Annotated in this window: 59 protein-coding genes (2 of these 59 cut by a window edge); 38 read left to right on the forward strand and 21 right to left on the reverse strand. The window is 39.2% G+C overall.

Going from position 1 to position 57,671, the window contains the following annotated elements:
• On the forward strand, positions 1 to 339 hold the 3' portion of the coding sequence (locus tag RTR43_RS00275; RefSeq protein ID WP_312468836.1) for an alkaline phosphatase. 975 nt of this gene lie to the left of the window's left edge; 339 of the gene's 1,314 nt are visible here — the last part of the coding sequence; its start codon lies beyond the left edge, outside the window; it ends in the stop codon at positions 337 to 339.
• A gap of 300 nt (positions 340 to 639) precedes the next feature.
• Here the strand turns inward: RTR43_RS00275 and RTR43_RS00280 are convergent, their stop codons facing one another.
• Entirely contained in the window at positions 640 to 924 is a 285-nt protein-coding gene (locus RTR43_RS00280; protein ID WP_312468837.1) for a hypothetical protein, read from the reverse strand.
• Positions 925 to 1,281: 357 nt separating this feature from the next.
• On the opposite strand from RTR43_RS00280, the gene RTR43_RS00285 reads away from it, so the two are divergent.
• From RTR43_RS00285 to RTR43_RS00315, 7 genes are all read left to right on the forward strand, one after another.
• Positions 1,282 to 2,475, forward strand: a complete 1,194-nt coding sequence (locus RTR43_RS00285; RefSeq protein ID WP_312468838.1) for an MGDG synthase family glycosyltransferase — start codon at positions 1,282 to 1,284, stop codon at positions 2,473 to 2,475.
• 210 nt (positions 2,476 to 2,685) lie between these two features.
• Positions 2,686 to 3,402, forward strand: a complete 717-nt coding sequence (locus tag RTR43_RS00290; protein WP_312468839.1) for a YkoP family protein — start codon at positions 2,686 to 2,688, stop codon at positions 3,400 to 3,402.
• Positions 3,403 to 3,520: 118 nt separating this feature from the next.
• The gene (locus RTR43_RS00295; protein WP_312468840.1) at positions 3,521 to 4,249 is read left to right on the forward strand and encodes an endonuclease/exonuclease/phosphatase family protein; all 729 of its coding nucleotides are present in this window, start codon (positions 3,521 to 3,523) and stop codon (positions 4,247 to 4,249) included.
• A gap of 241 nt (positions 4,250 to 4,490) precedes the next feature.
• Complete coding sequence (locus tag RTR43_RS00300) at positions 4,491 to 6,035, forward strand: ArnT family glycosyltransferase (protein ID WP_312468841.1); 1,545 nt, start codon at positions 4,491 to 4,493, stop codon at positions 6,033 to 6,035.
• A 237-nt stretch (positions 6,036 to 6,272) separates the two neighbouring features.
• The gene (locus RTR43_RS00305; RefSeq protein WP_312468843.1) at positions 6,273 to 7,082 is read left to right on the forward strand and encodes a COG4705 family protein; all 810 of its coding nucleotides are present in this window, start codon (positions 6,273 to 6,275) and stop codon (positions 7,080 to 7,082) included.
• Between the two features lie 415 nt (positions 7,083 to 7,497).
• Complete coding sequence (locus RTR43_RS00310) at positions 7,498 to 8,745, forward strand: MFS transporter (protein ID WP_312468845.1); 1,248 nt, start codon at positions 7,498 to 7,500, stop codon at positions 8,743 to 8,745.
• A gap of 239 nt (positions 8,746 to 8,984) precedes the next feature.
• A complete protein-coding gene (locus RTR43_RS00315; protein WP_312468847.1) occupies positions 8,985 to 9,590 on the forward strand; it encodes an undecaprenyl-diphosphatase in 606 nt (201 codons plus the stop codon).
• A 311-nt stretch (positions 9,591 to 9,901) separates the two neighbouring features.
• Here RTR43_RS00315 and arcC read toward each other — a convergent pair whose 3' ends face one another.
• The 9 genes from arcC to RTR43_RS00360 all read right to left on the reverse strand — a co-directional run bounded on the left by arcC (position 9,902) and on the right by RTR43_RS00360 (position 19,448).
• Positions 9,902 to 10,864 carry a carbamate kinase gene (gene arcC, locus RTR43_RS00320; RefSeq protein ID WP_312468849.1) on the reverse strand — a complete coding sequence of 321 codons (963 nt, stop codon included), beginning with the start codon at positions 10,862 to 10,864 and terminating at the stop codon, positions 9,902 to 9,904.
• Between the two features lie 32 nt (positions 10,865 to 10,896).
• On the reverse strand, positions 10,897 to 12,387 hold the full coding sequence (locus RTR43_RS00325) for a YfcC family protein (protein WP_312468851.1): 1,491 nt from the start codon (positions 12,385 to 12,387) through the stop codon (positions 10,897 to 10,899).
• A 29-nt stretch (positions 12,388 to 12,416) separates the two neighbouring features.
• Entirely contained in the window at positions 12,417 to 13,772 is a 1,356-nt protein-coding gene (locus tag RTR43_RS00330) for a M20 family metallopeptidase (protein WP_312468852.1), read from the reverse strand.
• A gap of 231 nt (positions 13,773 to 14,003) precedes the next feature.
• Entirely contained in the window at positions 14,004 to 15,014 is a 1,011-nt protein-coding gene (gene argF, locus RTR43_RS00335) for an ornithine carbamoyltransferase (protein WP_312468853.1), read from the reverse strand.
• Positions 15,015 to 15,039: 25 nt separating this feature from the next.
• Positions 15,040 to 16,326, reverse strand: coding sequence for an arginine deiminase (gene arcA / locus RTR43_RS00340; protein WP_312468855.1), 1,287 nt, complete (start codon positions 16,324 to 16,326; stop codon positions 15,040 to 15,042).
• Between the two features lie 299 nt (positions 16,327 to 16,625).
• Positions 16,626 to 17,324: a Crp/Fnr family transcriptional regulator gene (locus RTR43_RS00345; RefSeq protein ID WP_312468856.1), complete on the reverse strand. Its 699-nt coding sequence runs from the start codon at positions 17,322 to 17,324 to the stop codon at positions 16,626 to 16,628.
• 34 nt (positions 17,325 to 17,358) lie between these two features.
• A complete protein-coding gene (argR, locus tag RTR43_RS00350) occupies positions 17,359 to 17,811 on the reverse strand; it encodes an arginine repressor (RefSeq protein ID WP_312468857.1) in 453 nt (150 codons plus the stop codon).
• 186 nt (positions 17,812 to 17,997) lie between these two features.
• Positions 17,998 to 18,918 (reverse strand): TadE/TadG family type IV pilus assembly protein, encoded by a 921-nt coding sequence (locus RTR43_RS00355; RefSeq protein ID WP_312468858.1) that lies wholly within the window; start codon positions 18,916 to 18,918, stop codon positions 17,998 to 18,000.
• Between the two features lie 191 nt (positions 18,919 to 19,109).
• Positions 19,110 to 19,448, reverse strand: coding sequence for a DUF192 domain-containing protein (locus tag RTR43_RS00360; RefSeq protein ID WP_312468860.1), 339 nt, complete (start codon positions 19,446 to 19,448; stop codon positions 19,110 to 19,112).
• 239 nt (positions 19,449 to 19,687) lie between these two features.
• Between RTR43_RS00360 and RTR43_RS00365 the strand changes: the two genes are divergently transcribed.
• From RTR43_RS00365 to RTR43_RS00410, 10 genes are all read left to right on the forward strand, one after another.
• Complete coding sequence (locus tag RTR43_RS00365) at positions 19,688 to 19,873, forward strand: Flp family type IVb pilin (RefSeq protein ID WP_312468862.1); 186 nt, start codon at positions 19,688 to 19,690, stop codon at positions 19,871 to 19,873.
• A 124-nt stretch (positions 19,874 to 19,997) separates the two neighbouring features.
• Positions 19,998 to 20,183, forward strand: a complete 186-nt coding sequence (locus RTR43_RS00370; RefSeq protein WP_312468864.1) for a Flp family type IVb pilin — start codon at positions 19,998 to 20,000, stop codon at positions 20,181 to 20,183.
• A gap of 67 nt (positions 20,184 to 20,250) precedes the next feature.
• Positions 20,251 to 20,757, forward strand: a complete 507-nt coding sequence (locus RTR43_RS00375) for an A24 family peptidase (protein ID WP_312468865.1) — start codon at positions 20,251 to 20,253, stop codon at positions 20,755 to 20,757.
• The gene (locus RTR43_RS00380) at positions 20,757 to 21,128 is read left to right on the forward strand and encodes a TadE/TadG family type IV pilus assembly protein (protein WP_312468866.1); all 372 of its coding nucleotides are present in this window, start codon (positions 20,757 to 20,759) and stop codon (positions 21,126 to 21,128) included. Before RTR43_RS00375 ends, RTR43_RS00380 begins: the two co-directional genes overlap by 1 nt.
• Before the next feature lie 187 nt (positions 21,129 to 21,315).
• On the forward strand, positions 21,316 to 21,939 hold the full coding sequence (gene cpaB / locus RTR43_RS00385) for a Flp pilus assembly protein CpaB (protein ID WP_312468867.1): 624 nt from the start codon (positions 21,316 to 21,318) through the stop codon (positions 21,937 to 21,939).
• Positions 21,936 to 23,120, forward strand: coding sequence for a CpaE/TadZ family protein (locus RTR43_RS00390; protein ID WP_312468868.1), 1,185 nt, complete (start codon positions 21,936 to 21,938; stop codon positions 23,118 to 23,120). Before cpaB ends, RTR43_RS00390 begins: the two co-directional genes overlap by 4 nt.
• 13 nt (positions 23,121 to 23,133) lie before the next feature.
• Entirely contained in the window at positions 23,134 to 24,480 is a 1,347-nt protein-coding gene (locus RTR43_RS00395) for a TadA family conjugal transfer-associated ATPase (RefSeq protein ID WP_312468869.1), read from the forward strand.
• The gene (locus RTR43_RS00400; RefSeq protein ID WP_312468870.1) at positions 24,477 to 25,439 is read left to right on the forward strand and encodes a type II secretion system F family protein; all 963 of its coding nucleotides are present in this window, start codon (positions 24,477 to 24,479) and stop codon (positions 25,437 to 25,439) included. The genes RTR43_RS00395 and RTR43_RS00400 overlap by 4 nt, the downstream gene beginning before the upstream one ends.
• A 3-nt stretch (positions 25,440 to 25,442) precedes the next feature.
• On the forward strand, positions 25,443 to 26,375 hold the full coding sequence (locus RTR43_RS00405) for a type II secretion system F family protein (protein ID WP_312468871.1): 933 nt from the start codon (positions 25,443 to 25,445) through the stop codon (positions 26,373 to 26,375).
• Between the two features lie 133 nt (positions 26,376 to 26,508).
• Entirely contained in the window at positions 26,509 to 26,847 is a 339-nt protein-coding gene (locus tag RTR43_RS00410; RefSeq protein WP_312468872.1) for a helix-turn-helix domain-containing protein, read from the forward strand.
• Positions 26,848 to 26,919: 72 nt separating this feature from the next.
• On the opposite strand, the gene RTR43_RS00415 is transcribed toward RTR43_RS00410, so the two are convergent.
• Positions 26,920 to 27,552 (reverse strand): DUF2085 domain-containing protein, encoded by a 633-nt coding sequence (locus RTR43_RS00415; RefSeq protein WP_312468873.1) that lies wholly within the window; start codon positions 27,550 to 27,552, stop codon positions 26,920 to 26,922.
• Positions 27,553 to 27,619: 67 nt separating this feature from the next.
• Entirely contained in the window at positions 27,620 to 27,841 is a 222-nt protein-coding gene (locus RTR43_RS00420; protein WP_312468875.1) for a hypothetical protein, read from the reverse strand.
• Positions 27,842 to 28,203: 362 nt separating this feature from the next.
• On the opposite strand from RTR43_RS00420, the gene RTR43_RS00425 reads away from it, so the two are divergent.
• The 5 genes from RTR43_RS00425 to RTR43_RS00445 all read left to right on the forward strand — a co-directional run bounded on the left by RTR43_RS00425 (position 28,204) and on the right by RTR43_RS00445 (position 32,788).
• A complete protein-coding gene (locus RTR43_RS00425; protein WP_312468876.1) occupies positions 28,204 to 29,214 on the forward strand; it encodes a polysaccharide deacetylase family protein in 1,011 nt (336 codons plus the stop codon).
• A 94-nt stretch (positions 29,215 to 29,308) separates the two neighbouring features.
• Positions 29,309 to 30,310, forward strand: coding sequence for an AI-2E family transporter (locus tag RTR43_RS00430; protein WP_312469105.1), 1,002 nt, complete (start codon positions 29,309 to 29,311; stop codon positions 30,308 to 30,310).
• Between the two features lie 80 nt (positions 30,311 to 30,390).
• Positions 30,391 to 30,624 carry a hypothetical protein gene (locus tag RTR43_RS00435; RefSeq protein WP_312468878.1) on the forward strand — a complete coding sequence of 78 codons (234 nt, stop codon included), beginning with the start codon at positions 30,391 to 30,393 and terminating at the stop codon, positions 30,622 to 30,624.
• Between the two features lie 112 nt (positions 30,625 to 30,736).
• Positions 30,737 to 31,711: a cation diffusion facilitator family transporter gene (locus RTR43_RS00440; protein ID WP_312468880.1), complete on the forward strand. Its 975-nt coding sequence runs from the start codon at positions 30,737 to 30,739 to the stop codon at positions 31,709 to 31,711.
• Between the two features lie 81 nt (positions 31,712 to 31,792).
• Positions 31,793 to 32,788, forward strand: a complete 996-nt coding sequence (locus RTR43_RS00445) for a DUF3231 family protein (protein WP_312468881.1) — start codon at positions 31,793 to 31,795, stop codon at positions 32,786 to 32,788.
• A 316-nt stretch (positions 32,789 to 33,104) separates the two neighbouring features.
• Here the strand turns inward: RTR43_RS00445 and RTR43_RS00450 are convergent, their stop codons facing one another.
• Entirely contained in the window at positions 33,105 to 33,617 is a 513-nt protein-coding gene (locus RTR43_RS00450) for an acyl-CoA thioesterase (protein WP_312468882.1), read from the reverse strand.
• Between the two features lie 223 nt (positions 33,618 to 33,840).
• On the opposite strand from RTR43_RS00450, the gene RTR43_RS00455 reads away from it, so the two are divergent.
• From RTR43_RS00455 to RTR43_RS00485, 7 genes are all read left to right on the forward strand, one after another.
• A complete protein-coding gene (locus RTR43_RS00455; RefSeq protein ID WP_312468883.1) occupies positions 33,841 to 34,902 on the forward strand; it encodes a serine hydrolase domain-containing protein in 1,062 nt (353 codons plus the stop codon).
• Positions 34,903 to 35,011: 109 nt separating this feature from the next.
• Positions 35,012 to 35,833 (forward strand): ammonia-dependent NAD(+) synthetase, encoded by an 822-nt coding sequence (gene nadE, locus RTR43_RS00460; protein ID WP_312468885.1) that lies wholly within the window; start codon positions 35,012 to 35,014, stop codon positions 35,831 to 35,833.
• A 215-nt stretch (positions 35,834 to 36,048) separates the two neighbouring features.
• On the forward strand, positions 36,049 to 36,873 hold the full coding sequence (locus RTR43_RS00465; RefSeq protein ID WP_312468887.1) for an amino acid ABC transporter substrate-binding protein: 825 nt from the start codon (positions 36,049 to 36,051) through the stop codon (positions 36,871 to 36,873).
• Complete coding sequence (locus RTR43_RS00470; protein WP_312469106.1) at positions 36,860 to 37,558, forward strand: amino acid ABC transporter permease; 699 nt, start codon at positions 36,860 to 36,862, stop codon at positions 37,556 to 37,558. Before RTR43_RS00465 ends, RTR43_RS00470 begins: the two co-directional genes overlap by 14 nt.
• 53 nt (positions 37,559 to 37,611) lie before the next feature.
• Positions 37,612 to 38,346, forward strand: coding sequence for an amino acid ABC transporter ATP-binding protein (locus RTR43_RS00475; RefSeq protein ID WP_312468889.1), 735 nt, complete (start codon positions 37,612 to 37,614; stop codon positions 38,344 to 38,346).
• 337 nt (positions 38,347 to 38,683) lie between these two features.
• Positions 38,684 to 39,229, forward strand: coding sequence for an NfeD family protein (locus RTR43_RS00480; RefSeq protein ID WP_312469107.1), 546 nt, complete (start codon positions 38,684 to 38,686; stop codon positions 39,227 to 39,229).
• A 15-nt stretch (positions 39,230 to 39,244) separates the two neighbouring features.
• Entirely contained in the window at positions 39,245 to 40,765 is a 1,521-nt protein-coding gene (locus RTR43_RS00485; RefSeq protein ID WP_312468891.1) for a flotillin lipid rafts scaffold protein FloT, read from the forward strand.
• A gap of 45 nt (positions 40,766 to 40,810) precedes the next feature.
• Here the strand turns inward: RTR43_RS00485 and RTR43_RS00490 are convergent, their stop codons facing one another.
• Positions 40,811 to 42,172, reverse strand: coding sequence for a sensor histidine kinase (locus RTR43_RS00490; protein ID WP_312468892.1), 1,362 nt, complete (start codon positions 42,170 to 42,172; stop codon positions 40,811 to 40,813).
• A 431-nt stretch (positions 42,173 to 42,603) separates the two neighbouring features.
• Between RTR43_RS00490 and RTR43_RS00495 the strand changes: the two genes are divergently transcribed.
• Positions 42,604 to 43,314 carry a response regulator transcription factor gene (locus RTR43_RS00495; protein ID WP_312468893.1) on the forward strand — a complete coding sequence of 237 codons (711 nt, stop codon included), beginning with the start codon at positions 42,604 to 42,606 and terminating at the stop codon, positions 43,312 to 43,314.
• Entirely contained in the window at positions 43,292 to 44,665 is a 1,374-nt protein-coding gene (locus RTR43_RS00500) for an ATP-binding protein (RefSeq protein ID WP_312468894.1), read from the forward strand. Before RTR43_RS00495 ends, RTR43_RS00500 begins: the two co-directional genes overlap by 23 nt.
• A gap of 107 nt (positions 44,666 to 44,772) precedes the next feature.
• On the opposite strand, the gene RTR43_RS00505 is transcribed toward RTR43_RS00500, so the two are convergent.
• From RTR43_RS00505 to RTR43_RS00525, 5 genes are all read right to left on the reverse strand, one after another.
• Positions 44,773 to 45,534, reverse strand: a complete 762-nt coding sequence (locus RTR43_RS00505) for a (S)-benzoin forming benzil reductase (RefSeq protein WP_312468896.1) — start codon at positions 45,532 to 45,534, stop codon at positions 44,773 to 44,775.
• Between the two features lie 300 nt (positions 45,535 to 45,834).
• Positions 45,835 to 46,578: an ABC transporter ATP-binding protein gene (locus RTR43_RS00510; RefSeq protein WP_312468898.1), complete on the reverse strand. Its 744-nt coding sequence runs from the start codon at positions 46,576 to 46,578 to the stop codon at positions 45,835 to 45,837.
• On the reverse strand, positions 46,575 to 47,273 hold the full coding sequence (locus RTR43_RS00515) for an ABC transporter permease (RefSeq protein WP_312468899.1): 699 nt from the start codon (positions 47,271 to 47,273) through the stop codon (positions 46,575 to 46,577). The genes RTR43_RS00510 and RTR43_RS00515 overlap by 4 nt, the downstream gene beginning before the upstream one ends.
• An 87-nt stretch (positions 47,274 to 47,360) precedes the next feature.
• Complete coding sequence (locus tag RTR43_RS00520) at positions 47,361 to 48,227, reverse strand: ABC transporter substrate-binding protein (protein ID WP_312468900.1); 867 nt, start codon at positions 48,225 to 48,227, stop codon at positions 47,361 to 47,363.
• Complete coding sequence (locus RTR43_RS00525; protein ID WP_312468901.1) at positions 48,221 to 49,159, reverse strand: helix-turn-helix transcriptional regulator; 939 nt, start codon at positions 49,157 to 49,159, stop codon at positions 48,221 to 48,223. The genes RTR43_RS00520 and RTR43_RS00525 overlap by 7 nt, the downstream gene beginning before the upstream one ends.
• 292 nt (positions 49,160 to 49,451) lie before the next feature.
• Here RTR43_RS00525 and RTR43_RS00530 point away from each other — a divergent pair, with 292 nt between their 5' ends.
• Entirely contained in the window at positions 49,452 to 50,114 is a 663-nt protein-coding gene (locus RTR43_RS00530; RefSeq protein ID WP_312468902.1) for an FMN-dependent NADH-azoreductase, read from the forward strand.
• A 146-nt stretch (positions 50,115 to 50,260) separates the two neighbouring features.
• Here RTR43_RS00530 and RTR43_RS00535 read toward each other — a convergent pair whose 3' ends face one another.
• On the reverse strand, positions 50,261 to 51,043 hold the full coding sequence (locus RTR43_RS00535; RefSeq protein ID WP_312468903.1) for an undecaprenyl-diphosphate phosphatase: 783 nt from the start codon (positions 51,041 to 51,043) through the stop codon (positions 50,261 to 50,263).
• A 563-nt stretch (positions 51,044 to 51,606) separates the two neighbouring features.
• On the opposite strand from RTR43_RS00535, the gene RTR43_RS00540 reads away from it, so the two are divergent.
• Positions 51,607 to 52,368 carry a DUF4931 domain-containing protein gene (locus RTR43_RS00540; protein ID WP_312468905.1) on the forward strand — a complete coding sequence of 254 codons (762 nt, stop codon included), beginning with the start codon at positions 51,607 to 51,609 and terminating at the stop codon, positions 52,366 to 52,368.
• A gap of 118 nt (positions 52,369 to 52,486) precedes the next feature.
• Positions 52,487 to 53,656: an FtsW/RodA/SpoVE family cell cycle protein gene (locus RTR43_RS00545; RefSeq protein WP_312468907.1), complete on the forward strand. Its 1,170-nt coding sequence runs from the start codon at positions 52,487 to 52,489 to the stop codon at positions 53,654 to 53,656.
• Between the two features lie 197 nt (positions 53,657 to 53,853).
• Here RTR43_RS00545 and RTR43_RS00550 read toward each other — a convergent pair whose 3' ends face one another.
• A complete protein-coding gene (locus RTR43_RS00550) occupies positions 53,854 to 54,822 on the reverse strand; it encodes an ABC transporter substrate-binding protein (protein ID WP_312468908.1) in 969 nt (322 codons plus the stop codon).
• Positions 54,823 to 55,010: 188 nt separating this feature from the next.
• Here RTR43_RS00550 and RTR43_RS00555 point away from each other — a divergent pair, with 188 nt between their 5' ends.
• The 3 genes in view from RTR43_RS00555 to RTR43_RS00565 are tightly spaced (at most 59 nt apart) and all read left to right on the forward strand, a layout consistent with a single transcriptional unit that may run on beyond the window.
• Entirely contained in the window at positions 55,011 to 56,015 is a 1,005-nt protein-coding gene (locus RTR43_RS00555; protein WP_312468911.1) for a FecCD family ABC transporter permease, read from the forward strand.
• Entirely contained in the window at positions 56,012 to 57,067 is a 1,056-nt protein-coding gene (locus RTR43_RS00560) for a FecCD family ABC transporter permease (RefSeq protein ID WP_312468913.1), read from the forward strand. Before RTR43_RS00555 ends, RTR43_RS00560 begins: the two co-directional genes overlap by 4 nt.
• A gap of 59 nt (positions 57,068 to 57,126) precedes the next feature.
• Positions 57,127 to 57,671, forward strand: the 5' portion of a protein-coding gene (locus RTR43_RS00565; RefSeq protein ID WP_312469108.1) for an ABC transporter ATP-binding protein. Its footprint extends 274 nt past the window's final position; only the first 545 of its 819 coding nucleotides appear in the window; the start codon lies at positions 57,127 to 57,129; its stop codon lies off the right edge, out of view.

A 57,671-nucleotide genomic window follows, 5' to 3' on the forward strand; every position in this document is an offset into this window, starting at 1 on the left:
GTACTGCGAAACGTGACTGCAACTGGTGATTTTATGGCAAGTAAATTGGATGTAACTCGCAGTAACATTAAAGATGTAGTTAAACAATATTCAACAATTGATTTAACGGAATCAGAGGTTCAAAAAATTAAATCCGCTCAAAAACCAAGTATGGCCATTAATGAGGTCATTTCTGAACGTGCGCTTGTAGGGTGGACAAGCACTCAACATACTGGAGTAGATATCCCACTTTACGCATTTGGACCAGGTTCCGACCTATTCAGAGGCTTACACGAAAATACGGATATTCCAGGATTAATGGCAAAAGCTATGAAGATTAATTTTACACCAACAAAATAAATCCGCTTCATTTAGAAGGGAGAGAAAAGATAATAGGTTCGACTAAAAAGTAGTAAAATAATTGTTTAACAAAACCGTCAGGCCAAAGTGGAGTGTACAGAAAAAGCTACGCTTCTTGAAAAAATTAAATAGCTAATGAAAAATCCCCTCCATAGTAGACTGATTAGTATGCTTTCTTTTATCTGTCTACTATAAGGGGATAATATCACTCATGGAAACACTGTTTAAATCATTTGCTTCCTTAGAATCCTCGTCTTCTTCTTTCAATTTCAATACGTCTTCTTCTCTCTATTTCGATTTCTATTTCAATGGGGAGAAACCGTCTTCTTCTGCCTCAGTATTAATAGGCGAAAATACCATAGCAAAGGATATATAAAATGCTGCTAACTTAAAGAACTGTTTCTTCAAAAGAATCTTCTCCTTTTTTGAAATTTTAAATTTTCCTATATTATTTGATTTATTATCAGTTTTTACTCTTTTGGTAGCATGGAAGAAATGAAATTTACATGAATAATCTGTTGTTTTATGATGGTAGAAAGTTTTAGTTAGGGCCAATTTTTGCATCAATCTTTTAAATTTAGGCATCCCACTACTGCTGGATTATGTGTCTTTTTTTGTACTATATTTTTATTTTCTTGTTGATAGTGATAATCATTCTCTTTTTCTTTAGAGTATTGAAAGTAGGTCTAATGAGTTGGAAATGATAGCTCGATAAAAGACGAAAATGATTACTGAGTAAAATAGACAAATGATAACCATGCAAATTATGCTACTTCTTCACTAATTTGTCCCAAGGTCAGTCCGAGTTTCAGTCGTTGTCTCCTCATAAATTCTTGTATTCTGTGGATACTTATCAATGTTGAATGAAATAGTAAAGAGTAATAACTCAAGTGGTGGATAAAATGAACTCGGAATCTTTCTTTTTAAGGGGTTGAAAAGGTGATGTGGAGAGGTGAAAAAAATAAATTTAAGAAAAAAGATAAAATTCTTATTCTATCTAGTACTTTTGGAGAGGGACATCAACAAGTTGCCATCGCGATCCGCGAGGCGGTGCAATCGCGCCTGCCAGATGCAGAACCAGTTGTTGTGGATTTTATGGCAGTAGCTCATTCTTATCTTTATCCCATTAGCCGCTATGTGTATATGAAAGGAGTTAAAAAGCTCCCTAGCCTATATGGCTATTTTTATCAAAAAACACGGAGGGTTAATCCTTTTTCAATCAAGTTAAACTCATTTCTTTCCACTGGTATGGGGAGAATGCTGAAATTGTTACAGGAAGTCCAGCCATCTGTTGTTGTCAGTACGTTTCCGTTTGCGGCAGGTGTCATGTCCAAGTTAAAAGAGTGTAGGTTAACAAATATTCCCTCAGTGACCATTATCACCGATTATACCGATCATAGTTATTGGATTCACCGCTATACGGACCAATATATCGTTGGTTCAAGCCTCGTTCGTCATGCTTTAAACCGCCAGGGAATTGCAGATTCTAAAATTGCTGATACAGGAATTCCAATCAAATCAAAATTTTACGAGCATTATTCTCGTAAAGATCTTTCTATAAAATATGGACTGGATTTTGACTTGCCTACGATCATGGTGATGGGCGGGGGACACGGCATGATTCGCGATGGTTTATTGACCTTTCGCGAGCTGGATGCATTACCTCAACCCATACAACTTATCATTGTATGTGGTCATAATGAAAAATTACGACATCAGTTAAAAGAAGAATTAAAGGACTCAAAACATTGCATACATTTGACAGGATATATTGACTATGTTCATGAGCTCATGGCCATTTCAGATTTCATTATTACCAAACCTGGAGGAATAACGATTTCGGAAGCAATGGCGATGAAATTACCCATGTTGCTTTATAGTCCACTTCCGGGGCAAGAACAAGATAATGCTCAATTTTTAGTACAAGCGGGTGTGGCCATGCAAGCTGAAAATCTTGCTGACTTAAGGAAAAAGCTTTTCCAGCTATTATATACTCCAAAGTTCCTAGTAGGTATGAAAGAGAACGTTAAACGATTTCATATGAAAGGAACGAATTTTGATGCTCTTGATGTGATTGTTCGAACGAAACAACAAAGCCTATCCTTGATTTTTACACCAGATATGGGAAAAAGGTGAGCCAAGACTTGAAAGTACAGATTCTTTTGGCTAGATAGGGTGGGGAATCGCCAAGTATTACATGTTACAAAATGTTAATGATGAAGAGATGGATAGATTGGTTCAATTATCCCATGATCGTTTGAGTAAGTCCTCGTAATTTGTTGTTATTGTTCTAGATTTTTTGGCTCCTACAAGGTGATAAAGTGAAACGGGGAAGGAGAATGTAACATGGAGGAAGCCATGTTTTTGACTTTGATCATTCTGTTCATTGTGTTCATTGTTTATGGAGTGATTCCATGGATATGTACTGCTGTCTTAGGCTTCGGTGTATTCCGCAAAGGCCCATCATGTCATGAGGTAGCCTTTACATTTTCAAAAGTAACCTGGAAAAAGAAAGTAATGGTTTCGTTATGGCTCAAATGGGAAAAAGTGTTTAATTGGTTAGTTCATATCCATCCCATTGATGAAAATCATCCATTCTTAAACGTAAGAATACGTACTTATTGGGGTAAAACAGTTCAATTGTCAGACGGAGAGAAAATTAAAAGGGGAGACCATGTACTGGAACTACATTTTAATAATGAAGTGCTTTATAACATGGGAATCCAATCACGTTCTACTATTCAATTAGCCATTCAAATGATTCGAACAACGGAGCAATTATTACCGAAGACTCTGCCTATCATCTTAAACCATCCAAATTATGAAAAGATTAAGGCACTATACGGGGTTTCTATGATCCATCGTGGAACAAAACAATTCGGGTTTACCGTTTGTAACTTGCCAAGAGGACCATTCTCCTTCTTTACCAGAATATATTTGCGCTTATTATTGTCTGTCGTTCATCCTCAAGGAAAAGATAGGTTACAAAACAAAGTGGAACATCTTGTGCCCAAGATGATGGTCATGTCGACAAAGGAACTTATGCGGAGATATCCCTCCTGAAAATCATTAGATTGTTTATCCCGCATACGCCGGGAGTAAGAGGGAGATGAATCGCCTCCACTGATTGAGTTTCACTTCATTGCGAGTAAACGATTTTCGATTTTGAGGTGAGGAGATTTTGGATATTAAGGTTATGACTTATAACATTCACCATGGTAAAGGGATCGATAAACAAACGGATCTTCATCGAATTGCAGATATAATTGAAAAAAGTGAGTCAGATATCATTGGTCTAAACGAAGTGGATAGAAATTTTTCTAGGCGAAGTGACTATGAAGATCAGATTAGTTGGCTTGCGAAGCAATTAAACATGTATCATGGTTTTAGTCCGTCCATCTCTTTATCGTCCAAAAACCAGGCGAACGTTCGGGAATATGGAAATGCTCTTCTGTCTCGATTTCCGATTATAACAAAAAAGAGTCATTCATTTCATTTAAAACCAGGCCTAGCCGAACCAAGGTCCCTACTAGAAGCGTCCATTCAAATAAATGGAAAGTTAGTTCGATTTTTTGTGACTCATTTAAGTTTAAATTCCTTTCTTCATCGAAAGCAATCGAACTTTATCATCCATCAGCTTGAAAAGTGTTCACATCCTATGATTGTTATGGGTGATTGGAATATGAGGCCGGGATCAAATAGATGGTGCAATATAACGAAAAAGTTTCAAGACGTTTGGAATCTTGCAGGTAGCGGGACTGGATTTACTTATCCATCAAACAAGCCAAGAATAAGATTGGACTATCTTTTTGTGAGCCAAGAGGTTCGAGTTGTTGAGGTAGAACTTGTGAAAATTTTATCAAAAGCCTCCGACCATTTGCCGTTAAAAGCGACACTTTCTCTTTATTAGCCAATAGGTTTGACTTTTAACAAGATTCATTTCTCCTGTGAACGTATCATGTATCCTAGACTAGCTTCCTTTTATAAGATGTAATAAATACCATCTTCTGTAAAGCATGAAAATCTACAGCATAGGGACTCCTAATAATACAAACATGAATATTAACAACATTAGATATTAGTTTGTTGGCCTATGTAGTTGCTCATTTTTTTCATGTTGTACATTTATTGACAGGCAGGAGTATGGATATATGTATAGTTCATATCGTAATTTTGAAATCATTTACCCATATTTAATCCTCATTTTACTGGCAATTGATTTTTATAACATTTTTTATCATTTAGGGAATTTTCCTATATCTAGTTGGGATGAGGCAAGGCACGGAGTTAGTGCCTATGAAATGTTAAAACAGAAAAACTTAGTTGTAAGTACCTACCGTTACAAAATCGATTATTGGAATTTAAAACCCCCGTTTAGTTTTTGGGCTGTGATGGCTGGATATAAACTAGCAGGATTTAATGCGCTTGGACTGAGACTTCTATCAGGGATTAGTTCTATGCTCACAATCATCATGGTTGCTGCTTTCGTAAATAAAAGCTACGGAAAGCTTGCCGCAATCCTGTCTACACTGGCATTGTCTACTAGTACCCAATTTATTATCAATCACAGTGCAAGAACGGGAGATGCAGATGCCCTGTTTGTCTTTTTATTTACGGGGAGTATTCTGTCCTTGTTACTTTCTGAACAAAATGATAAGTGGCTTTATTGTTCGGGAATTGCGTTTGCTCTAGCTTTCCTTACAAAAAGCTGGCATGCGGGCAATATTGCCATCATCATCGGATTATATGTAATGATTAGCGGAAAAATAAAAAGACTAACGAAATTTAACTGGATATTATTAATCTCGTGTATGGTTATCCCCATTCTTATATGGGCGGTTACCAGATACCAATATGACGGTTTTGAATTCTTTAGGAAAATGATTGAATATGACTTGCTTCAAAGATCTTCTACCTCTATTGAAGGGCATATTGGGGGTAAACTATACTATGTACTCGTATTGATTCGGTTTTTCGGTTTTTGGCTCGCTATCTTATTAGGACTGGCCTTCCTGTACACTTTTAAGGGCTTATCGTCAAAAGTAATAAAATCCGAGAATAAGTTCTACAAATTGGGGATATGTTTGTGGATTATTATTCCTTTTCTATTATTTACTTTTGCTAAAACAAAAATAAGATGGTATATCCTCCCCGTTTACACGCCCTTGTCAATCATTATTGGTGTGCTTGCAAGTAATTTACTGATGATGCACGGAAGATTACTCAAAAAAATAGTGCTTATACTCTCTATTTTGTTTGTTTCTTTCTTCTACTATGGTCAAATTCATACTTACTTACATAGACCGATTCCGAATTTACCTCTGAGCTTGCTTCAAAAAGTTCATGGACTAGAGGAAGTGAAAGGTTCTAGCATATTTTTGTATCGGCCAACCAACCCGCTGCCATGGCAGCAAAATGAAGTTTTGACAGCGGAGTTATATGGAGATTTGCTAGTAGAAAACGGAGGCTTAAATGATTTTTTAAAAAAGGAGCGGGCGCTGCTTTTATTACAAAAAGGACTAGAATCTAAACAACTGATTGAATCAAATCAGTTAGAGATCTTAACCTCTAATAAGTGGGGGTACATAGTTCGTAAAAGGGAAAAAGATGGGATAACCTTTGAGAAGAAGGACAAAATAAGAATAGAGGACCGTACGTTCGATAGTGTTACACAATCTTTTTTGAAGAATAGATAACCTTAAAGTGAGTTTTTTTATAGAAAATCCACTTTGAAACTTTTGATTTTAATCCGAGGCCTAAAGCGAATAGTAGAATTTCTGGGCTGTTAAGATTAATTTAATAGAATATTTATATAATCTTTAGAACCATATCTTAAGATAAGAATGGATTTATTAACATTTTTTAAAAAACTTTGGGAATTAAAAAATCCTTTCGGAGACTTAATGACCATTTTCAAAAAGGAGATGAGGTTCATGACAAAAAACAATTCCACTTCACTTACAAACGATGGTGATACATCGCTAGGAAGGATGATGTTAAGCAAGGTTCCAGAAGTAACGATATTTTTCTGGATTATCAAGATTATGGCCACGACAGTGGGTGAGACGTTTGCAGACTTCCTTTCTGTTAATCTGAAGTGGGGCTTAACAAATACCACTATATTTATGACGGTTCTTTTGATCATTACACTATACTTTCAATTTCGAGCGAAAAAGTACGTACCAAGTATCTACTGGCTTGTTGTTGTGCTCATTAGCGTTGTTGGAACACTTATCACTGATAACTTGACAGACCATTTCGGTGTTCCTTTACAAACAACAACTATTATCTTCAGCATTTTGTTGATTATGACCTTTGTCGCCTGGTTTGCGAGTGAGAAGACACTGTCCATTCATTCTATCTTCACAACCAAACGAGAAGCTTACTATTGGTTGACCATCTTGTTCACCTTCGCCTTAGGTACGGCAGCTGGAGATCTTATATCCGAGGGACTTAACTTAGGTTATTTGCTTTCAGCTGTAATGTTCGCTGCTGCAATTGCGGTGGTGACTATCGCTCATTATTATTTTAAATTGAATTCTGTGTGGGCATTTTGGATGGCCTACATATTGACCCGTCCTTTTGGAGCTTCTATTGGTGACTTCCTTTCACAGTCTCGCAAAGATGGCGGGCTAGGTCTGGGTACGACGGGAACGAGTGCAATCTTTCTCATAATCATTCTAATCTTGGTAACCTATCTAACCAAAACAAAAAGAGACGTCAGGAACTTGTCTGAGGAGTAAGCGAGGAACTGATTTCTAAAGGTACCCTATCGTAATATTTCTGGGTCCTAGGAATTTAAGCATGAACCCCAGAACTGAGGAATTAACAGGGAAACAAGAGGAAGTCGCAAAAAAGTTCACGGAATCCATACAATAGCAGGTTGAAATGGAAATAAAATCCTTAAAAGAAAAAACTTGATTTAACCTTCCCTTTCATTTAGAATAAAAATTACAAAAAACGGAAGGGTGACCTTGGAACAATGATCTTATAATCCTATTTCTTATGAAAAAAATACAATCTTTTTTTCTGGATAGGATTAGTCTGTACTTTTATACAAGTCGATAAGATCATGTTGTCCCCACTGTTAGGGATAGTTTGTTGCTTTGAAATTGTATTGTGCGCCTCCTGTTCAGAAATTTACAGGAGGTTTTTATATTGGAAAATAACCAAACAGAAGTTACACCAACAGGAAATTTATTTCGCAACCGTGTTTTTTTAGCCATTATCATGTCCGGATTATTTTTACAGGTAGGTATTTGGGTCCGGAACTTTGCCGTTCTACTGTTTGTAATGGAACAGACCAACGGCGACGCATTTGCAGTCTCGATGATTTCGGTGGCAGAGTTTGCGCCAATCTTTATTTTTTCCTTTATCGGCGGAACCTTTGCCGACCGCTGGGCACCGAAAAAAACTATGGTCTGGTGCGATATTTTGAGTGCTTTATCGATATTTGTCGTGCTGATTACCTTGATATTTGGCACATGGAAGATAGTGTTTTTCGCTACGTTAATTTCCGCCATCTTGTCACAATTCTCCCAGCCTTCAGGGATGAAATTGTTTAAAATGCATTTGTCGGCAGACCAAGTGCAGGCGGCGATGTCTGTCTATCAAACCGTCTTTGCTGTGTTTATGGTTTTAGGCCCGATTATTGGAACGTTCGTCTTTCAATCGTTTGGGATTGACGTCTCGATTGCTGTTACGGGTATTGCCTTTTTACTTTCAGCTGGTGCACTTGGATTCCTGCCAAAGGATCGCCCAATGGAAGAAGCGGGTGAGTCAACATTGCTGCAGGAAATGAAAAGTGGAATTAAGTATGTTCTTGGGAAGAAGGAATTAAGCCTATTGGGCTTATGCTTTATGGCTGCTGGGCTGGGAATTGGGTTCATTAACCCTTTATCGATTTTCCTTGTCACTGAACAATTAAACCTACCTAAGGAAAACCTCCAATGGCTGTTGATGGTCAATGGTGTCGGGATGATCATTGGCGGGGCTGCAGCGATGATTTTTGCTAAAAATGTGCCGCCACAAAGACTGCTTGTTTTTGGAATGCTCGTCAATGGAATGGGCATCGCTGTTATGGGTTTATCGACTAATCTTTGGATTACCCTTATTGCTGAGTTTTTTAACGGTCTAATGATGCCTTGTATTCAAATCGGAATTAATACATTGATTTTGCAAAAAACAGAAGAAGCGTTTATCGGCCGGGTGAACGGAATATTAAGCCCGCTGTTCGCTGGATCGATGGTTATTACGATGAGTGTGGCAGGTGTATTAAAGGAGAAATTTTCCTTAGTTACTACATTTGAAACATCGGCCGTATTGTTTATCATTGGCTTGCTCTTCATTATGCCCATCTACAATCAGAAGCAGCAATCAAAACCGGAAATCCTCAATTCTAAATAGTAGAGCAGAGAAATCTATTTCTCTGCTTTTTCATGAGTGCCTGACACCATTGAATACGCAACTAAAGTCGCAGTTTAAAACTAGTTTAATGGTCTATTTCATTTTGTCCACTAAGCAGTTATAGTTGTTAGTGTTGCGATTTAAGAAAAATTTTAGAAATAGTTAAGCCCCAGTTAAGCCCTTCTGCCGATAATGAAGTAAGGTACTGGAAAAATGATTCAAGCAGGAGGTTACACCAATTGTCTATTTCACAAGTAAATATTGATATTTTTCGATCAATCAATGATTTAGGGAAAGAATATAATTTTTTAAATCCAATCGCCATTTTCATGGCAGATTATATGTTGTATGTTTTAGCTTTAGGTATGTTAGTTTATTGGTTTACTCGAACCAATAAAAATAGAATGATGGTTCTTCAGGGAGGGTTTGCGTTCATTCTTGCAGAAGTACTTGGAAAAATAGCAGGAACACTATATTCCCATCACCAGCCATTTGCTGAGCTGCCCAACGTAAACAAGCTTATTGAACATAGTATAGATAATGCGTTTCCGAGTGACCACTCCATTCTGTTTTTTTCTATCTGTTTTTCGTTTTGGTTGGTACGAAGAAAAGAGGGATGGTTATGGCTTATCTTCGCATGCCTTGTAGGTATCTCCCGTATTTGGGTGGGGGTTCACTACCCTGGGGATGTTCTGGCCGGAGCTCTTATCGGGATGGGTTCAGCACTATTTACCTACTGGCTGGTGCCGAAGCTCAGCTTCATTAAAACAGCCCTTGTCAAATATGAAAAAGTGGAGCAATCCTTGTTGCCAATAAGAGAAAAAACTGAAAATAAGAGTTTTTAACCAATAAAAACCTCTTTGAACTTAAAATTCAAAGAGGTTTTATCATTGTATAGGAAATTATAAAATAATTTAGTGTTGATAACTTGAAATAGTTATCTGAATCCAGCTCCAGCGCCCAGCGGCTAGTGGACTTCGCTCTTTTCCCTACGATAAGTCAACATCGAATCGCTATGCTCTCCGTGTTTCCTTTATCTCAGTCAAAGCGCTCCACAAGGAACGCTTCGGCAGCATAAGCATCGCACGAAGAAAAAGCGTTAGCTTTTTCGAGGAGTCCATACGCCGCTAAATGGGCGCTTGCGCCTTTTGTTCTGTTAAGCAAGAACACTTGCACTATGTAAGCTGATGACCGTTCCTGCTTTTCCCTCGATAGCATTAAAGGCCTGGTCTAATGAAGTAATAATCGTTTTACGATCAGGGTTTGTTTCAGCAAATTTGATAGCCGCCTCTACCTTAGGAAGCATACTGCCGGCAGCAAAATGCCCACTTTCGATATAAACATTTAATTCCTCAATACTTACATCCGCTAATTTCTTCTGGGTAGGTTTGTTAAAATCAATATACACATTGTCGACAGCAGTGAGAATGATTAAGGCATCCGCATCAACAAGCTCAGCAAGCTTTTGCGAAGCAAAATCTTTATCAATAACCGCCTCGATGCCAAGTAAGCTGTTTTCAGTTTCAATGACAGGAATCCCACCGCCGCCGACAGCAATGACGATGTTTCCTTGCTGGACGAGGGAATTAATGACCGAATGCTCGCGGATGCTAACAGGTTTTGGTGATGGAACAACCCGGCGCCAGCCGCGTCCAGCATCTTCCTTAAAGAATGTAGCTGTTTCCTCCATTATTTGCCGAGCTTCTTCTTCACTGTAAAAAGGTCCAATTGGCTTTGTTGGATTTAGAAACGCAGGGTCATTTTGATCGACAACAACGCGGGTCACAACGGTCACAACATTTTTCTTAATGCCGCGTTCCTTCAATACTTTATCCATGGCGTTTTGCATCCAGTAGCCAATCATTCCTTGGCTCATCGCACCGCATGTATCAAGCGGCATTGCTGGATTTTTCACCGAGTCAGCGGCAGCCTGCTGCAGTAAAATATTCCCTACCTGTGGGCCATTACCATGTGAAATAATAATATCAATGCCTTTTTCAATAAAATCTACGAGCTGCTTTGCTGTTTTTTCAAGTGCTAGCTGCTGTGCTTCGGCCGTTGCATCTCCAGATTGAATGGCATTGCCACCTAAGGCAATGACTACTTTTTGTCTTTTCATAACGAGTCACCTCTTCTATTTTCAAAAGATTCTTAGCTTAACATTGCTGCAATGCTCATAATCACCATCACGATGATCGAAAGTGATGCAACTAATTTCCATACATGTTTAAGGTAGGTCCCGTATGGAATGCGGGCAATGGCAAGTGCCCCCATGATAACTGCACTTGTTGGAGTAACCAGATTCACGATCCCTGATGCACTTTGGTAAGCGGTAATCACTAAATCCCTACCGATTCCAGCAAAGTCTGCTAAAGGTGCCATAATCGGCATCGAAAGCGTAGCTAGTCCTGATGTCGATGGAACTAGGAAGGATAATGGCAAGTAAAATAAGAAGGATAGATTGGTAAATAAGACGGAACCCATATTTTCTAACATTCCTTCTCCCCAGTGGAGTACAGTTGAGGTCATGCCGCCACCATCCATGACAACCGTGATACCACGCGAAATCCCAATGATGAGCGCGACACCTAATAAATCACGTGCACCATTTACAAAGGTACTAGTAAACTCTGATTCTCTCATTTTGTAAATAAAGGCAATGATGATGGAGGATGTTAAGAATAACATGGTTAATTCACCGAACCACCAATCGCCGAGAGGCATCATGCCGCCTATTAATTTCCCGATGAACGGTATTTTTGATACAGCTTTTGTCATATCTTCAAAAATAGTAATATTAAATTTATTTGCCCATGGAATAACTCCTAAAATCATCACGACGAATGTTAAGCCAAACACCCAAAGGACGGCCTTATGACGCCCTGTAAATTTCACTTCATCTGTAGTTTGCGATAAAAAATGCTGTTCATTTTCTGCTTTCATATTAGCAATCATTGATTTAGAAGGGTCATCTTTTACTTTTTTGGCATAACGCATAACAAAGATAATCGTCACAATCAATGTCACAACGAGGATGATGAGACGAAGTCCGATTCCATCTCCAATGGAAACACCGGCAAATCCGGAGGCGATTCCTGTGGCAAATGGGTTCACCGTTGAACCTAAACAGCCAATCCCAGCACCGAGGGCGACAATCGATACCGCCGTTAACGCGTCATATCCTGCTGCAATCAATACAGGGATGAGGATCGGGTAGAAGGCGATTGTTTCTTCAGCCATCCCGTAGGTCGAGCCGCCGATAGCAAAAAGGACCATTAGTATGGGGATCAGCCATTGCTCTCGGCCTTTTAATTTTCGAATGACACGGGATATCCCAGCATCAATGGCACCCGTCTTCATGACGACGCCAAGGAACCCCCCGATAACAAGCACGAACAAGGCGATATCTTTTGCGTCAAAGAATCCATTGATTGGGGCATTTAATACTTCCCATAATCCTTGCGGGGTTTGTTTTGCTGGTGACAGCTGCTGATAGGATCCTGCAATAGGAATTTCTTGCTGTGTTGCTTTATCTACTTTTGTTTCATAATGTCCACCTGGGATTACCCAGGTTAAGGCTGCAATCACGACAATAATCAAGAATAATAACGTATAGGCGGTAGGCATCTTCAACTTCTTCATAGGAATTCCCCCATAAAATTAGATATAATCTATCGGGTTAAATCATAAATTGTTTTCGCATAAATAAGCATCGCTTTAAACATTTCAGCTAATTCAATGTGCTCATTTGGCTGATGCTCGGTCTTCGTTTGGTACGGAAAAACGGCTCCAAATGCTACAAAGTTGTCCATCGCTCTGGCGTATGTAGCTCCACCCGATGAAATCGGCTCGGAAACGAGATCCCCTGTTACCTCTTGGTACACCTTCATTAACGTTTGAATTAAAAAATGTTCTTTTGGCACATAGATGGATTTTAAATAATCGAATTCTTTGTATTCTAGGCCGTATTCCTTGGCGATTTGTGAGAGTGTATTGACTATCTCATGTTTATCAGCTGTCACAGGAATACGAATATCAATCGATAATCTTTCGACTTCCTCATTTAACTCAATTTTTCCGACATTGAATTTCAATTTTCCTGATGCTTCATCTTCACACTCGCCAAAAATTTTCTCGGCAAACGGGTCTTCCTTGACCAAATCATTGACGAACTCGATGGTTTTAGAGGTATAACCAATTCGCTTCATTCCGATTAGCAGGCGATTTATCGCGTTGATTCCTTTTTCCGTTACCTGGGCATGTACCGCTTTACCAAGGACAACCACTTCATCACGGGCTGTTTCATAAGCAAAACCCAACTCCTCTAAAGCGGTCTTTAATTCAGATTGCCTTTCACCGGCATATTTTGCGGTATCAGGCACCGCATTAAAAGCATTGCCTGCTAGAAACCTTAGCTTTGTTTCGTTTTTTCCTTCCAATAGGAGTTGAAGTAGTCCTTTTTCGGCATAAACGAGCGGGAAGACGGAGTCGGGGGCAAAGCCCATGCTTGGGATTTCTTCGATTTCGCAGTAGCGGTTCATGCAGCGCCACAGCGTTTCTTCGTCTGTGCCAAAAATAAAACGGATTCTTTTAGGAAAAGAAATTCCGAGATTCATTAACGCTTTGACGGCAAATAGGGCGGCAAGAGTTGGGCCTTTGTCATCCTGTGTTCCTCTACCGTACATTTTTCCGTCTTTCATCATTGCTAGAAAGGGAGGTGTGTTCCATTCTTCATTGCTGCCTGCGGGAACAACATCAAGATGTCCAAGGACACCAATCATTTCGTCACCGGCACCAATTTCTGCATAACCGTAATAGCCTTCCGGATCATAATAGGTGCTGAAGCCGAGTTGCTTACAAATTTTTAGTGTCATTTTCAGGGCAAGGTCAATATTTTTACCAAAAGGGGTATCCCCCTCGGTTTCATTAATCACACTAGGGATTTCAACTAGCTTTGTTAACGCTTGATGAAAATCAGTTTCTATTTTTCGTAGCTCTGGAATTAAAGCTTCGGAGATGTTATCCATGATATTCCTCCAATCCTCAGTTTTTAAGCCGTTTTTGTAAAAATAAAATGTTTTTCAACCTTATAGAATTCAGTTATCAGTGGAAAGTGGCGCTCTTTATCGCCTTTCACTGATTTTTCCACGAATTCATGGACGATATCAGCGAAGTACAATGGTCGATCAGTGAATCCAAGTGAGAAGAAGGGAGGAGACAATGCACTATGCTCGCTCCGCTTCTCCCTCAGTAATCTGTTACTCTAAATGACCAAGTGTTGCAGCCATAACCGCTTTAATTGTGTGCATCCTATTTTCTGCTTGATCAAATACCTTTGAATGCTTGCTCCGGAATACTTCATCGGTTACTTCCATTTCAGCAAGGCCATGTTTGGCATAAATGTCCTTACCATAACTTGTCTCTTGGTCATGGAAAGCAGGGAGACAGTGTAGGAAGATCATCTTGTCGTTGCCGGTCTTTTTCACCATTTCCATTGTGATTTGATAGGGTGATAGAAGGGCAATCCTTTCTGCAAACTTAGCTTCTTCACCCATGGATACCCAAACATCTGTATAAATGACATCTGCACCGGCAACTCCTTCTTCGACATCAGCAGTAACCGTTACCCGCCCACCTGATTTTTCGGCTAGGTTTTGAGCGAGTTCCACGATTTCTGGAACAGGGAACAACGATTCAGGAGCACAGATACGAACATCCATCCCAACAAGGGCACCGCCAATGAGCAGACTATTGGCCACATTATTTCTACCATCGCCAACATAGACGAATTTAATTCCTTCCAAACGGCCAAAGGTTTCTTTCACCGTTAAGAAGTCAGCAAGTGTTTGCGTTGGATGCCATAAATCCGTCAATCCATTCCAAACGGGCACGCCTGAATGTTCTGCTAACATTTCAACCTTTTTATGCTCAAAGCCGCGGAACTCGATGCCGTCAAACATACGCCCCAATACCTTTGCCGTATCTTCAATCGATTCTTTTTTACCAAGCTGGATATCATCTTTCCCTAAATATTCAGGGTGTGCGCCTAGATCGATACAAGCAACAGTGAAGGCGCAGCGAGTGCGTGTCGAAGGTTTTTCAAAAAGTAACGCGATATTTTTGCCTTCAAGATGGCGGTGTGGAATGCCATGCTTTTTCTCATCCTTTAATTTCATTGCTAAATCAATAAGATAGACAAACTCTTCTTTTGAAAAATCTTTTTCGCAAAGAAAGCTCTTGCCATAAAATTTAGGTGCTGTGATTACCATTGTCATCTTTCTCCTTTTGATAAAATTATTTGTGTAAATCTTCACGAACAATTGGCATGCTCATGCAGCGAGGACCCCCACGGCCACGGGATAATTCCGAGCTTGAGATTTCAATTACCTCTATTCCGTTCTGACGCAATAATTCATTGGAAATATAGTTTCTGTCATAGGTGACGACAACGCCTGGTGCGATCGCTAAAGTGTTTGAACCATCATTCCATTGTTCACGCGATGCCGCGATTTCGTCACCGCCGCCACATGGAATTAAGATGAGTTCATTTAATCCCAAAACCTCTTTCAATGCTTCCTGAAGATTGGTGCGGTGTGTGATGTTGACATGCTGCTCATCGATACCTTTTTCAAGAATGTAGACATTCATATTGCCTTGTGGTCCTTGGATTTCAGGATGGATCGTAAATTTATCGTAATCTACCATTGTAAATACGGTATCAAGATGCATAAAGGCACGACATTTTGGAATTTCCACGGCCACTACTTTTTTAATCGTATCTTGCTTTTTGAATAGGTTTAGCGCCAGTTTTTCAATAGCACGGGCAGATGTCCGGGCGGAAACGCCAATTGCCACTACTTCATCACTAAGAATAAGTTCATCTCCGCCTTCAATTGAGAATCCAAAGTCACGGTCTAACCAGACAGGAACATCATGGCCGGCAAAGCGCGGATGATGGTTAATGATGTATTGCATGAACAAGGATTCGCGCCTTCGTGCGGGTTCCCTCATCCTGTTAATCGATAGACCGTTTCCTATGCTTGCTGCCGGGTCTCGGGTAAAATATAGGTTTGGCATTGGATCCAAATAGAAGGGATAGTGATCTTCCATTAATTCGTAAAGGTGAGATTTCTTCTCTGGTTCTATCTCTTTTTTAAGAATTCCACTCATTACTTTGTCAACCATGTCAGCTGTAGAAAAAGATAAGAGATATTCTTTTAACACGTGGGCTGCTCCGTTGACATTTGCCTTGCTTTCTCGTAAAATATCATCAATAAATTGTTTTTTTATCTCTGGATTACTTAATGTTTCAACCACCAATTTTTCGAGGTATAGGACTTCTATGCCTCTATTTTTTAATGTCTCGGCGAAATAATCATGCTCTCTCTGGATAATCGGTAAATAAGGAATATCATCAAATAAAAGTCGCTGCAGAAATTCAGGCGTTAGATTTTCTACTTCTTTACCCGGCCGTTTTAGTAAAACCGTTCTTAAAGTACCGATTTCCGAGGTAACATGGATCGGGTGCTTTAATTTTTTTTTTGTTTCCCGCTGAGAAGTGATATCTGCTATACTGCTCATTTCTTTTCCTCCTTTTTTTGAACAATCCTTGCTACACCCTCATTCTAAGTGATGTGAGTTCTTTCCTTTGTAATAGCGCTTACAAACAAAATGTAATAATCCTAACGTTTTTTTGTCGTTCATATAAATTCAGTTGTATAAATATGTATAATTTAATGCGAATCAGTCTTTTCAAAGGTAATAGCCTGAATAAACCTTGAATGTCATAATAAGTTCACAGATAAAGTTCTAAAATTAAGAAAATTATGGAGCTAAAGTAAAAGGCTGACCCGAAAACGGGGCCAGCCTCTATTATGTATTCATATTTCTTTAAAATAATCCGGTTGGTGTATTCTCATTTTTTTCGATGTAACCGAGATAATCTTTTCTCTTTTTAACTGGTTAATAAGCAGACTAACCGTTTCCCTCGTTGTTCCAGAAAGCTTGGAAATGTGGGCAGCCGTAAGGGGACATGGGATAACAACCTCATTGTCATCCTTCACGCCGAGATCCTCCATTAAAAACTGAATCGAATGCAACACTCGTTCTTGGGCATGAGGAATGAGGATTCGTTGTACACGTTTCTGATGAAGGTCTAGAATATCTGATAGTTTAGTAATAATATATAGTAACTGCTTTGGATTGGTTTTGAGTATCTCCTCTAAGATATGGGTTTGGACAAAGTACAAATGAACATCTGTAACGGCAATGGCCGTGTCGTGGTAAACCTTATCCTGAAAAATCCCGCCAGTGGGAAACATTTGATTTTTTTTAATAAAGTCTAAATAAAGCATACTGCCTTCTTCACTGCCACGTTCAAACATCACGTACCCATCAAGCAAAAAAAAGAGTTTGTCGCGTGGGTCACCCTGCATAAACAGACATTGGTTCTTCTTGTAGCTGCGAAAATAAAAATAGGGAAGATATTTTTGCAATGTTTTTGCAGACAGGTAGGAAAATACATCGAATTGTTGTAAATCAGAAAGCACATCCATATTTATCACAGGTGAGTTGAGCATCGGAACCTCTCCTTTCGTGTGATCATTCTTGAACTTACTCTTGATATAAAGCTATTTGCTGCTTGATGCTGACAGCTTCTTCAGGGGAACGGCAAATAATTAAGCACGTATCGTTGCCGCAAATGGTTCCTGCTTTCCCACTTATCTCCATTGAATCCAAAAGAGCACCAAAAGCATGTGCATGTCCAGGTAGCGTCTTAATGATAACAAAGTAGTTAATGACCTCCATGCCGAGAAGCGCATCCCTCAACTTATGCCTAAGCTTTTCAGAAATAAAATGGTCCTGGTCGATTTTAAAACTATACTTCAGGCGGCCATCCTTGGAAGGGACCTTGATCAGCTTCAATTCGCGGATGTCTCTAGAGATGGTCGCCTGTGTTACTTGTAAGCCACTAGTATGAAGCCATTGCCCCAGCTCTTCCTGCGTTTTTATCTCATGATCAGAGATAAGTTTTGAAATCATTTGCAATCTCATCTCTTTATTCATAGTCCATACTCACTTTCTTTAGATTTCCTCATTTACATCATATTGCCAAATACTCTCAATTGGTATGTACAAATGGTGAACATATTTTTAAAATAATAATTTGTTACTAATAATGAAAAAAGGGGTGAACACCAAAGTAATCCTTTGGTGTTCACCCCTTTTCCGTTTTTTTTACATGTTATGATTTTACATAACTAGTGCGGATGCATAGGTTCCATATTCTGTTTTAACATCCCCGATTTCACCTGGTAATAATTCTTTAATAAACTTTGCTTGAATAACATTATTCCCTTTTTCCTTATCATATCCTATCATTTCAAAAGCCGCGAACCCTAAAATCGTTACCTCAGATTGCCCTGAACCAAAATCACTAACAATAGGAACGTATACTATTTTTCCTTTTAAACCATCTATTGCCGTTTTTATAGGATTACTATTAATGGGGTCTCCTGTTTTAGTACTTAATTTTTGGTCAATATACATAGGAACTGGAGATCCATTTGCAATATAGTAACCAACGGATTTAGAACCATTTGAATTACCATCTGGATCGATAGAAGCAAAATTTAGGAGGTTAAAATTCCCTTTATAAGCACTTCCTGGGGCTTCTGATATTTTCCATAATGCTCCAAATTCAAGTGGCTGATTTAAATGGATGCCGATTGGAATGATATTCCCTTGTTCAACTTTAATTATTTTTCCAATTTTAACTTTAGCGACCGCGGTTACATTACGGTCACTAATTCCTAAAACAGGCATTAACATCAAAGATACCTTCTCTTTACCGTTAACTTGGAGATAGTTTACATTATCACTTGGATCCAGGGATGCTTTTGGTGTATAAGTGATTTTGCTATTAGCATAGTTTCGAGTTGATATACTTTTCGCTGTATTCTCAGCTGTAGAATAGTCAAAACCTGTGTTGGTTACGATTACATTAGCACCAGCAAGTGCACCGGCATCAACTGCCTTTTGAAGCTGTGATTTTGCAAGGTATAACCTTCCCCCATCAATAGCTAACCCCGTAAACCCGATTAATACAACTATAAGAAGAGAAAACAGCACCATGGATTGGCCTTTTTCTTCTAATAAAAACCTTTTAAGCATTAAAAGTGAACCCCCTATAGTAGTTCTTTATAAAGAATGATAATATGAAATTGGTTCTTTGTACAGATTTTTTTGCCTTTTATTTTACATAAAATAAATAATTCTTTTGACAAGGAAACTTATAAATTTGAAAATTTCGGAGTTAGCAAATAAGGAGGGCAAAAAATTTCAAATATAAGCTATGAAAAAAATTAACAATAAATTGAGCAATGAATAATACTTCCAATATGAATTCCAAACTGATTAATCGATCCTGCTGGAAGTTCTAGAGTGGAGTATGCAGCCTTTACTGGTTTCGTCGCTCTCCAAGGCTGCAAATTATGATATACCTTTACAACCTCGTTTTGTTTGTTTAAAAGAACAACATCGATTGGAAACTTCATAAAAAACATATGCACGGCATTACAAGGTATGATCAAAAGTCCTTCATTCTTAATCGGATCCTTTCGAAACATTAGCCCTCTTAGTCTAGTAAAAAAAGAATCTGCCATATTAATTTGAAAAGGAATAGTAATGTTTTTTTTATTCATAAAATAACTCCTTCCAACTCTTCTATAATAAGTTCATTATAATCAACAAAATATTTTATATAAAGAACAAAAAACTAAGAAAAAAGGAGAAAAGTAGAGGAAAAAGAAGAATATCAACCAATAATACGTTAAAACGAACAAAAATGAGTGTTTTCAAAACATTTCGTTCGTTTTATATTTAAGATAAGTTCTTAATATAGAACCAAAAAAACAAAAAAAGCTTAGTAGGAGGAAATCAAATGTTAAAAAAAATGAAGAATCTTGTAGTTGAAGAAGAAGGACAAGCATTAACGGAGTATGGGTTGATTATTGGTCTGATCGCAGTAGTCTGTATTACATTAGTGGTTTTACTAGGTAAACAGATTAAAGCAGTTTTCAAAGGAATAACAGATGCCTTAACTGGTGCTGGAATTACTGGAAGTTAAAAATAGAGAAAAAAAGATTGCAAAGTTATAAATAATGTTATTTTTTCAAAATGGTTCCTGTTACATTTATAGTTCGTTCTAAATTATTTACATTGAAAAGAAAATCTTAGAGGGGTGAAATTAAATGTTAGAAAAATTAAAAAACTTAGTTCTAAAAGAAGAAGGACAAGCGTTAACAGAGTATGGGTTAATTATTGGTCTTATCGCGGTTGTCTGTATTACATTAGTAATTTTACTAGGTAAACAGATTAAAGAAGTTTTCAAAGGAATAACAGATGCCTTAACTGGTGCTGGAATTACTGGAAGTTAAATAACTGATATTGCCCTGCTTCCTACCTAAGAGAGGCAGGGTTTTTTAAAGAAGGGGAGTTATTACTTTGGAAAGTATCATCTTAATAATTGTTCTTTTTATTTGTTTAATTACAGATATAAAAAAACGAAAAATTTTTAATGTTGTTACATTACCAACTATTGTTTTTGGATTTGCTTATAACATATCGAATAAAGGTATGGAAGGGATTCTATTTAGTGGAAAAGGCTTCTTAATTGGTTTAGGGGTATTGTTAATTCCTTACTTATTAGGTGGCATGGGAGCAGGGGATGTTAAATTAATGACAGCTATTGGGACACTAATGGGAGCAAGCTTCATGTTTTATTCTTTCATATATACAGCGTTAATCGGAGGAGTAATAGGACTTCTGATGATTATAAAAACAAACGGATTATTGAATTCAATTAAATCTTTCCTTTTTAATATAGTTTTTTTTAGAAGTGATCTTGGTTCGATGATTATTTTAAAAAACAAAAATAGCAGTATCTCATTTCCATATGGGATTGCTATTGCTCTTGGTACATTTTGCACACTTATCTGGGGTGGATTTTGATGAAATCAGAAAATGGCCAATCGCTTGTTGAATTTGCACTGGTTCTTCCGCTTTTAGTGATGTTGTTGTTTGGAATTGTTGATTTTGGAAGGGCTCTTCATGCCTATCTGACTATCGATCACGCAGGAAGGGAAGCTGCAAGGGCAGCTAGCATTGGAAAAGATAATGCAGCAGTGAAGGTAATTGCAAAGAATCAGGGTACTAGCATTGGTTTAAAGGAAGATTGGGTAAATGTCTCACCCGCATCAAGGACACCAGGAACCGATATTAGCATTACAATTACCTATCCATTTAATTTTATTACACCAGTCCTTGGTCCATTGGTAAAGTCAATAGATTTAAAAAATAAAACTGTAATGCGAGTGGAATAAATATTCATTAAATTACGAGAAGAAGGCAGTGGAGCATGATGATAGTTTCATTCAAAAACCTAAAATCTTGCATCACAGCTTTTATGATAGATGAAGGAATGTTCTGCAAATAGTTAGAGTCAACATAAATATTAAAGTAAATTGTTGAAGTGAAATCTCAGGTTGACAGGGGTTTTAGGAGGTCAATATGAATACGAAAAAAATTTGGATTGTTTCATTAGTATTAGGCTTGGCGGTAGCGGGTTTTGTTTATTTGACGATATTTCCAAAAGAAAAACCTTCTACTCCTGCTAGTGCACCGATTACTCAGGATAAGGAAGAAACTAAGAATAAAAAGTCCCCTGAGGAAATCGAAAAAGAAAAAAAAGCAGAAAAAGAAAAAGCTCTTGCAAGAGAGTTCATTAATCCAATAGTCGACGTCAGCAAAGGGAAAAGGGCGTTCTCGATTAAAATCAACCTCGAAGAAGGGGTTTCCGGCTATATTGCCTCAAATTCAATGGTCGATGTGATTGCCTATGAAACAACAAAAGATGATAAAACCAGTAAAGAGTATAAGTCAGCGGTGCTCATCCTTGAAAATGTGAAAGTCCTTACTTCTGGTAAATCAGCTGACAACAAGGAAGCGGCCCTTCTCTATGAAACGGTAACTTTGGAGGTCACGCCCGAAGAAGGAGTTATGCTCGGTTTAGCTGCAAAAGATAAGGATGGATTTTATTTAATGCTTAGAAATTCAGATGATAAAGAAACTGGAAAAGCTGGGTTAAAGCAAACTAGAGAAGTAATCAAAGAGGGGGCGGAAGTAAAGAAATGAACATAAACTGGGTTTATTTTTCAGATACGAATACTTCTCCCGGAGAAATTCAAACTTATTTAGAAAAACAACAATTTCATTTAACTTCAACGAATGAGATTAACAGGTTGCACTCTCTTTTAACTGGGGATAATCAGACGGTGTTATTTTTAAAAGCGCATACGCTGTTTAACGTCTATGATCTGTGCCAAGAAATCTCCGCGCTTTATCCACATGTTTATATTGTATTAATTGTTGCTGATAACATGGAAAATTTGAAAAAGGCGATGTTGATGGGGGCATCTGATACTCTGCGATCTTCTTATCATCTTGAAGAGCTTTCTGAAGCTGTTGCTCATGCGAAGAAATTCATGCAGCATCGGGCAAGTATGGAACATAATGTTATCGGTCTAGTTAAAGAGAATAGTAGGGTTATTGCCGTTACTAGTCCAAAGGGCGGTGTGGGCAGGACGTTGTTAACGGTTAACCTCGCAGTGGCATTCGCCAGAATGGGGAAGAAGGTCGCTGTTATTGATGGTAATCTCCAATTTGGCGAAGTGGCTATCTACTATAATATGAAGCCAAAGAGAACGATTTATGAGTGGGTAAAGGAAGGATATGGGCACGCCAATTATTCCATCAGCCAATATATGACCCTTGTTGATGGAGAAGTATCTGTTCTTGCCGCTCCGCCCCGCCCGGAATTCTTTGAAGGCATCTCAGAAAAACATATCAAAGAGGCAATCGAAGAGGCTAAGAAATTATTTGACATTGTCTTAATTGATATGCAGGTATATCTATCTGAGATTCACCTGCGATTCCTGGATTTGGCAGATGAGATTTTGCTACTAACAGTTAATGAAATATCAGTCCTTAGGTTAAGCCAGCTCTATCTAGAAACTTTAGAGTCTATTAAGTTAAAGGATAAAGTAAAACTAATTTTAAACCGACAGATAAAAAGCCAAGGACTTGATCAAAAAAAAATCGAGGAAATTCTTGGAGTAGATGTCTATTGCACCTTGCCAGAACAAGTAAATGTGGCATCATCCTCCATCAAAGCAGGGCAGCCATTTATGCTCTCGCACTCACGGAGCCATCTCGGGAAGGCAGTTTGGAAGTTATCTGAGAAGCTATTTGTTCAAAAAAGTGATGAGACAACGGAGATGAAGAAAGATAAAAAATGGTTTCAGGTAGGAAAGTGAGGCGGGGAGAAAAATGTCATTATTTAAACGCTATATAGAAGGAGCAACGAATACTCCTACCAACAATATACAAGAGTTCCCTGTTCCGAAAAAGTCTCAGGAATTTTGGAATCTTGAAGCCGAGCTTCACAATCACTTATTAGAAGAATTGAAAAAGTATCCAGGACAGAACAAAGAAGCGGAAAAAAGCAAAATAGAGGAATTGGGAGCAGCGTTTTTTGACCAAGAGGGCAGGAGGCTGACGTTTGAAGAAAAGCAAGAAATTTTGCATTACGTTAAGGATGAGCTTCTGGCCTATGGGCCGATTACCCCATTACTAGAAAACCCATTAATAAGTGAGGTCATGGTCAATAATTATGATGAAGTTTATTATGAGAAAAATGGTAAGATTTATCGGAGTAATGTGAATTTTATTGATAACCAGCATGTTATGCGTGTCATCGAGCGAATCGTCTCACCAATAGGTCGTCGTATTGATGAAAGCTCACCAATGGTGGATGCCCGTCTGCCAGATGGCTCACGTGTGAATGCCATCATTCCTCCACTAGCATTAAAAGGACCGTGTTTAACGATTCGTAAATTCTCCGAAACACCGTTTTCGATAAAAGATTTAATTCATTTTGGAACCTTAACTAACGATATGGCGGAATTTCTTGAGATTTGTGTTAAATCCAGACTCAATATCTTTATTAGCGGGGGAACAGGTTCAGGAAAAACCTCTACGTTAAATGTATTATCATCTTATATTCCAAATGAAGATCGGATTGTTACGATTGAGGATGCTGCCGAGCTTAAGCTTAATCAGGAACATATCATTGCGCTTGAATCACGGCCGCCGAATATCGAAGGAAAAGGGCAAATTACGATACGAGATTTAGTGCGGAACGCTCTCCGGATGCGTCCAGATCGAATTGTTGTCGGGGAGGTTCGTGGCTCCGAGGCATTGGATATGCTCCAAGCCATGAATACTGGACACGACGGAGGTTTAAGTACCGGACATGCTAACTCTCCTCGAGATATTCTTTCCCGGTTGGAAACAATGGTGTTAATGGCAGGCTTCGAGCTTCCAGTAAAGGCAATCCGCGAGCAAATCGCCAATGCTATCGATTTAATTGTTCACCAAGCAAGGATGAAGGATGGAACGAGAAAAATCACTCATATAACTGAAGTGTTAGGCTTAGAAGGTGAAACAATCGTTCTCCAGGATCTTTATGTCTATAAAGAAACAGGCTTTTCTCATGATGGACGAATTGACGGAAGATTTACGAGTACAGGTATTCGTCCAAAGTTCTCTGAGTTGCTTGAAGTGAATGGATACAAATTGCCGGCTTCATGGTTTGTTGGAGAGTGGTTAAAATGAAAATAATGATTGAATTGCTCGTTTTATTTAGTGTCGTTAGTGTTTTGAGTTTTCTCTTTTTAAGTGGATATTCCCATAAGAGAAGGATGAATAACCGGATTAAAGAATTTTTACCGTCTCCGCATTTGGAGGAAGCGGCAAATGAGCAAAAAGAAAGACCCTCTTTTTTTAAGCGTTTTTTCCTGTCCGTTGCCACTATTTTTAAAAATGTGCAATTTAGTGAAAGTACGGAGAAAATATTGTTAGAGGCTAGAAGTAATTTAAAACCAGAGGAGTTCTTTGCCCTTAGAATTCTAGCCGCTGCAGGTAGTGGAATCATTACGGCCTTAATCGGACTGAATTGGTATATTATTACAATTGTTATCATCATTGGATTCATCTTCCCGAAAAATTTTATGAAACGAAAAAGAAGAATTCGGTTAGCAAGGGTAAACGAGCAGTTGATTGAAGTATTGGGCACGATGGCCAATTCGATGAGGGCAGGCTTCAGCTTCATGCAAGCGATGCAGCTTGTCGGGAAGGAAATACCCGACCCGCTTGGACCAGAATTTGAACGTGTTGTTCGACAGGCAGGTTTGGGGGTGTCTGTCGATGATGTTTTTGAAGAATTAGTTGAACGCTTGCCGAATAAAGAGCTGGATGTAGTCGTACAAGCGATCCTTGCCCAAAGAAAAAGTGGAGGAAATTTAGCTGAACTTCTGGAGACAATGGAAGAAACCATCAGAGGCAGGGTGAGAATTTTAGAAGAATTGAAAACGCTGACAGCTCAAGGAAGGATGTCATCCTGGATTATTACCCTGCTGCCAGTTGCGTTAGGTGTATATTTAGGGTTGGTAAACTGGGAATATTTTTCTCCGATGTTTCAGCACCCTTTAGGCTGGATGATGATTTTCTTGGGGGCAACAGCCAATATTATAGGCTGGGTATTTATACGAAAAATCATCCGAATTGAGGTGTAGAAAATGCTGGATATTATTTTGCTACTTTTATTAGCTGGGTTTACAACTTCTTTGTTCGCAGGAATTATGTTAACCGTTTTTAAACAGAAAATAGCCTTTAATCAACGAGTAAATATGATTTTTGGTGAACCAGCAAGAAAACAAAAAGCGGATCCTCTATCTGAAAATAAAGAAAAAGGCTTAAAGAAGCTTATCGATGTTTACTGGAATAAAGGAACCGATGCGTTAAATAAACGGGTTTCGAAGGTGGAAAGAAAAAGGTTAGACACACTGCTACGTGATGCAGGCTACCCTTTTAAGTCAGCAATTGACTTCAGGCTGTTCCAAATTGTTCTAAGCATTGGATTCAGCGTGCCAATCTTTCTGCTTATTTTGCCGGCGTCAGATAACAAGATGCTAACTTGGGTGATGATTTTTACGATGGCGTTATTGGGTTTCCGACTTCCAGTGTTTTATCTTGGAAAAAAGAAAACAGCAAGAATAAAAGCGATTAACGTATCAATGCCGGACTTTTTTGATACCGTCAACCTTTTGCTTGAGGCCGGGATGGGACTAGATTTGGCGTTAGCAGAAGTTTCGCAAAAAATTAAAGGTCCTCTTGCCGATGAGTTTATTCAAACATTAGAGGATATGAAGCTTGGTAAATCGAGAAGAGAGGCCTTTTATGATTTGCGGAAGCGTGTTCCTTCAGATTCGTTTCAAAGTATCATCACCTCGCTAATTCAGGCCGATCAGCTCGGGATTGGGATGGCAAAGGTATTGGGAAATCTGACCGTCCGAGTTCGTGAGCAACGGCGCGAGGCTGCACGTGAGCAGGCGATGAAGGCACCGGTGAAAATGCTGTTTCCAATGGTATTCTTTATCTTTCCCTCGTTATTTATTGTTATTTTAGGTCCCTTGGTGATTCTGTTGGTTACAAAGGGGATTGGTGGTTAAATAACTGTACAATAATTATTCTTGATTTTTTAGGAGATGAATATTTAATAATTTTGAGTCACCATGGATAGTGGAATGTCGGTACTGAAATTTCATTTGGTAACAGATGTGTCTGAACAAAAGGAGAGATACGATGGATGGTAATAAACTTAAAAGGTCGCGGACTGAAAAAGGGTATTCATTAACAAGGTTAAGTGAGTTGACAGGTATTTCGAAGTCATATTTAAGTTTAATTGAAAGGGATATTCAAACGAATCCCAGTTTAGACATAGTAGATAAAATCGCAAAATCATTAAATGTGGATATCGAATATTTTGTTAATAGTGAAAAAAGAGACTCTAATCTGTCATTTAATGAGAAACATCCAGTAAAGAGCATCCTAAAATTTGAAATCGAGTTATCTGAGCAGCAACTAAACACTCATAAGTTAAAACAAATAAAAGATTTAATAAATGCCATTAATACAGACTAATAAATTTTTTTAAAGAGGTCAGTTTGCTTAACGAAAATTGATCTCTTTTTATTCTTGGAAAAAACAGCCCACTCATGAAATTACTAAGCTGTGTAGCAAGGAAAGGAAAGAAAGAAACGCTAAACCGCCAAAAATGGATAAGGCCGACTTCAAACGGGTGTTGCGAACCTGCGAGAATAGAAACGAACTACACAAGCTAAACCAGACAATCAGAGTCAAAATAATGAAACTATCAATAATCCAATAAGAGAGCTTTCCCCAATAAATTATTCCAGCTAATATGCTGCTTTGGAGTAGTGGCACCATCACATCCTTGCTATGCTTCACAACTGGCTCGCTCATATTCTCGAGAGCTTTAGCTGAAAGCAGCGGATAAAGAAAATAAGGAAGTACAAAACCAAAGCAGATGCCAGTTATCAATCTCCTCACATTCGTACTTTCAAACCAATGTGCATAGGAGCCTAATCCGTCAATTATCAACGGTACCATATATAATAGAAGAAAGAAGCTTATTTTTATCGAAGGGATTGTAAGTTTTGACCTTCGTTTAAACAGATGTAGATAAGCCAACGTTGAGAAAATACCGATATAGATGCCTGTATCCCTGGCACAAACGGAAAGTGTATTGCCTGATGCCTTGAGGGATCGTTCCTCTAATTGGTGGCAGATTGCTCTTCCGAAGAAATGTAATATTCCTTGTAACAACAATGATCACTCCTATTAGAAATAACCCAATCCTGGTGTAATGAGTTGGGTTATTCTTCGTTTCTCATTAATACCCCGACAAAAATGCTGGCCCAATCGAAAGCGCTGAAGCAGCAAACCAGCAGATACAGCTTAGAACAATAGAGACAATACCAACAATTAAACAGGTTTTCCCGATTGCTTTCTTTTCTAGATCCTGATCATTCATCCAAACAATTCCCAAAATAATTCCAACAACAGGAATAAAAAATGATACAATGTAAACCAGAGCTTTTATCCCACTTGACACGAAATCACCTCCATCACAGATAATAAGCGAATCCCAACCACATTTAGAAAATCTTGTTCAATGATATGTATGTCAATGGCGTCCCAAATTTGCCTGTCTCCCTTTTGTAAATTTCTAATTAAATCCCACCCATTTCTTCCATTTTTCGGGTATTATGGATAGGAGAGATATTCATAAAAAAATGGTGGGTATAAAATGGGGCTGCTTTTGGACGGGTAAACACGACATACTTAGCTATTTTTCTACTATCCTCACTAATTTTTTAATAGAATTGTAATATTTTTAATAGAATAGAAACATTTCGTGCGAAGTTTCGTCTATAATAAAGTAAGAAAAATAACCATCAAAGAGGGATAGGAATCATGGGGTATCTTAAAGGCGGTTGGAGAAGAGGGACATTAGTTGTCATTATTGCGATTGGGTTATTGTTTGCAGGGATATTTGTGAGCAATTATTTTCAAGCAAAAGCTGCAGGCGAATCTAGTAATCACCCAAAAAATGAACATATTAATCGGGCGATAGCTAAAGGTCCAGCACCAGAAACGATTGTAAGAAACACAAAGGATGCAAAGTTTGAAAAAGAATGGATTCAAAAGCAGCAAGATAAAGAGATAATTTGGAGAAATAAGCAAGACCAAGTGCCAGAAACTACTACTCCAGAGAATGAAGTGGCACAACCTGGCACAAAGGAAACAGGAACTCCTCAAACACCGACAAAGGAATCCAATGCAAATCAGCCAGAGCAAAATAATACACCACCAGAGGAAAACCATAAGACAGTTTATTTAACATTTGATGATGGCCCAGCACCATTTTCCGGTGAAATCATTGCACTTCTAGAAAAATACCATTACAAGGCAACATTCTTTATGATTGACGGGAATATCAGGAGTTATCCTAATTCGGTAAAATTGATGGTTTCAAGCGGAGAGACGGTTGGCCTTCATAGCGTATCACATAATGTGAAAAAGTTTTATGCATCTGCCGATTCGGTTATCTCGGAATTAACACAAAACCGGAATACATTAAAGGAGATCTCTGGTATCGACTCTTATATCATGAGAACCCCATACGGCAGCGTTCCGCATATGTCTGCGGAATATCGCAAAGCAGTTAATGATAATGGGTATTTGATGTGGGATTGGAATATTGACAGTAAAGACTGGTATTATAAAGATGCACGGTATGTTAATAGCGTCATTGAGCAGTTAAATCGAATGGCCAACCATAATGGACCAATCGTGATTCTTTTACACGAAAGAAAGGAAACACTTGCTCACTTGCCTGCGCTGCTTGAATATTTAAGCAAACAGGGCTTTGAATGTAAAGCCATCGACAACTCCATGACACCTTACCAATTTAGTGTAAGATAGCTTTTAAAAGGACAAAATACGTGCCGATTTGATATAATAAATCTACGATTAACAGATGATTCACAGTAAAAATGATGGGGTTCGATAATTGCCTATGATAAATAAACTTTTGCACAGCAGTAGTTTCAAGAGAATATCCATTTTTGTCGTCATTGCACTCGCTATTTATGCGATGAAAAGCATGATTAATTTAATTTTATTGACGTTCATTTTTGCCTTTTTAATGGACCGGTTAGTCCAATTCATTGAAGGTAAAATACCTCTGAACCGTAAGTTAATTGTCGTCATTTCCTATGCATGTATTGTTGGACTGCTTTCATATAGCTTGGTTATGTATTTGCCAATGATTGTCGGTGAAATTACCGCTTTGATTAAGCAACTGACTACTTTTTATACAGCAAAGCATGATAATGCTGTGTTGAATTATATCGTTAAACGAATTGAAGAAATAAAAATTTCCAGTTATTTAGAACAAGGTTTTACCTTTTTATTAAAATATTTTACCGATATTAGTAAAATTGGGCTGCAAACATTATTAGCCCTGTTACTAAGTCTGTTCTTCTTGTTGGAAAAACCACGTTTAATTGAATTCACGAAGAAATTTAAAACGAGTAAAGTTGCTTCAATTTATGTTGAAATTGAATTCTTTGCCAAAAAATTCGTCAGCACGTTTGGTAAAGTGATTGAGGCACAATTAATAATTGCTGTTGTGAACTGTGTTTTAACAACGATTTCCTTGTGGATACTGAACTTCCCACAGCTGGGCGGTTTATCGATTATGATTTTCCTTTTGGGACTGATTCCTGTTGCCGGTGTGATTATTTCCTTAATACCACTGGTGATTATCGCCTATAGTATTGGCGGAATGATAAAGGTTCTGTATATCGCGATTGCGATTGCCATCATTCATGGAATCGAGGCATATATTTTAAACCCAAATCTGATGAGTTCTAAAACAAATCTGCCTGTGTTTTATACGTTTATTGTGTTGATTTTCTCTGAGCATTTTTTTGGTGTCTGGGGGCTAATTATTGGGATTCCAGTATTTGTTTTCTTATTGGATGTCTTAGAGGTAACAGAGAGTAAAAAGGTTTAACAAAAAAGCCTATTTAGGGCTTTTTTGTTTTAGCTGAAATCTGTTATGCTATCGGTATACATAGACAAGGAGGAGTATCCATGAGCGAATGTAAGCTTAATCATTCACAGGAAGATGTTAAAAGTAAATATGAATCGCAGACAGCCTTTTTGCCAGAGGAAATGAAGCCATTATTTGATCAGTTTTTGGCCAAAGAGCATACACAGGAAATCTTAAATGAAGTCTTTCATTTATTGAAAAAATATGATTTGGCCACTGAGGAAGAAAAAAGTGAACGAACAAACCGGTTAAATATGGTGCTGAATAACCTGTAAATAAACCAGACCCCCGACTCTCAGGCACGGGGGTTTATCTTATTTTTTATGAAATAGGGTATTTTAGAAAATATCAATGGCTGCTTATTTTAATAACAGAAAAGAGGATACGATGGGAGAAATACTACAGCTTTTAAAACGCGGCAATAAATCGGCGATGCTAGCTGCGATTATTAATTCGATTATTTCAATTATTAAAGGTGTGGCCTTTATGTATACAGGCAATGTCGCCATGTTTGCGGAAACGATGCACAGTCTTGGCGATGCAGCAAATCAGTTTTTTGTGTTTGTCGGTTCTGCCTTAAGTAAAAAGGCACCGACGGAAAAATTCCCAAATGGGTTTGGCCGCTTAGTTAACCTTGTTCTTTTAGGGGCTGTGTTAATCGTCGGTATTATGGCGTTTGAAACGATTCGTGAAGGCTGGCATCATGTTGTCCATCCGACCGCGTCCGACGGTTTTATCCTCAATATCCTTGTATTAGGGATTGCCACAATCCTTGAATCCTTCGTGCTTTTTAAAGCAATGAAAGAAATATTGCATGATCTCGAAATAGAGGCAAGCGGCCCTAATGTGTTTGTTAAAAGCTTTGCTAATCTAGGAAGAGCGAAACCGGCAACGAAGCTTGTCTTCATGGAAGACCTCGTGGCAACGATTGGAGGTTTGGTAGCGATTATTGCCGTGGTTATTTCCTATTTTACGAAGTTCCATCAACTAGAAGGAATCGCCTCGATACTGATTGGTGCCATGATGTTTTTTGTCGTTGGCAAGGTCTTTTTGGACAATGCCGCAGGAGTTATTGGACAAGCTGATGAAGAAATGGAAGATAAGATTGGTGCTCTTGTTATGGCCGATCCAGATGTTTTGGATATTCAAGGAATTACCGTGATTAAAGAGGGTGAGGACCTGCATGTTGAGGTGGAGATTGAGGTAGATCCCAAAATGACAGTAGCAGCGGCCGATGATATTAAAGACAGATTAGAGGAAAAAATATTGGCAGAAAAAGGCGTCGTCGATGTCACGATTGAGTTTGATGAAGAAGATGGTGTAATGACTTGGCGGCCCAGTAATGAATCAACTAAGGAATAGGTAAGGACTTGGGAAGGACGAATAAAAAAGCTTGTCAATTGGGAATCTATTCGTAAAGTACTTTTTTAGGAGGACTGCAAAATGGGTGGGCATAGCATAAGGTTAACCAGTTCGGAAATCGGCGGATTATGGGCTGCCTACCTTCAGGAGAATATGGCTGTTTGTTTATTAACCTATTTCCTGCATCACAATCAAGATGAACAAATAAAGGAAATTTTGCAGAAAGCCTATGAGATATCTAAAGGACATGTTGCCCAGATTACGTGTATTTTTAAGGATGAGGGTATCCCTATACCCGATGGGTTCTCGGAAAAAGACTTAAATTTGACTGCACCGCCTTTATTTTATGATATGTTTGGTTTAAGCTTTGTCTACTCTATGAGCAGAATGGGCATGGTTAATACTAGTTTTATTACAGTGAATACAGCCCGTAAAGATGTGATGGATTTTTTTGTGAGGATGGTCCAACAAACGACGATGTTATATCAGCAAGCAACAACCTTAATGCTTGAAAAGGGAGTCTATGATCGGCCGCCAATGATTCCCTATCCGGATCAGGTGGAGTATGTTGAAAATCCATCCTATATTAGTGGATTTTGGAAAAAGAGACCGTTAAATGTAGCTGAAATTACGGAAATCTTTTTTAACATTGAGCGGAATTATTTTTCAATCTTACTATGTATGGGCTTACTTCAAGTAGTCAAGGATAAAGAAATTCATGATTATATCGCTGAAGGTAAGAAAATTTCTGAAAAACAAATTAACACCTTTAATGATATCCTTATGAGGGAGGAGCTATTAGGGAACGTGTGTGTCAGTATGGATGTAACGGATTCAACGGTCTCACCGTTTTCAGATCGGCTTGTCGTTACATTGTTCCACTCCTTGAACAGCATTGATGTTACTTTAATAGGACATGCGTTGTCATTGTCAATGCGAACGGATTTAGCCGTTTTTTATGAAAAGTACATCCTTGAAATTTTACTTTATTCCGCCAAGGGCTTTGATATGATGGTGAAGCGCGGTTGGATGCTAAAGGCACCACATGCTCCAGATAGAAGAAAACTTCAGAATTAATAGGGAAAGGTTCGCTAATTCAGCGAACCTTTTCTTATAATATTAGAATTTATAACATTGGACTTAGAGAATTGTCCAGCTCCAGCGCCCTAGCGACTAGAGTGCTTCCCTCACCTCCCTACGATAAGTCAACATCGGTTCGCTAACGCTCACCGTGTTTCCTTTAGCTAATCAGAATTTATTTCCTAAATTCTGAACGCATAAATTCAACTACGCCTCTGTCTTCGCCTAACGGCTTGCCAATCGGCGAGTTTACATTTATCTCAGTCGGTTCAGTCCAGCCCTTACGTCGCTGACCAGGGCGCTTCCGCTTTTCTTATTCCCACGGTTTACTCGTGGTAAAATAACTCGCCAATTCTTTACTGTTTTTCCTGTGCTGTTTCCGCTTTTCGGCCCGTTCGTGTCCAGTTTCATATAGCTTTTTTTCCTCTTCCGTTTCTGGAATAATCTTAGGGACCGCAGTAGGTTTCCCATTGTCATCTAGGGCAACAAAGGTCAAAAAGGCAGTTGCAGCAATTTTTCGATCACCAGAAATGAGATTTTCGGCAATAATTTTTACAAACACTTCTATGGAAGAGGTGCCGGTCCAAGTAACGAAGGATTCGAAACAAACGGAATCCTTTGGTGTAATCGGGCTAAGAAAATCAACCGAGTCAGTCGATGCGGTGACACACTCCCTCCGTGAATGCCTGGTCGCCGAAATAGAGGCAAGCATGTCAACATCACTCATCAGCTTCCCGCCAAACAATGTATGATGGTTATTTACATCGTTAGGAAAAATCCTGCTGGTTCTCACTACTCTTGATTCATTACAAGTTTTTGCTTCCATCAAAATCCCTCCAACAATCTGTTACTAATTTGTGGTTCATATTAAAAACATAATCAAACTTGATACAGTGATAAATCTCCATTTTTAATGATATCATAACTAGTTTACCGGAAAATAAAACGAAAATTCTCTTTGAAGCAGCGAAGATGGAGTAAATCACTGTTTATTCATCCATAATAAACCCATGAATCGACAAATGGAATAGAGGAAGATGGGATTAGCTGTGAAATATAAAATATTATTGTGGTTTACTTCTATTTTCATCGGTACGGCAGGCTGCCAAAATCATGTACATTTACTACAACCCAACCATGAGGTTTCCGCTTATTATGAAAATAAACAGGAGGAAACAAATCTTCAACGAAAGATAAGAGCCTATTTAAATTCAAACCATATCAATGGCAGTGTAGCTATTGTAAAGGAGAAGGAAATAATTTTTCATGAGGGTGTGGGATTTGCCGATTTTAACCAACGAATCGAAAATCAACCTGGAACCGCCCATCCTATTGCATCCATTACGAAGTTGATCGTCGCTGCTAGTATTATGCAGCTCCAGGATAAACGGAAATTAACGATTCAAGATTCTGTTGCAACTTATATTCCAGACTTCCCAAATGGGAAGAAGATAAAAATCTTCCATTTATTAAACCACACGTCTGGAATCCAAGCACCCCTCTGGCATACAGGAAACAAGAAACCAGTAGAAATAGTGCAGAAGTTGGCTGCAAAAACGATTAGATTTCCAGCGGGGACACAATGGAATTATAATGACATCAATTATTTGGTCCTGGGGTTTATTGTGGAAAAGGTTTCGGGGGTACCACTGCATGAATATATTCAAAAGAATATATTTAATAAGGCCTCGATGCGACATTCGGGTTTTATTACCGAGGAGCAAGCGGACTCACATTATTCAACAGGCTATCTAAAGATCGGAAATCAATTGATTCCGGCTAGGCAATTGAAGACTGATGTGCTTTTTGGGTGTGGCGATATTTATGCTACTGTCCTTGATTTATGCTCTTTCGATCAGGCGTTAATGAATGGAAAACTTGTTTCCCAAGATAGTTTAAAGGAAATGCTGACTCCAGGGCCAAAGTCAAAGTATGGTTTAGGCCTCTATGTGGCAGATGACAAAGTTTATAGCCGTGGTATCGTGGGCGGCTGGGAATCATTTCATGTCTATTTTAAAAATAAAACCACCATGGCGATTCTCTTGAATGTTCGTGACAAAAGAGTAAATATCCATCAGGTTTCGAAGGATCTTTATAAGATGATTATGTGATACTCCATCAGAGGATCATCCTGCCCGTTATTACGTGATAAATTTTAGTGAATGACAGACATTTATGATACAGTGAATATACAATGATTATAGATGGGAGGCCCATGGGATGAGTTTACAAGTACAGATTATGAAAGAATTACATGTCACACCAAACATCAACCCGAAAGAAGAAATCCGTAAGCGGATTGACTTTTTGAAAAATTATTTGTTGAAAACAAAGGCAAAGGGGTATGTGTTAGGAATCAGCGGTGGTCAGGATTCCACTCTCGCCGGACGGTTGGTGCAGCTTGCTGTTGAGGAGCTGAGGAGTGATGGAAACGAGGCTTTGTTTATTGCCGTTCGTCTTCCCTATGGAGTTCAACAGGATGAGGAAGATGCCAAAAGAGCTTTGGCCTTTATCCGTGCTGACCGGGAATTGGTTTTTAATATCAAGGCAGCTGTTGATGAAGTACAAATGGAATATAATTCAGGCATCCAGGTCGACAGTTTAAGCGATTACCAAAAAGGAAATGTGAAGGCTAGAATGAGAATGATCGCCCAGTATGCCGTCGGTGGCATGGAAGGGCTGCTTGTGGTCGGTACAGATCATGCAGCAGAAGCAGTTACAGGATTTTATACAAAGTATGGTGACGGAGGGGCAGATATCCTTCCATTAACAGGCCTAACCAAAAGGCAGGGGAAAGCCTTGCTAAAGGTGCTTGGTGCAGAGGAATCTCTCTATTTAAAGGTACCGACTGCAGACCTGCTCGACCATAAACCAGGCCAGGCCGATGAAACCGAAATGGGTATTACCTATGATGAACTGGACGATTATCTTGAAGGAGTGTCTGTTTCACAAGAGGTCGCCGAGAAAATTGAAAAGCGCTATCTCATCACCGAACATAAACGTCAGCTTCCCGCAACGCTGTTTGATAAATGGTGGAAATAATGTTGGAACGAGGAGGAATTGCCAAGCCAGGAAAAAAAGCGTACCAGAATCCAACAAAATTAAACATTATCTGCTGAACCTATCAGGATACTCTGATAGGTTTTTATTTTTATTAATGGGTAAAATAATTTTAATTCTATTATGTTTGATAGAAGAAGGCATGTAATAAGAGTATTAAATATGAGCAAAACAATAAGAATTCGGAGGAAGAAAAAATGAAAAAATTATCCGTCATTTTTACTCTTTTACTCAGTTTTATGTTAATTCTGTCAGCCTGTGCCACGAGCGGTGATAAGGCTATAAACGATAACAAGAAATCGGGGACTAATCAGTCTGCTGATTTATTGAAAAACGTAAAGGACCAAGGAAAGATATTAATTGGAACAGAAGGTACATACGCGCCATTCACATACCATGATACTAGTGGAAAACTAACTGGCTTCGATGTCGAGATTGCCGAAGAAGTTGCCAAGCGTTTAGGGGTAAAGCCGGAATTCAAGGAAACGCAATGGGATTCCTTGTTTGCCGGACTAGATGCCAAGCGTTTTGATATGATTGCCAACCAGGTAGGGATTCGTCCAGACCGTCAAGAAAAGTATGATTTTTCTAATCCATACATATCTTCAGCTGGCGTTCTTATTGCAGCTAGGGATAATGATAAAGTAAAATCCATTGCGGACATTAAAGGATTAAAATCAGCCCAATCACTAACCAGCAACTATGCTGATATGGCCAAAAAATATGGTGCAAATATTGTCGGTGTTGATGGATTTACCCAAGCTGTCGATCTGATTGAATCGAAGCGTGTCGACGTAACCATCAACGATAAGATAGCCTTTTTAGATTACAAAAAGAAAAAGCCTGAGGCACGAGTGAAAATTGTCGAAACTGAAACGGATGTTTCGCGAAGTGGATTTATGTTTAGAAAAAATAGTATGACCCTTGTGGATGCCGTAAATAAAGCGTTAAAAGATATGGTTGCTGATGGCACTTACAAAAAAATCTCTGAGAAATGGTTTGGTGAAGATGTTCTTAAATAGTATTTTTGCTGATCCAGAAAGAACGGCAAGATTAGTGGATATTGCTAAAACTTCCCTCCAGCCGCTGCTGGAGGGGGCTGTTATGAATACCATCCCATTAACGATTATTTCATTTATTATTGGTCTGATTTTAGCTGTGTTGACAGCGCTCGCCCGGATTTCGCAGGTGAATTTCTTTCAAATCATTGCTAGAATCTATGTTTCAATTATTCGCGGAACACCATTATTAGTGCAGTTATTTATTATTTTTTATGGGCTTCCGAATATCGGCCTTACTATTGACCCATTTATTTCAGCTGTCATTGGTTTCTCACTTAGCGTTGGAGCATATGCCTCCGAAATTATCAGGGCTGCGATTCTTTCCATCCCGAAAGGACAGTGGGAAGCGGGCTATTCGATTGGAATGTCGTATTCCCAGGCGTTAAAAAGAATCATCCTGCCACAAGCTGCACGAGTGTCGCTTCCGCCATTATCTAATTCATTTATTAGTCTTGTTAAAGATACCTCGCTTGCCTCCGTTGTCCTGGTAACAGAGATGTTTCGCCGCGCCCAGGAAATTACGGCAGCAAACTATGAATTTTTATTGGTCTATTCCGAAGCTGCATTTATTTATTGGGTCATTTGTTTTTTCCTTTCCATGGTCCAAGGGTTCATGGAAAAAAGGCTGGACCGTTATGTGTCTTAATAGCCCAACAAGATCGGTTATTCCTCGGTAATATGGGAAAAAGGAGTTATTCGATGATTTCAATAAAAGGATTATATAAACAATTTGGCCAATTAGAGGTATTAAAAGGAATTGACCTTCAGGTTGAAAAAGGGAATGTTGTTGTTGTCATTGGTCCATCCGGATCTGGAAAGACCACGATGCTCCGCTGTTTGAATGTACTGGAAACGCCTACGGAAGGTGTCATTCTAATTGAAGGTCAAAGCCTGGATTTTTCTAAAGCCGTCTCGAAAAGGTCCGTCGCATCATTTCGCCGTTTGACCGGAATGGTTTTTCAAAACTATAATCTTTTTCCTCATAAAACAGCCATTGAGAACGTGATGGAAGGGCCGGTGATCGTGAAAGGTGTAGATAAAGAGGTGGCTCGGAAAAGAGCTAAGTTGTTGCTGGAGAAAGTTGGTCTTGGAGACAAAGTGTCTTACTATCCTGCCCAGCTTTCAGGCGGGCAGCAGCAGCGTGTCGGGATTGCCAGGGCGCTAGCGATGGAACCAGAGGTCATGTTGTTTGATGAGCCGACGTCAGCCCTCGACCCCGAGCTTGTTGGCGAGGTATTAAAAGTAATGAAGGACCTCGCTCAAGAAGGGATGACGATGATTGTAGTTACCCATGAGATGCGCTTTGCCCGCGAAGCAGCAGATGAAGTCATATTCATGGACGGTGGCGTCATCGTCGAAAGAAATAAACCTGAAGAGATTTTTACTAATCCAATAGAGGAACGAACTAGAAAGTTTTTGAATATGATTCAATAAGGTGTTGTAGCTCAAAAGCTATGGCACTTTTTTTGTTGAAGGGAATTAAGAAGTTAGCCCGTTGAAGAAAGGGTATTCCATTTACCCAATAAGACAAAAATGGCATCTCGACTAGCATTTCTCGAAATTTGTCGAAGATTGTTAGGTGTTCTCAATTGGTAGAAAATGATAAAATGTTTCTAGAGAGTGAAACCTTTTTCATTTTTATCCGTATAATCTAACATACATAACAGAGAGGAAGGGAAGGATGCATCATGCTTGAATTTTACTGAAATCGTAAACCCACAATTCACTTTCCTTTTTATGTGACAATAATCAAAAAGAAGGATTGATGCGCATGGAACCTTTTAGCATTCCTTTAGAAACGATTTATTTGTACGGGTTAATCATTTCGGGTGTTTTAACCGTTTTGTATGTGTTGTTCGCCGATGTCTTTCATTTTCATGGAGCCGGAGACGGAGGATTTCATTTCCTTAATCCAGTCTTAATCTTTGCCTTCGTGACCGTCCTGTCTGCAAGCGGCTTCCTATTTGAAAGACTATCATCACTGCATTATTTACTTATTTTGGGCATCTCGGCAGGTGCTGCTTTTATTCTAGTAACCTTATTAAATGTTTTTGTTCTCGTACCGTTATCGTCTGCAGAGGAATCCCTTGTCTATAAAGAATCAGATTTGCAAGGCCGGGTTGGGACCGTGATCACGGCGATACCAGCCAATGGTTTTGGCGAAGTGATGATTGATAGTACGAGTGGCAGAATTGCCAAACCAGCTTCAAGCTTTGATGGTGATGAGATTCCAAATGGCACAGATGTACTCGTGGTTCAGGTAAAAAATGGCGTACTGGAAGTAACGGTCCACCATCAATTAGAGAGTTTTATCTAGAGGAGGTAATAAGAAATGGATTTTAACATTATTTGGATCATTATCGGGATTGTTGTACTTATTCTAATTGTTTTAATCGGCGTCTTTGTCACCAAGTACAGAACGGCCGGACCGGATGAGGCACTGATCGTGACGGGAAGTTTTCTTGGTAACGGCAGTGTTCATGTAGACGAAGCTGGAAATAAAATCAAAATCATCCGCGGCGGTGGTAGCTTTATTTTACCAGTATTCCAACAGGCTAAACCACTAAGCTTACTATCTAGTAAACTAGAAGTTACCACACCTGAGGTTTACACGGAGCAGGGTGTACCTGTCATGGCTGATGGTGTCGCAATTATTAAAATTGGCGGCTCGATTAGTGAAATTGCGACAGCTGCTGAACAGTTTCTTGGAAAGCCAAAAGAAGATCGTGAGAATGAAGCAAGAGAAGTTCTTGAGGGTCATTTACGGTCGATTCTTGGCTCGATGACTGTTGAAGAAATCTATAAAAATCGCGATAAATTTTCTCAAGAGGTTCAAAGGGTTGCTTCACAGGATCTTGCGAAAATGGGCTTGGTAATTGTATCCTTTACGATTAAAGATGTTCGTGACAAAAATGGTTACCTTGATTCACTTGGTAAACCTCGTATTGCTCAAGTTAGAAGAGATGCTGATATTGCCACTGCTGAGGCAGAAAAAGAAACGCGGATCAAAAAGGCAGAGGCTGCAAAAGAAGCGAAGCGTTCAGAATTAGAAAGGTCAACAGAAATTGCCGAAGCGGAGAAAGTCAATCAGTTGAAAGTCGCTGAGTTCCGCCGTGAACAGGATATCGCAAAAGCTAAAGCTGACCAAGCCTACGATCTTGAAAGTGCCCGTTCGAAGCAGGATGTAATGGAACAAGAAATGCAAATCAAGATTATTGAAAGACAAAAACAAATTGAATTAGAAGAAAAAGAAATTCTTCGTCGTGAACGCCAATACGATTCTGAAGTGAAGAAAAAAGCCGATGCTGACCGTTATTCCGTGGAGCAATCCGCTGCTGCCAACAAGGCAAGGGAAATGGCTGAAGCGGAAGCCAATAAGTATCGCATTGAAGCAATGGCAAAGGCGGAAGCAGAGCGAATTCGCCTCGATGGTCTTGCAAAAGCGGAAGCACAAAAGGCACAGGGTTCATCAGAAGCAGAAATTATTCGCTTAAAAGGTTTGGCAGAAGCAGAAGCGAAGGAAAAAATCGCTGAAGCGTTCGAGCAATTTGGTCAAGCGGCTATCTTGGACATGGTTATCAAAATGCTTCCTGAATATGCGAAGCAAGTGGCAGCCCCATTATCCAATATTGATAAAATCACCGTTGTCGATACGGGCGGCGGTTCTGGAGAAAATGGCGGTGCTAATAAGATTACCAGTTATGCAACTAATCTAATGGCCAGCCTGCAAGAATCATTAAAGGCTTCTAGTGGTCTTGATGTGAAAGAGCTAATCGAAAACTACTCTGGTAAATCTAACGTAAGAAGAAGCATTGAGGAACTAACAGAAGAGGTTAAAAAGAAAGACGAATAGGCACATAAAAATCCTTATCGGCATACGATAAGGATTTTTTTTACGTTATAAAACAATCTCAAAGGTTGTTCCAGCATCTTTGCTACTGGTTACTGCAACCGTCCCTCCATGTGACTCGACCAATTGTTTTACAATCGCCAGTCCCAGTCCTGTACCTCCAAGTGAACGTGCTCGGGATTTATCGACACGGTAAAACCGCTCAAAAATCCGTGGTAGATCTTCTTCGGGAATTCCCCGCCCTTGGTCGATCACTTTAATGTGCGTTTTTCCACTTTCTTCACTAACAATGAGGCTGATTTTTGTAAACGGCTCCGAATATTTACGCGCATTATCGAGCAGATTGAGGATTACCTGCTCAAATCGGATAGGGTCTATTTGTGCATAAAGACCGCCCGAGCACTCAAGAATAAGCTCCAAATGATGTTCTTTCAGTGCTGGTGAAACCTTTTCAACAATTGACTGGAAATAGGGCTGTAAATGAACTTCTTCTTTTTCAATCGAAAAAGTATTTTCATCCATTTTGGCAAGATGGAATAATTCCTTCACGAGTTTTGAAAGTTTGACAGATTCTTCAAAAATAATCCCTAAATAAGTATCCTTGTCCGCATCACTTGTATCCTGGCGCCGAGCAATGTCTGCATAACCCTTAATATAAGTTAGCGGTGTCCGGAGCTCGTGGGAAATGCTTGCTAGGAACTCATTTCGTTCATTTTTTAAAGTATCTAAATCACTTGCGAGCACCCTAATCGATTCACCAAGTCCACCTATTTCGTCCTTTCCGAGTTTCGGTAAGGACACAGACAGCTCGCCTTTACTGATTCGTTTCGTTGCTTCACTTATCTGAATGAGCGGATGGGTAACAACCCTTGTCAAAAAAGTAATGATAATCATCATAAATAATAGCGAAAGCACACCCGCAAGTAGAAAATGCTGGTTAAGTCCGGAAATCAAATTCTTGATTTTTTGCGTATTTTGGAACATGTAGATATAGCCGTTAACCTTGTTGTCTATTACTACAGGGCTGATCGATGAGATATAAGTGGCTTTTTTCCAGTCATCCTCTAAGATTAAGCCTTCATGCGGTACATTCTTTGGCGTTGATTTCATGATCCTTTTCATTTCATCTGTAACCTTATTGGACGACATATAAATCGTTCCATTTGGGTTTGTGAGAATGACCTGCGAATCCGTCCGTGCTTCCATCATGGCAATATGCTTAATGGTTTCTTCATGAAAGGAAACCTGGAGAACCTCGCGGTGGTTATTTCCCCGAGTCTGAAGAGCAGACAACTCGTCATGAACACGGGAATGAATAATATTATTATGCAAAAAAAACATCGAAATAGATTCTAATAGAAAGATAGCGACGAAGAAAAGTAGGCCAATTTTAAAAGAAATTTTATTCATTGATTTCAGCACCTCACTATTTAGAATACTACATGTTTAGTTGTGAGGAATCCTTATTTTGTAGCCATTTTTTAAAAAATAAAAAAATGGAAGTGAGCATTCTAGTAGCTAGTGAGCTTGTGCTGGCCAATTTTCCAAGTTCAATTTTATCAATTCAAAAAAAAGTGGGCGCCCCGCCGAACGGGACACCCTTACTATATAAAAAAGAGAGGTTAAATTTGGGATGAGAATTATGGTTGATAACCATGTACTTCATCAAAGAGTTGATAGCTTTAACCTTGGGGGTCCTTTAAGCTTTCTCCTCTATCCTAACTACAGTTATATCTTATCGAGAAAGATTGAAGATGTTATGAAGAAGTTGTGGTGAATTTGTGAAGTTACAAAAATCACAGACCCAAGATGATATAGTAAAGATATGGGGAGTGATAATAATGAAAATATTATTAGTTGACGATGAACGTAGAATAATAGAAGTTCTCGAAGCTTACCTTGAGAGAGAAGGCTATGAAATTCATAGCGCTGATAATGGAATTGACGCCTTAAAAAAGGCTAAAACAATAAATCCTGACCTCATTATCTTAGACTTAATGCTTCCTGATATTTCTGGTGAAGAGGTTTGCCGCTTAGTGAGAAAAGAGTCAGATGTTCCAATAATTATGCTGACCGCGAAATCAGCTGAGGATGATCGCATCAACGGAATTGTTATGGGAGCAGATGACTATTTATCCAAGCCATTCAGCCCCCGGGAAGTGGTCGTTCGTGTTCAAGCCATTTTAAGACGAGTGAAAAAGTCTGAAAAGGTTGAACGTCTTGAATTCAATGGAAGAAAACTAGCGATTGATCTAATCAAAAAGGAAGTAACTGTAAACGGAGATTCCGTTACCTTGACTCCGATTGAATATAAACTATTAACCAATATGGCAGTGAATCCCGGCCGCGTATACAGCCGGATGGATTTATTAGAGAAAATTCAGGACGAAGGCATGTATTATGAAGGCTACGAACGCAGTGTTGATACACATATCAAAAACCTTCGAAAAAAGATCGAATCAGATTCACGGCAGCCGGACTTTATCGTGACCGTTTTTGGGATGGGCTATAAATTTGGAGGGGTACTAGATGCTGCAAACGCTTCGGTCTAAGATTCTATTTTATCTAGTGCTTATCTCGATGATTGGGATATTAATCGTCAGCTTTTTTATCCAATATGGCTTTGAAGAGAGTTTTAATAGCTATTTGGACCGCAACCGCGAAAAAAAGATTGATCGAGTGATTACGGAAATTGAAAAGGATTATAAAAAAAATGGCCATTTTACCAGCGATCCGGTGTCTGGGTTGTTCCACGAGCATGCGATGACTGATCAGCTTTATTTTCAATTGTATGATCGGTTTGGTCAATTGCAAATGGATTCTTCCAACATTCTCGGTATGTTAAATACCCTTGTGTTAACAGAACCGTCCCCGATTGGGGAAGAGTGGCACTCCAAAACTTATTCGATAAAAGTGGATAATTCAATAATCGGAAAGCTTGTGGCTATTTATCCGAAAGGATTAATTGACGATGAATACACGTTTATCCAAACCATCCAATTGTATATATTGGCGGCAGTATGCTTGACGATTGTACTCGCCATTATATTTAGTATGCTTTTTTCGAAAAAATTAACATTTGGTTTGAAAAAGCTTTCCTTTGCGGCAGGTGAGCTGCAGCAGCATAACCTTGATATTCGGATTCCGTTGTCGGGCCTGCCTACCGAGGTAAAGCAGATTGCCATCTCCTTCAATAACTTGGCGGAGTCACTTGCGAAGGAAGAAATGCTTCGGAAACAATTTACTGGTGATCTTGCCCATGAACTGAGGACACCACTTGCCACATTAAGGAGTCAAATCGAAGCCTTTCAGGACGGAATTTGGGAGCCGACCCCGCAGCGCCTGCAAACGAGTCATGAAGAGCTGATGCGCTTAGTAAGGCTCGTCAATGAATTAGAAAAACTACTTGCAGCGGAAAATCCGCAAATTAGACTGGAAAAAATTGAGCTAGAAGCAGGTAGTGTGCTGGCAGCTCTATGGGAAATTTTTATGCCATTGTTTAAGGAAAAGGGGATCGGGCTTTATATTGAAGAACCGCAGCACGAGGAAATGTTTGAGGCGGACAAGGACCGCTTAATGCAAATCCTGTCAAACGTCTTAAATAATGCGCTGAAATATACGCCGGAAGGAAAAAAGGTCACGATTTCGGTACAAACAGAAATGGAGGGCTATGTCGGCTTTAAGATTCATGATGAAGGTTCAGGAATGAATGAGGACGATATCCCGCATATCTTCGAACGCTTCTACCGCGGTGACAAATCACGCGACCGCAAAACAGGAGGCGTTGGCATTGGACTCTCGATTGTAAAGGCGTTGATGGATGCCCATAAAGGAGTCATCAAGGTGAAAAGCAGGTTGAATAAGGGGACCAGTATAACCTTGTGGTTTCCGCAGGAGGACTAGCAAAAGGATGGATCGCAATCCTATTTTCCATAGGGGAGTAACAAAGAGGATAGAAAGGGTTTTACAGAAATGGGGTACCAATCATCTTGATAGGCGCCCCATTTCTCTTACTCTCCTACTAATTCTTTAACATTATAAACTTTGCCACTTTCAACATTACCGCTAATAACTAAGTCTACTAGTGCATTAGCCACCACATCTGCCTGCAACAACATATTATTTTCCTTAAATTCTTTAAACCTTTCTAGTTCCTTAAACGCTTTATTTGACGAAGACCTAATTGTTTCCTGCATATTTGTATCCATAATGCCAGGGCTAAAGGCAATAATTTTATTTTCCGTTTTCATTTCCGCTTGCTCTAATGCGGCCGTTTGTGTGAACATATTTAACCCAGCCTTTGAGCTGCAATACACACTCCAGCCTTCGATCGAGCGGATTGCTGCACCTGAGGTTACATTAATAACTTGGACCTTTGTGTTGGTCAACTGTGCTTTACTAAAAAATAAATTAGTGATGAGGATTGGTGCAATTAAATTTACTTGAATGTTTCGAATGGTTGGAGTTTGATCTAAATTGCCAACCGTTTGGATTGGTTCAATCACACCTGCGTTATTAAATAGAAGAATTTCCTTTGGATCCTTTTGAAAAAGACAGTGAGCTATATCCATAAATACTTCCTGGACCTCTTTTTCTAATGAAAGATTACAGGAAAAATGGTTATAGTACAGGCCTTTTTCTAATGCCATCCTTTTGATTTCTTCATTTTCTGTCCGGGATACGGAAACGATCGCAATTTGTTCATGGATGAGTCGTTTCGCAATGGCTTCACCTAAACCTTTTGATGCACCGGTAATAATTGCATACTTCATGAAAATCCCCCTACGAGCCAGTATAATGATCAAAATATATATCTTATTACCTATTTTATTCTTCATGGGAATTTTAATCAATTGATAAAAAAACTACCATGAGTTTCAACTCCCAACCCATGCATGAAAGTGAATGGATGATGAGTTGTACGCCAACATAATTAAGGCGTGTGAGCAGAGATGAGCTGCACTTCTCCAAAGTGGTAAATGAATTTGTTTACTCAGCCAGATATACTGATACATTATTGCGGCGCTCCGCCCCTTTTCCACAAAAAAGAGCAGCTCCGAAAGGAACTGCCTTCAACGTGCAAGGGGATAGAATTTCTTCCACTCATTTAGGAAGGATGAAGTGGAAGAATTAGGATGTTCTAGGACCCGAGGGGTGGGCCCGGATTGTTTTACTTCACCATTCACGATAATCGCAAGTCGATTCGTGAGGTAATTGATCTCCATTAAATCATGGCTGACAAACACAGCCGTGGTTTGGGCCGCTTCGATAATGCCCTTGAAATCTTCCATTAATTTAATTTTAGTCGGAAAGTCTAGAGATGAAAATGGTTCATCGAGAAAAAGGATTTCTGGCTCAACAATCATTGCCCGCGCTAAGTTGACTCGTTGAGCCTCACCGCCGGATAAGTAAAGCGCATTTTTTTTCGCCAAATGGCTGATTCCAAACAGCTCCATCCAATGCTCCACTTTTTCCTTAATGACAGATTTTGAAATCTTTCGTAATGATAAGCCAATCGCGATATTGTGAAACACAGTTCCATCTAACAGTAAGGATTGCTGCAGGGCAATTGAAAACTTCCTCCGTAATTCAAGCGGTGCATTCCCGATAGGAATGACCTGCCCAAGGTAGAGGATTTCACCACTCGTTTGCTGCTCAAGAAGCGATACCACCTTAAGTAGAGTGCTTTTGCCGGCACCGTTAGGTCCCATAATTCCGAGAAATTCTCCAGCGTTGATCTGGAATTCAGGAATATCAAGAATTGTTTTATTTTGGGCTTTAAAAGTGATATTCTTCAGCTCAATTAACGGGTTCATGATATTCGCTTCCTTTGCTGTAAAAATGTTAACGCAGCCGTAATTAACAGGGCAACGGATAATAAAATAAATGAAAGGGCTAAGGCGATGTCAAAGTTTCCTTTCGAAACTTCCATCACAATCGTCGTTGTTAAGATGCGGGTGTCACCCAGAATATTTCCGCCGACCATCATCGCGGCGCCAACCTCAGCAATGACCCTGCCAAAGCCAGCCATAATTGCAGCCAAAATCGCAATTTTTAATTGCTTGATTAGGATTATTAATGTCTGAAGCTTTGTTGCTCCAAGTGCTTTAATTTGCAGGAGCATTTTATCGCTGATTTGCTGAAATGCCGTGCAGGTTAGGCTTGTGACGATTGGCAGGCTTACTAAAATTTGGGCCATCACAATCGCTGTCGGCGAATAGAGCAAGGAAAGGTCACCTAACGGACCAGAGCGCCATAACAGCATCGTAATCCAAAGCCCGGCAACAACAGGCGGCAAGCCCATACCAATATTAATGAATAATAATAGTATTCTGCGACCCTTAAATCTAGTTAATCCAAGAAAAATTCCAAGCGGTAATCCTATGAGAGTACTAATCAGAATGGAAATAAGACAGACCTTAAGTGTTAGCCAGGTAATTGCAAAAACTTCCTGATCACCGGAAAGAATCATTTCTATCGCTTTTTTTAGTCCATCAATGAGCAGTTCCATCAATAATGCCTCCAGGATTCCCTTAAGAAGTATGAATAGGAAGGAGTACCTGCTTTAGAAAATTGGGTCCCCTTCCCATGTCAGAAATTATTCAGTGTACTTATAGAATAATGATTGACCATATTCTTTCTTACCAAAGCTTTCAATTACATCTTGAGTTTTGCTATTTACCATAAATTCTACAAATTTTTCGGCATCTTTGCTATTAATCTTGTCATGTTTTTCAGGATTTACTTGCATAACATGATAGATATTCATTAAATCTTTGCCGCCTTCAACGACGATTTGTAGAGTGTCTAAATTTTTCGCTTGCGCTAGCCATGTAGCACGGTCTGTTAACACATACCCTTTTTTCTCAGCAGCAACCTGCAATGTTTGCCCCATGCCTTGTCCAGTTGATACATACCAATCACCGGCAGGTTTGATGTTATCAGCCGTCCAAATACCAAGTTCTTTTTTATGTGTACCAGAGTCGTCACCTCGGGAAACAAAAGTAGCTTTGCTGTCTGCCAACTTTTTGAATGCTGCTTTAATGTCATCGCCGCTGACACCTGCTGGATTATCCTTCGGTCCAACTAAAATAAAGTCATTATACATTACACGTTTGTAGTTAATCGCATCGCCTGCATCGACAACCGCTTTTTCAGATGCTGGAGCATGAACAAGAAGGACATCTGCTTCCCCTTTTGTTCCCATTTCTAATGCTTGTCCTGTGCCAACTGCAATCGTTTTTACTTTTACATTATTTTCTTTTTCAAACATCGGGATTATCACATCGAGCAAGCCGCTGTCCTGTGTACTTGTCGTTGTGGCTAGGATCATTTCCGTTGGTGCTGCTTTAGGTGCTGGCTTTTTCTCTTTTGCCACTGCGTCTTTTGTGTCTGTGTTTCCACATGCTGATAAAATTAGTAGCATAAAAGCAAATAGGACTGCAAAATAGCGTTTTCTTAACATGTTGTTTCCTCCGTTGTACTAGTTTGATAGGTGATTTTCCCTAATTCTGAGATGGAATATCCTTCTAAATCGGTCAAGCTATTTTTAAAGTTGTTCGACTGCAAGTAGTGGATCAACTTTGTTAAGCTTTGCTTGTTTTCATTGGTAAAACGAAAAACAAGGTCAAAATTTTCTTTGGCCACTGGAATGAAATCAAGTCCTAAGTGGCTAGCGGCAGACTGAATCCCAAAGGTAACATCAGCCATGCCCCTGCTTATGTAAGAAGCTGCTGACAAATGGTTCCATTCTTCGTTTCCGTAACCGTTAATTTTACTCGGATCAATTCCATAGCTTAAAAGCTTTGAGTCAAGTAAAAATCTTGTGCCCGCCCCCTTTTGGCGGTTAATAAATTGAACATTTTTCCTAGTAAGATCATGAAAGTCTTCAATTTTTTTCGGGTTGTCTTTGGCAACAATAAAACCTTGTTCTCTTGCAGCCAATCTTAGTACCAAAATCGATTCGTAAACAAAAAGCTGATGGATAAAAGGCAGATTATATTCTTGTGATGTTGGATCTAGTAGATGAATGGCGGCGATATCGCATTGACCGCGGTACAGCATCATTAAACCTTCTAAACTCCCGATGTAGGAAGGCTGGATTTGTAGGTTTACTGTATTTGTCGCTTGTTTTATGAAATGCTCAACAAGAAAGTCATGGCTGCCTGATAGTCGAATCGATAGAGACGGAATAATAGGAATTGGTTCAGACAAATGTTTCTTTGCTGGGGCTTTTGTGTTTTCCTTATATCTTTCAAGCTCTGCATGCTCAATCCGCATTTTATTGCCAATTTTAAAGGCCTGCAACTCACCTCTTTTTATCAGCTCATAAACAGTATGTTTTGAGATTTGAAAGATTTGCGCCACTTCATCTGGTGTATAAGCCTTTCCTTCCATAAGTAAATAAACCTCCTTTTTTTCAATTTTAAAATGAATATGTTAAAGAGTAAGTGACTTTTGTTAAGTTTCGTTAAGTTTCATTATGTTTAGTTTAGGATTGTCACAAACTGTTCAAAAAATCTTGGGTATTGCACCTTATTAACGGATGAGTATATTAATAATGGGAGTCGCGATTGTATAAAATTCACAATTTTTTCATAAACTTCACTTATTGTTCAATGGTGAGCAAGGAAGTTTGTTGTAGTATAATAGGAGAGGAAAAAATTGTGATTAAAGGGAAGGGATGTACATGTCAAAGCTTATTTATATAACGGTCAATCCAAAACCTGATAAGAAACTTTCAAGAGGAATGCAGATCGGGGAAGTATTTTTAGAAGAGTTCAAAAAAGAACAACCGGATGTTGAAATTGAGCACATGCACTTATATGATATGGATATCCCGGAGATCGATATGGACCTATTATACGCTCGGGCAAAATTATCCTTTATGGGTTATACAAAAGAGCAACTATCTGAAGCAGAGCGAACAAAGCTTGAAAAAATGCATGCGCTGGCTGACCGCTTTATCGCTGCTGATTACTATGTATTTGTCACACCAATATGGAATCTTGGAGCACCAGCTATTTTAAAATCCTTTATGGATTGCCTATTTATTGCCGAAAAGACCTTTACGAACACAGAAAGTGGTCCAAAAGGACTTCTTACCGGCAGGAAGGCTATCCATATTCAAACACGTGGCGGCATTTATTCCACTGGTCCAATGGTTGAATTCGAATCCGGTGATCGTTATTTAAGAAAAGCACTTGAGTTTCTTGGCTTTGACCTTTTGGATACTGTTTTTGCAGAAGGAATGGATCATTTTCCAAAAATGGTGCCAGAAATCATGGCAAAGGCGAAAGAAAAAGCAGCAGAAGCAGCAAGAGAAATGGCGAAAGAAATTGTTACTGCATAATATAAAGCGACTCGATCTCTCGGGTCGCTTTTTTCATCTAAATACCACTCCTAATTGCGAAAAATCATTTTAGTTGCAAATTAGAGTCATTGATTTGCAAAAAGCGCACTCTTAATTGCGTTTCAGTTTTTCCCTAACAGCACTCTTTAGAATTTGCCTGTAAATTGGAAAAACAAAACAAGTAATCCTAACGCCCACACATAAATCGCAAATGGTTTTAATGAATGCTTTCTTAAGTAACCAATCATCCACTTCACCGCAATATAGCCAAAAATGGTTGACGAGACGATTCCAACAAGTAGGGCAGATAAGGATATTTCTTCTCCAGCTCCCCCCAATAAATCCTTCGTTTGCAGAACAATCGCTCCCGCAATTGCTGGTGTGGATAACAGAAATGAAAAGTAGGCAGCCGTTTCTCGGTCTAATTTTCGCCATAGGGCAGCTACGATTGTCATCCCTGAACGAGAAATCGCCGGCATAATGGCCACAGCCTGAAACGTACCGATGATCAATGCATCCTTATAGCTAATATCGTCCATTTTCTTAAAGCCATTTTTCACGGAATCGGAGAGCCAGAGGAATAACCCTGTAATTAAAAACTCCCAGCCAATCGTAACCCCCGTCTTCGAAATTTCTTCAATATAATCTTTAAAAGCCAGTCCAAAAATGATCGCAGGGATCGTTCCGACGATTAATAATAAGGTTAATTTACTAAATGGATTTTTGATTATTTTAATAAATTCATCCTTATAAAAAACAAGGACTGCCAACAATGTACCGACATGAAGCATTGTATCTAACAAAAGCCCTGCTTCCTGAAGGCCAAATAAGTTTCTTCCTAAAAAAAGATGTCCTGTACTTGAAATTGGCAAAAATTCCGTTAACCCTTGAATAATACCGAGAATAAGTGCTTCTAATTTTGTTAACATAATTCCCCTCTCATTCCTAAATTACTCATAAGCCTGTACATTAAACATATGCCGAAATTACCTATATCATGAAATTATTCTTTGTTTTAGGATTAATTTACCGGAATGGTCAATGAAAATATCAGTAACAAAACAAAATAAGTGCAAAAGCTCTGTGATCTCCCATAAAATAGAAATATAGTCTTTATGGAAAAGGGGCGGAGCGGCGCAAAAGTTCATCATTATATTTAATTCGAGTGGAAAATATACATTTTTTTACTTTGAATAAGTGAAGTGCAGCTCTGCTCACACCGCCTTTATTGGCAGGGATAGTTCTCTGAATAATCTTCCATAGTTAATGGTGGTGTGGAACGCCATATTAGTTTGTATGGAAAAGGAGCGGAGCGGCGCAAAAGTTCATCATTATATTTAATTCGAGTGGAAAATATACATTTTTTTACTTTGAATAAGTGAAGTGCAGCTCTGCTCACACCGCCTTTATTGGCAGGGAAAGTTCTCTGAATAATCTTCCATAGTTAATGGTGACGTGGAATGCCATATCAGTTTTGAGAGGGGAAACTAGTTTGGAAAATAAACATCTACATTTTAATACTTCCATTGGTGTCAAGAAGCCAGAAAATATTCGTAACAAGGACCAAGCCTGCCCTTTTTGTTTCAGGGAACAGCTTACCGACCTCATCGCAGTGGATGGCCCAATTATTCTTTTGAAAAATAAATATCCAGTTTTGGAGAATGCCTATCAAACGGTATTAATAGAAACGGATGATTGCCATGCTGAATTATCGACTTACACGAAAGCACATTTACATAAATTAATCAGGTTCGGGATTAAGCATTGGCTTGATATGGAGGAAACCGGTGAATATCAATCGGTAATTTTTTTCAAAAATCATGGTCCGTTGTCAGGTGGGACGCTTGCCCATCCGCACATGCAGATTATTGGCTTACATGATATTGATTATAAAGAAAAAGTAAGCCAAGAAATGTTTGAAGGAATGGTAATCGACGAGTCGACAGAGGCTCGATTTACACTTTCGACTAAGCCTCGTGTTGGTTTTTATGAGTTTAATATCGAGATGGGAGATTCAAGTTATCAGGAACTGTTTTCGGAGTATCTGCAAACAGCTGTTCATTATATCCTGAATCATTTTCCATTCAAGGCTACAAGTTATAATGTATTTTTTCATCATATTGATAGGAAGATTTACGCAAAAGTCGTCCCGCGGTTTGTGACGACCCCGTTATATATTGGATACGGTCTTCCACAGGTGCCGAATAACTTGGAATGGATGGCTAGTGAAGTGAAGCGAATTTATTTTAGCTGAAAAAATGTACTTCATTGTTTGTAAATAAAACCATTCACCGTTTATAAGTTGTGATTTGTCCTAATTAAAAATATAATGAAGGAATGTACTAGTTCTTTTTTAAGGTGGAGACTAAAAATTGACTTCAAATAAAAACACAACTTCTAAACTGGATTATAGTCTTGTTCTTATACTACTACTTTTGTTTTTGGCCAGCTGTGCAGCAATTTATAGTGCGCAATCAAGCGGGCAATACGATAGAAACTTTTTAGTTATGCAAATTGCTTGGTATGTCGTCGGCTGCATAATCATTGGCGTTGTTATGACCTTAGATTCTGATCAGTTACGAAAGCTTACCTGGTATGCGTATGGGTTTGGGATTGTTCTTCTTATCCTTTTAATCCTTGCACCGAGTTCGATTGCTCCAAGAATTAATGGCTCAAAAAACTGGTTTCAAATACCTGGGGTAGGTACGATCCAGCCATCCGAGTTTGTCAAAGTATTCATGATATTAGCGCAGGCATGGGTCATTGAAAATCATCATCTCAAAAATGTCGTAAAGACGATTCAGTCTGACTTATGGCTGTTAGTTAAGATGGGAATGGTAACAATGCTTCCGTTATTGCTCATCATCAAGGAGGACTTGGGGACAGGGCTTGTCTTTTTAGCCATTTTAGTAGGGATGATCTTCATTTCGGGTATTACCTGGAAATTACTTGTGCCCATTTTTTCAGTGGGTATTGTTCTTGTTGGTACGATTTTTTATTTTGTTTTATGGAATCCAGCCGTTCTTGAAAAGTATCTCGGGGTGCAGCAATATCAATTCGGCCGGATATATTCATGGCTTGATCCTTATAATTATCAAAGTTCGACCGGCTATCAGTTAACAAAATCTATGCTAGCGATCGGCTCAGGACAGACAAGCGGAAAAGGGCTTGGAAACCGCGAAGTCTATTTACCTGAAAGTCAAACGGATTTTATTTTTAGTGTTGTTGGCGAGGAATATGGTTTTATTGGAGCCAGTGTGTTAATCAGTTTGTTTTTCTTGCTGATTTACCATATCACAAAGGTTGGAATGGAAACGAAGAATAATTTTTATACCTATATATGTGTCGGTGTCATCAGTATGATTACCTTCCACGTTTTTCAAAATATCGGGATGACGATTGGCGTCTTGCCGATAACCGGTATTCCGCTGCCATTTATCAGCTACGGCGGAAGTGCATTAATGGGGAATATGATGGCGCTTGGCCTGATCTTTTCAATCCGCTACCATTATAAAAAATATATGTTTTCGACAACGGCATAAATTTGCAAAAAGAGCGGCTCAGGCTTGCTCTTTTTTTGTTGGTTGGAAAAGGGTTTTGGTGGAAATAAAATGCCGGTTTGGCGGAATTCCGGCTCATATCGGCGGAATCCCTTTATGAATCCACCCGATAAATAAAAACTGACCAAACTAACAACAAGGACCGCCCAACAAATAAAGGCGGTCCCACAACTCTATTCTTATTTTTTCAAAAAGATCTTTTCAATATCATCTAGCATGAGGTTGGCTGCAAGCACGCCACCAGCTGTATTCCAAATTGTATCATTAACCTTGTGGACTTCACCTTTCTTAGCTACCTCAAGGTTCTTGAATAGAGGGTCTGCAATCCATTCCTTTTCCAATTCAGAACTTTTTCCATCCCCTGTTTCGTAGGTGAAATAGAAGAGGATATCACCATCCATGGCAGGAATCCGTTCTTTCGTAACGTTTCTTTCTGCAAAATCATTCACATTTTGACTTTCTGGGCGAGCAAAGCCAAGATCGTTTAAAATGACTCCTGAGAATGTATCCTTATGATAGATACGAACCTCTCCAGCCATAAAACGAACCATAGAAACTTTCATACTTTTTTTGTCGCCAAGTTTTTCTTTGATGTCAGCAATGCGAGATTCATAGGTTTGTAATACTTCATTACCTTTTTCTTCTTTATTAAGGGCTTTTGCATATAATTTGAAGTTTTCTTTCCAGTCACCGCGAAGTGTTTCCGCAAACACTGTCGGTGCAATCGCACTTAATTGGTCATAAATTTTTTCCTGACGCATTTTATTGCCAATAATGAGATCTGGCTTTAGTGCAGCAATGGCTTCCACGTTTACTTCACTTTCGACACCGACTACTTTTACGTCCTTCATTTTATCAGCAATGTGATCATACCATGGGTTTCCAGTGAATGATTGAACGGCACCAACAGGAGTTACACCCATCGCAAGAAGGGCTTCAGTTCCTTCGTTTGTTAAGATAACAACCCTTTTTGGGGTTCCCTTAATCTGAGTGGTGCCCATTGCATGTTCAACTGTGTATGTTTTTTCCTCCGTTGTTTTTTGATTGTTTTTCTTTTCTGTTGTCTTCTCTTCAGCTCCACCGCAAGCAGCCAATAATAAAATGGCCATGACCGAGAAAAGGGATAGTAATGTTTTTACAGCTTTCATGTAGTATGTATCCTCCTTAATAGTTGCAAATGATAATCATTTTCAATGACAGTCTTATCATAAAATGAATGAAAGGAGGATGTCAACTGTTAATTGAAAATGATTTTCATAATCATTGACAATCATTATCAATTAGAGATAGACTAAAATTAAATACTACTAAATAGAAGTTAGAAAGGTTCCATAAGATGCTTTTAAAAAATTCACAATCAAAATGGGTAGGATTGATCGCTGCCATATTGCTAATGGTGCTGCTTATGTGTGTCAGTGTCATTTTTGGCTACACCGACACAAGTTGGCGAACCGCTATCGATTCCTTTACAAATAATAATGGCTCAAACGAACATATTATTATTCAAACTGTTAGACTACCAAGAGCGTTAATTGCTTTAGCAGTTGGGGCAAGCCTGGCGATAGCTGGAACTCTCATGCAAACATTAACGAAAAACCCGCTTGCATCGCCTGGAATCTTTGGTATTAATGCCGGGGCAGGATTTGCCGTGGTTGCGGCAGTTACACTATTTTCGGTGAATGATTTGCAAGCCTTCAATGGTCTGGCCTTCTTAGGGGCAGCAGTAGCGGCTATCAGCGTTTATGCCATCGGTTCCTTTGGAAGAGAAGGGTTAACCCCGATGAAGCTGACATTAGCTGGTGCAGCCATGGCGGCGATGTTTTCTTCTTTTACCCAAGGATTACTTGTTGTAAATGAAGCGGCACTAGAGCAGGTTTTGTTTTGGCTCGCCGGATCTGTCCAAGGACGAAAATTGGAGACACTGCAAAATGTTTTACCTTACATAGGTATAGGCTGGATTGGCTCCATTCTTATCGCGGGAAAAATGAATATCCTTTCCATGGGGGAAGATGTAGCAAAAGGACTTGGCTTAAACACTGGCCTAGTAAAAATCACTGTCGGTGTACTTGTGATTTTATTAGCTGGTGGTTCTGTAGCAGTCGCCGGGCCGATTGGCTTTGTTGGCATCGTTGTTCCCCACATTACAAGATCAATCATTGGGATTGATCATCGCTGGGTCATTCCGTTATCCGGTGTCTTAGGTGCAATCCTGCTCCTTGCAGCAGACATCGGTGCAAGATATATTTTAATGCCATCAGAGGTACCTGTCGGGGTTATGACGGCCATCATTGGCACTCCATTCTTTATCTACATCGCGAGAAGGGGGTTCAATGGACGATGAATAAATATAAAAATTTCCGTCTTTTTAATGGAAAAATGTCCTTTTTAATCGATCGAAAAGCAATATTAACCTTTATCATTCTTCTTCTCATTACATTTATCGTTTTTGTGGTTAGCACAGGGACCGGAGAAATGAAAATTAACCCCTTTACTGTTATAAAGGTGTTTTTCGGCGGTGGTCCAGAAATGGAATCACTCATCATTAAATCGTTTCGATTGCCAAGAATCATTGTCGCCTTAATGGTCGGCATTTCTTTAGCCGTTGCAGGTGGGATTTTACAGGGGATGATTCGCAATCCGCTCGCCTCACCAGATGTCCTCGGGATTACCGGGGGTGCAGCAGTAGCCGTTGTTGCTTTTTTAGCTTTATTTAGTGATAAAAATAACGCCTTAACCGTCAGCATTGCATGGCTACCGCTAGCCGCTTTTGTAGGGGCTGGTGTTGTCGCCTTTTTAGTTTATTTCCTTGCTTGGAAAAATGGTGTGTCTCCGATAAGGCTCGTTTTAATCGGAATTGGCATTTCAACGTTGATGCAGGCCTTAACGACCTTAATGATGATTATGGGGCCGATTTATCAGGCAAGCCAGGCGAATATTTGGATTACTGGGACCGTGTACGGCTCTAATTGGAAAAATGTTGCCACATTGGTGCCATGGACCGTTATTTTCCTAATTATTGCTTTGATTGCGGCAAGAACGATTAATATTCAAGAGCTTGGTGATGAGGTTGCCACTGGTTTAGGTGGAAAGGTCCAAAAACAACGGTTGCTTTTATTAATGATCAGCACTGCCTTGATTGGAAGCTCGGTCGCTTTTGCAGGGGGGATAGGTTTCGTCGGATTAATGGCGCCGCATATGGCGAGAAGGTTAGTCGGCTCCTCGTTTGGAGCACTTCTTCCTACATCGGCCTTACTTGGCGGAATCCTAGTCATGGTTGCTGATTTAATTGGTCGGACGATGTTTTCACCGTTAGAAGTACCTGCCGGAGTATTTACTGCCGGAATCGGTGCACCATACTTTATTTACTTACTTTTCAAAACAAGAAATGCATAAATGGAAAAGCGGAAGCGCCTTGCCCAGGCGCTGTAGCTAGAAAAGGAGCTGGCAAGATGATGAATGCGATTGAAACGAAGAATTTATCCCTTTCCTATGGGGAATCGCTCATTATAAATGAGTTAGATTTGAAAATTCCAAAAGGTGAGATTAGCGTTTTTATTGGCGGAAATGGCTGCGGAAAATCAACGCTTCTTCGTTCGATCGCTCGTCTCCTGAAGCCAAAGTCCGGGAGTGTTTTACTTGAAGGAAAAGCGATTGCCAAGCTTTCGACAAAGGAAATCGCAAAAAAGATGGCGATTTTGCCGCAATCACCAACCGCACCAGAAGGTTTAACCGTTCTCCAGCTTGTTAAGCAAGGACGGTATCCTCATCAATCATGGTTAAAACAATGGTCAGAGGAAGATGAGAAAAAGGTAAATGATGCCCTTAAGGCAACTCGGTTGGAGGAATTAAAAGAAAGAACAGTTGATTCCCTTTCAGGAGGACAAAGACAGCGTGCCTGGATTGCGATGACCTTGGCACAGGATACTGATATAATTCTCCTCGATGAGCCAACCACTTACTTAGATATGACCCATCAAATTGATATTCTCGATTTGCT

The sequence above is a fragment of the Neobacillus sp. genome, assembly GCF_031988165.1.
Classification (GTDB): domain Bacteria; phylum Bacillota; class Bacilli; order Bacillales; family Cytobacillaceae; genus Neobacillus; species Neobacillus rhizosphaerae.

Bases quoted from the DNA above. Each gene is read 5' to 3' on its own strand.
- arcC (WP_312468849.1), bottom strand. From the start codon at position 10,864: ATGAAAAGACAAAAAGTAGTCATTGCCTTAGGTGGCAATGCCATTCAA.
- RTR43_RS00500 (WP_312468894.1), top strand. From the start codon at position 43,292: ATGCTGCAAACGCTTCGGTCTAAGATTCTATTTTATCTAGTGCTTATC.
- RTR43_RS00470 (WP_312469106.1), top strand. From the start codon at position 36,860: ATGTTCTTAAATAGTATTTTTGCTGATCCAGAAAGAACGGCAAGATTA.
- RTR43_RS00280 (WP_312468837.1), bottom strand. From the start codon at position 924: ATGCCTAAATTTAAAAGATTGATGCAAAAATTGGCCCTAACTAAAACT.
- RTR43_RS00395 (WP_312468869.1), top strand. From the start codon at position 23,134: ATGTCATTATTTAAACGCTATATAGAAGGAGCAACGAATACTCCTACC.
- RTR43_RS00365 (WP_312468862.1), top strand. From the start codon at position 19,688: ATGTTAAAAAAAATGAAGAATCTTGTAGTTGAAGAAGAAGGACAAGCA.
- RTR43_RS00480 (WP_312469107.1), top strand. From the start codon at position 38,684: ATGGAACCTTTTAGCATTCCTTTAGAAACGATTTATTTGTACGGGTTA.
- RTR43_RS00485 (WP_312468891.1), top strand. From the start codon at position 39,245: ATGGATTTTAACATTATTTGGATCATTATCGGGATTGTTGTACTTATT.
- RTR43_RS00380 (WP_312468866.1), top strand. From the start codon at position 20,757: ATGAAATCAGAAAATGGCCAATCGCTTGTTGAATTTGCACTGGTTCTT.
- RTR43_RS00360 (WP_312468860.1), bottom strand. From the start codon at position 19,448: ATGAATAAAAAAAACATTACTATTCCTTTTCAAATTAATATGGCAGAT.
- RTR43_RS00495 (WP_312468893.1), top strand. From the start codon at position 42,604: ATGAAAATATTATTAGTTGACGATGAACGTAGAATAATAGAAGTTCTC.
- RTR43_RS00550 (WP_312468908.1), bottom strand. From the start codon at position 54,822: ATGAAAGCTGTAAAAACATTACTATCCCTTTTCTCGGTCATGGCCATT.
- RTR43_RS00355 (WP_312468858.1), bottom strand. From the start codon at position 18,918: ATGCTTAAAAGGTTTTTATTAGAAGAAAAAGGCCAATCCATGGTGCTG.
- cpaB (WP_312468867.1), top strand. From the start codon at position 21,316: ATGAATACGAAAAAAATTTGGATTGTTTCATTAGTATTAGGCTTGGCG.
- RTR43_RS00330 (WP_312468852.1), bottom strand. From the start codon at position 13,772: ATGGATAACATCTCCGAAGCTTTAATTCCAGAGCTACGAAAAATAGAA.
- RTR43_RS00325 (WP_312468851.1), bottom strand. From the start codon at position 12,387: ATGAAGAAGTTGAAGATGCCTACCGCCTATACGTTATTATTCTTGATT.
- RTR43_RS00305 (WP_312468843.1), top strand. From the start codon at position 6,273: ATGACAAAAAACAATTCCACTTCACTTACAAACGATGGTGATACATCG.
- RTR43_RS00370 (WP_312468864.1), top strand. From the start codon at position 19,998: ATGTTAGAAAAATTAAAAAACTTAGTTCTAAAAGAAGAAGGACAAGCG.
- RTR43_RS00465 (WP_312468887.1), top strand. From the start codon at position 36,049: ATGAAAAAATTATCCGTCATTTTTACTCTTTTACTCAGTTTTATGTTA.
- RTR43_RS00450 (WP_312468882.1), bottom strand. From the start codon at position 33,617: ATGGAAGCAAAAACTTGTAATGAATCAAGAGTAGTGAGAACCAGCAGG.
- RTR43_RS00430 (WP_312469105.1), top strand. From the start codon at position 29,309: ATGATAAATAAACTTTTGCACAGCAGTAGTTTCAAGAGAATATCCATT.
- RTR43_RS00390 (WP_312468868.1), top strand. From the start codon at position 21,936: ATGAACATAAACTGGGTTTATTTTTCAGATACGAATACTTCTCCCGGA.
- RTR43_RS00510 (WP_312468898.1), bottom strand. From the start codon at position 46,578: ATGAACCCGTTAATTGAGCTGAAGAATATCACTTTTAAAGCCCAAAAT.
- RTR43_RS00520 (WP_312468900.1), bottom strand. From the start codon at position 48,227: ATGTTAAGAAAACGCTATTTTGCAGTCCTATTTGCTTTTATGCTACTA.
- RTR43_RS00285 (WP_312468838.1), top strand. From the start codon at position 1,282: ATGTGGAGAGGTGAAAAAAATAAATTTAAGAAAAAAGATAAAATTCTT.
- RTR43_RS00445 (WP_312468881.1), top strand. From the start codon at position 31,793: ATGGGTGGGCATAGCATAAGGTTAACCAGTTCGGAAATCGGCGGATTA.
- RTR43_RS00345 (WP_312468856.1), bottom strand. From the start codon at position 17,324: ATGCTCAACTCACCTGTGATAAATATGGATGTGCTTTCTGATTTACAA.
- RTR43_RS00300 (WP_312468841.1), top strand. From the start codon at position 4,491: ATGTATAGTTCATATCGTAATTTTGAAATCATTTACCCATATTTAATC.
- argR (WP_312468857.1), bottom strand. From the start codon at position 17,811: ATGAATAAAGAGATGAGATTGCAAATGATTTCAAAACTTATCTCTGAT.
- RTR43_RS00290 (WP_312468839.1), top strand. From the start codon at position 2,686: ATGGAGGAAGCCATGTTTTTGACTTTGATCATTCTGTTCATTGTGTTC.
- RTR43_RS00515 (WP_312468899.1), bottom strand. From the start codon at position 47,273: ATGGAACTGCTCATTGATGGACTAAAAAAAGCGATAGAAATGATTCTT.
- RTR43_RS00440 (WP_312468880.1), top strand. From the start codon at position 30,737: ATGGGAGAAATACTACAGCTTTTAAAACGCGGCAATAAATCGGCGATG.
- arcA (WP_312468855.1), bottom strand. From the start codon at position 16,326: ATGAGCAGTATAGCAGATATCACTTCTCAGCGGGAAACAAAAAAAAAA.
- RTR43_RS00535 (WP_312468903.1), bottom strand. From the start codon at position 51,043: ATGTTAACAAAATTAGAAGCACTTATTCTCGGTATTATTCAAGGGTTA.
- nadE (WP_312468885.1), top strand. From the start codon at position 35,012: ATGAGTTTACAAGTACAGATTATGAAAGAATTACATGTCACACCAAAC.
- RTR43_RS00505 (WP_312468896.1), bottom strand. From the start codon at position 45,534: ATGAAGTATGCAATTATTACCGGTGCATCAAAAGGTTTAGGTGAAGCC.
- RTR43_RS00410 (WP_312468872.1), top strand. From the start codon at position 26,509: ATGGATGGTAATAAACTTAAAAGGTCGCGGACTGAAAAAGGGTATTCA.
- RTR43_RS00425 (WP_312468876.1), top strand. From the start codon at position 28,204: ATGGGGTATCTTAAAGGCGGTTGGAGAAGAGGGACATTAGTTGTCATT.
- RTR43_RS00525 (WP_312468901.1), bottom strand. From the start codon at position 49,159: ATGGAAGGAAAGGCTTATACACCAGATGAAGTGGCGCAAATCTTTCAA.
- RTR43_RS00555 (WP_312468911.1), top strand. From the start codon at position 55,011: ATGCTTTTAAAAAATTCACAATCAAAATGGGTAGGATTGATCGCTGCC.
- argF (WP_312468853.1), bottom strand. From the start codon at position 15,014: ATGGTAATCACAGCACCTAAATTTTATGGCAAGAGCTTTCTTTGCGAA.
- RTR43_RS00490 (WP_312468892.1), bottom strand. From the start codon at position 42,172: ATGAATAAAATTTCTTTTAAAATTGGCCTACTTTTCTTCGTCGCTATC.
- RTR43_RS00435 (WP_312468878.1), top strand. From the start codon at position 30,391: ATGAGCGAATGTAAGCTTAATCATTCACAGGAAGATGTTAAAAGTAAA.
- RTR43_RS00475 (WP_312468889.1), top strand. From the start codon at position 37,612: ATGATTTCAATAAAAGGATTATATAAACAATTTGGCCAATTAGAGGTA.
- RTR43_RS00405 (WP_312468871.1), top strand. From the start codon at position 25,443: ATGCTGGATATTATTTTGCTACTTTTATTAGCTGGGTTTACAACTTCT.
- RTR43_RS00560 (WP_312468913.1), top strand. From the start codon at position 56,012: ATGAATAAATATAAAAATTTCCGTCTTTTTAATGGAAAAATGTCCTTT.
- RTR43_RS00530 (WP_312468902.1), top strand. From the start codon at position 49,452: ATGTCAAAGCTTATTTATATAACGGTCAATCCAAAACCTGATAAGAAA.
- RTR43_RS00400 (WP_312468870.1), top strand. From the start codon at position 24,477: ATGAAAATAATGATTGAATTGCTCGTTTTATTTAGTGTCGTTAGTGTT.